Origin of the sequence: Bacteroides sp. An279, from assembly GCF_002159615.1 — a bacterium.
Lineage (GTDB): Bacteria > Bacteroidota > Bacteroidia > Bacteroidales > Bacteroidaceae > Phocaeicola > Phocaeicola intestinalis.
On the sequence record NZ_NFJA01000001.1, the window covers coordinates 1 to 57,671 of the forward strand.

Sequence of the window (57,671 nt, forward strand, 5' to 3'; positions counted from 1 at the left end):
GACGAAGAACAGGAGCGAAAAGGACCAAAAAATCGCCCAAAGCACACACGAAAACGGATACATCAAGCCAAGAAAAACTTTTTGGAGAAATTCAAAACAGCTTCTAAAACTGGAGAATTGGAGGAAAATCCAACTTGTGCATTTTTTGCACAAGTTCGCACAGAAGGCAAAAGAACTGTTACTCGACAAATACCTTATTATAACTTAGACATGATTATTTCGGTCGGTTATCGCGTAAACTCTTTACGCGGTACGCAATTCCGCATTTGGGCAAATAAAGTATTAAAAGAATATCTGGTGAAAGGTTATGCCGTCAATAAAGCTTTGACGGAACAACGCTACACGGAATTGAAACAGTTAGTCGCCGTCTTGGGCAGGACTGTCAAGGCACAAGAGGCATTAACTTCCGATGATGCCCTCAATCTGGTAGAAGTGGTTTCCGATTATGCTTATGCCCTCGATACGCTGGACAAGTACGATTATCAGCAGTTGGCGGTAGAGCAGACTACGAACGAAGCAAAGTTCCGTGCAACGTATGAAGGTGCCATGCAAGCTATCGAAGAACTGAAGGCAAAGTTCGGCGGAAGCCAATGGTTCGCCCATGAGAAAGATGTATGATATTCTGAAATCCATAGCCAAACAGTTTAGTTTTGAATATCCCGAAAATAAGTTACTTAAACTCGCTGCTGAAATCAAGAAAATTGTAGCAGATAAATCCAAGTACACCGACTGGTCCACTCGTGATGACATAAAGGCAGAACTGAAAATGGATTTGATTTTGGTCTTAACCGAATATGGCTACCCTCCAGTAACAAATGACGAGGTGTTTAAAACAATTTTGGAACAAGCGAAGAACTTCAAGAAATACAATAGATATAGTCAATCAGAAATAAAATGCGAAAAATCATTTGTCATGCTGCATAGTGAAGCATCTCGGATGCACCCACTTATCCACACAGGTGTTTTTAGAGCGTATGCGATACGCCCCTACAAGTAATTTATAAAATGTGCACACCGCATAGTGGCTTTAAATCGTGGGCACGATGGCTTTATTGCAGACCTATTGCACATTTAAAATAAAAACCTTACTTTTGCATCGTAATTGGTTCTGCCTGTCTGTTCAGACAAGCGGATTAAAAGGGAATCGGGTGAAAATCCCGGACAGTCCCGCTGCTGTGAAGCTTCAATAATCTTCCGGTAAAGGCTATTACCACTGATGCGTTGTATCTGAAAAACGTATTGGGAAGGTTCCGGAAGAGAAGTCAGTCAGAAGACCTGCCAAGAGTTTATGTTATCCGTGTGCGAGGACAACACGGTTAATTGGTTTATTGAATACACTTTTTATTTATGGTTAAACAAAAAAGCCGGCTTGTCTGGCTGTTATCGTTTTGGGCTGTATGGAACCATGCCTGCATTTTGTATGCCCAGAACTCGACCGACAGCCTGCAACACTTGAATGAAGTGCTGGTCACCGCACGTGCCTTGCAGAAAGACATCATTCCCGTACAGAGCTTGTCGGGAGAACAACTCCAAAGGCTAGGTTCGCACAACGTTGCTGACGCGTTACGCTATTTCTCTGGTGTACAACTGAAAGATTATGGAGGCATCGGAGGATTGAAAACGGTCAATATCCGAAGTATGGGTACCAACCACGTAGGGGTATTCTACGATGGCATCGAACTGGGAAATGCACAAAACGGAACTGTAGACCTGGGGCGTTTTTCGCTCGACAATATGGAAAGCGTCACACTCTACAACGGACAGAAAAGTGCCATTTTCCAGTCGGCTAAGGACTTTGGTTCGGCAGGTACCATCTATCTCCAGACGCGTATTCCCAAGTTTGAAGACAACAAGAAATATAATGTCAAGGCTACATTCAAGACCGGTTCGTTCGGAGTAGTAAACCCTGCCATCCTTTGGGAACAGCAAATCAACGAAAAGTTAAGCAGTTCCTTCAGTGCCGAGTATTTGTACACCACAGGTAAATATAAATTCCGCTATGCCACTGAAGGAGGCTATGACACCACTGCTGTGCGCCAGAATGGTGACGTAAACGCCCTGCGCATCGAGCATGGGTTATACGGTAACATCAAAAACGGCTACTGGCGTACCAAACTGTATGCTTACTTTTCCGACAGAGGTTATCCAGGAGCCATTGTGCGTAACAAGTTTACACACGAAGACCGCCAGAACGATGCCAATTTCTTTGCCCAAGCACTGTTCCGGAAAGATTTCTCGGAACGTTACCATTTTCTTGCCAGTGCCAAGTATGCCTACGATTACCTGCATTACCTTGCCGACCCGAACAAAGATGAATCGTTGATGTACATCAACAACCGTTACCGGCAGCAGGAACTTTATGTTTCGACTGCCAATTGCTTTGACCTGACACCGTACTGGAGCCTGAACCTGTCGGCAGACTGGCAATTCAACCTGCTGAATGCAAACTTGAAAGACTTTGTCTATCCACGGCGGAACACAGGACTTTTTGCTGCAGCCACAGCCTTTCATTTCGACTGTATACAATTGCAGGCAAGTGTACTGGGCACGTTTGTATCCGACCGTCTGAAAGAAAACGGACAACCGGCATCCGACAAGCTGGAATGGACACCATCGGTTATACTGAGCTACCGACCGTTTAAAAAGATAGACCTGAATTTCCGTGCCTTCTACAAACAGATATTTCGCATGCCTACCCTGAATGACCTGTACTACACATTCGTAGGCAATGCTTACCTTGACCCTGAATATACTCACCAATATAATATAGGTGTAACTTACAGAAAAGACTTCAAAAACCTGTGGATGAAACACATCGAGCTACAAGCCGATGTATATTACAACGAAGTAAAGAACAAGATAGTAGCAACCCCTACTTCCAACTTCTTCCGCTGGACCATGGTCAATCTGGGTGAAGTGGAAATCCGGGGCATAGATGTAGCTGTACAAACCGACTGGAAACTGGGTAAAGAAGCCTTGCTAAGCGGACGCTTGAATTACACTTATCAGAAAGCACAAGACTTTACCGATCCCGATAATGAATTTTATGGTGGACAAATACCCTACATACCCTGGCACAGCGGATCGGCAGCGGTTAACTTCAATTGGCGTTCATGGGAAGCCAGTTACAGTTTTATCTATACCGGCGAACGGTATTCTTCACAAGCCAACCTGCCCGTCAACTATCAACCGTCGTGGTACACCAGCGACTGTTCTCTTTCGAAACGGCAACGCATCCGTTCGCAAGAATTGAAACTGACTTTGGAAGTGAACAATCTGCTGAACCAACAATACGAAGTAGTATCGTGCTACCCGATGCCCGGCATCAATTTCAAATTCATCGTGCAATATATGTTTTAAAATATACCTCTTATGAAAATCAGAAGATATCCGCTTGTCCTGCTCCTGCTGGCATTGCTGTCGGGATGCAGGGAAGAACTGCCTGTGCTCGACTCGGAGCAGGAAATCATTACCTACCCTACCGACCCTAAGGACATTGAAGGCTTTTTTCTTCTCAACGAAGGAAACATGGGAAGCAACAAATGTACAATTGACTTTTTCAATGCACGGGGAGGATATTACCTTCGCAACATTTATCCGGAAAGCAACCCCGACATCGTAAAAGAACTGGGAGATGTAGGCAACGACATTCAGATACACGACGGAAAACTATATGTAGTGGTCAACTGTTCACACTTTGTAGAAGTGATGGACGCATGCACAGCCAAACATCTGGGAAGCGTCAACATTACTAATTGCCGCTACATAACCTTCGAAGATGACAAAGCCTATGTCAGTTCGTATGCCGGACCGGTCCAGATAGATCCAGAAGCACGCCCCGGCAAAGTGGTAGAATTTGATACGAATACTTTCCAGATAACCCGCGAAGTGGTAGTAGGTTATCAGCCTGAAGATATGGCTATCGTTAACGGAAGACTGTATGTAGCCAACTCGGGCGGTTACCGTTACCCGAATTATGACCGTACCATTTCGGTCATCGACTTAGAGAGTTTTCAAGTGGTCAACACCATTGATGTAGCCATCAACCTGCACCAGATGGAAAAAGACTCGAAAGGAAACCTGTATGTTATTTCACGGGGAGACTATTATGGAGAAGGCTCGGATATCTACGTCATAGACCCTACTACCGAAACCGTAACCGGAAACCTGGGAATCTCTGCCAACCAAATGTGGATGGATGACGACCTGCTTTACATCATCTCTTCCGAATGGAGCTACACAGCCGGAAACAACGAAGTAGGTTACCGCATCTACGATACGGCACAAGGCAAAATGATTTCCGACAAATTCATTACCGATGGCACAGAAGCCGATATCCGACTTCCATACGGCATTGCAGTCAACCCTGAAACCAAGGAAATCTATGTAAGCGATGCTACCGACTACGTAACACCGGGGTATCTTTACTGCTTCACCTCCGAAGGCAAAAAACAATGGAGCGTACGTACAGGCGATATTCCGGCACATTTCGCCTTTGCCACAGAACCTTTCTATTACAACGATGCTCCGGAAGAAACAACCAGTTCGGCATACATCACCCAAGTAATCGAATACATGCCAGCTCCAGGCCAGTTTGTCAATGCTATGCCTGAATACGAAGAAGGCGACACACAGGAAGACATGAACCGGAAAGCCTTGGAAGCTATCGGGAATAACAATCGTGGCATGATTTCGCTAGGAGGATATGGAGGTTATGTCATCGTAGGCTTCGACCATCGGATTGAAAACAAAGCAGGACTACGGGATTTCCGTATTCTGGGCAATGCTTTTCAAGGAGCTTCTACTGCTGCAAGCGGAGGCAGTTACGAACCGGGTATCATCCAAGTTGCATTAGACGAAAATCAAGACGGACAGCCAGACGATGGACAATGGTATGAAATAGCCGGAAGTGCCCATCACGACCCACAGCAGGAAACATGGTATGAAACAGCCCTGAACGCCGGTTGTGACATGGCTTTTTACAACGATTACGAAATTATTTACCAAGCTCCCGAAGGAGAACCGGCCACCGAAGAAGAACAACAAACGTACATCTGCTGGACAGACAACAAAGGACAAACAGGATACATCCGGAAAAACGTCCATAACACCCAGTCTTATTATCCACAATGGATTAGCGACAAGGAGTTACGCTTCGAAGGTTCACGACTTCCGCAAAATGGAATAGACCAAAGTGGAAACGGTACCTACTTTATCCTTTATCCGTTTACATACGGATATGCCGACAATGCCATGAATACCAATGATGAATCTGCTATTGACATTGACTGGGCAACCGACAGCGACGGTAATAAAGTCGATTTACCTGGTGTGGACCTCATTAAGATATATACCGGAATCAATCAGGAAAACGGATGGATAGGCGAATGCTCTACAGAAGTGAGTGGCGTGGAAGACCTGCACATGCTGGGTGAGGAAATCCCTACACGCTAACTTAGAAGCTGTTTTGAATTTCTCCAAAAAGTTTTTCTTGGCTTGATGTATCTGTTTTCGTGTGTGCTTTGGGCGATAAATTCAAAACAGCTTCTTAAGAACTGCCTGATAATGCTAATCAGAAGTTATACCATCGCGGTATGAAATTGTGCATTTTTGTTGATGCTATATAGAACACAGACTACATAAGAATACACAGAAGAATAGGTCAATAAACAATATGCTAATGTGAAAATATAGGTCATTCGCTGTAAGATTATTAATCTTACAACAGACGAGGTTATCCCGTTTTAACTAATCTGGGTATGATGAAGTACAGTAATGCGAGGCGGACAGAACGTAGACAGCATGCCGGAACTGTGGCATTAACAAAATACACAAATCCATACCGCGCATAGTATAATAGTATAACTCCCCTGATCCGCATAAATAACAAATTGATATACAAAACAAAAAAACAAAAGGAAATGAAGAACTTATGCAATTGGCTGCTGATACTGATTTTAATCGGTACCACAGCATGTAAAGACGACAACACTCCAGTAGAACTCCAAACACCGGTATTCGAATTGACCGACAGCATAGGGCAAGACCGACCTGTCACCGTGGTTCCGGGAGAGACCTGCCAGATAAAATACCTAGCCGAACATATAAACAGCATTACAGCCGACAACGTACCCGAGGGATGGCAAGTCAATATAAACGAAGAAACGACCTGCATTGGTATCACTGCCCCATCGGCTTCGGAAAATGTTTCCAAGACCTTCAGCTTGCAATTGACTGCACAAGGTGAAAACAGACAAACTGTTACACTCAGCATAAACTTCTATCTTGTCACATTCGATGACCCGAAAGGAACATTTGTTCTGAACGAAGGAAATATGACCTCCGAAAACGGCTCACTTCTTTACATTACCGCCGAAGGATACATCGTAGACAATGTATACAAACGAGTAAATGGTACAGAACTGGGCAATGTACCCCAAGACATGTGTCAATACAACGGAAAAACCTACATCATTTCCCAAAACGGGAACGGCAATGCGATGGGAGCAGAATCGGATAATGACGGCATGTTGGTCATAACCGACACACGTACACTAAAGAAACTGAAAAGTTATCCGAAAGAGACGCTCAGCCCGCTGGACTGGCCTACACACATTGCCGTTATCGATGAAGAACACATTTATATCCGTGACAATGCCGGTATATGGCGAATGAACGAAAACGATGCATCGCTGACCTTTATCAAAGGTTCGGAAGAAGCCCCCAAAGCACCGTTTGCCATTGTCAATGGAAAGGTGTACACCTATTACAACCAAAACTTCATGACAGGACTTTACGAAATCACTCCAGGTAATGACCAAATTACAAACATTTCAGTACCGTTCTATTCGTTATATGGTATTACAGGCATAGCTTCAGCTCCCGACAACTGCCTGTGGATAATGAGTACTAAATTTGGAGGTGAAATCTCCATGAACCGGTACAACCCTGCGACTCAAGAAGACCTGGAGCGAAATTACATCAGCGAAGTCCCGTCAGTCGGGTCATCAGGATGTGCCTTTGCCACACATGGCAACACAATTTATTATGCCAGTGGAACAACTATTTATCGCCTTGACTTCCGTCCAGACATAGACCAAGACAACAAAACACCACAAGATGAAATATTGACAGACTTGTCTTTGCTGGATGAAAAAGCCCAAATAATGTACAATGGCCTAGGGGTAAATCCCACCACAGGATATGTATATGCCAATACCCTGAAAGGAGTGGGACCGTTCTATACCACCAATCAACTTTGGGTATTCGACTTTGCAGGAAGCACCGGTACTCCTCTGTTCAAGTTTGAAAACTATACCCGCTTCCCGGCAGGCTTCTTCTTTATACCATGCGCAGTATAGATTTGTGCATTCTGTGTTCTATGATAGCATTCACAAAGAGACAAAAAGGTATTGGCATCTAACTTCCAGTCCGCCTGGCGGACGATAACTTCTTCCAACTCCTTCTTAACTCCTGATTGACATTACTAACTGAAATAAAAAAGAAATTACATTTTATGAGAAAAACAACGTTCTTCCTATTGGCAGGCTACTTATACTTTACAGCCTGCAGCTCGGACAACATCAAAACTCTCCATCCTGAATCTGAGCCTACCGACAGCATATCCCAACCAGCCCTTGAAGGATATGCTTCACCAAACGGCATATTAATACTGAACGGAGGGGCACGCATGCTAGAGAACGGCTCTTTATCCTACATTGCTCCTGATGGTACTGTAGAAACAAATGTATACAAAAAAGTAAATGGAACCGAACTGGGCAACCAGGCAGATGCCCTCTACCGTCATGGTAACAAACTTTATATTTTGTGTGACGACTATCTGAACCTTGACGAAGTCCCACAAGGAGACGGACTCCTGATTATCGCCGATGCAGAAACCATGAGAAAAGAAAAAGCCTATCCCCGTGAAATGATGACATTTGCCAGACCGGAGGGTTGCTTGCAAGAAAACGAACGCCTTGAAGTAGAAGCCAATTTATCGAACATCATTGTATTGGACGAACACAATGTATTTATCACAGACGCACAAGCTGCATATCGTTTCGACAGTACAACCGATGAACTGCATTTGATAGAAGGAAGCTATGCCTTAGGCAATCAAGGTGTTACCATCGAATCCATTATCTCTCCCAACGGTATGATGGCTATTGACGGCCATATCTATGCAGGAGCCGGCGGATTTTGGTCGGAGACAAAACTGGTAGAATTCAGCAAAGACAGCAACCAGATTAACCGCACGTTGGCTTTGGGAAAGGGGAATCTCATCAGTGGACTATGCCTGTTGGACGACGGTACGTTGGTAGCAGCCACATACACACGTGGAAACAACGTAACCTACCTTTATTATATCGACCTCGAATCATGGAACATCGCAAAAGAAACAGAAATCAGGACAAGCATCTCACCTGATTATTTCAACACCGCCTCGTCAAGTATTTTTTCGTATAAAAACAATATCTACTTCCCGGAAAGTGAAACTCGTATTTCACGCCTGTCAGCCGATAACGGAAAAATAGAACCGTACATCGACATCCGGAAAGATGCTCCGAATGCCAATGGTTTCGACTGTATGACCATTGATGCACAAAACGGCAAACTCTACATCTCCACACATTCAGAATGCTTTGAAAATGTCATTCCGCAGTCTAATGTCCTGATATACGACCTGAACTCAGACCGTACGCAGGCTACGCGCTGCATTTCCGATATCACACATTACGCCACAGGAATTTATCCCATGTAAAAAACAAGGCGAGGCTGTGATAAGATTATAAAAACAGCCTCGCCCCTTGGCTTATCATCGTTTCGCCTCTATCAGTCTTTCGCCTGATGTACGGTCAATTGTGGGAATGGGAAACCGATACCTTCCTTATTAAAGGTTTCATATACCGTCTTGTTCATATCGAAATAAACATCCCAATAGTCTGCCGTTTTTGCCCATGCACGTACCTTAATGTCCACACTACTTGCAGACAAAGCCCCTAAAGCAATCATCGGTGCCGGAGTCTTTAAGATACGCGGATCATTATCAATAATGCGTTGAAGCACTTCTTTTACCCGCTCAAAATCTTCACCATATTCTACACCGAACACCCATTCGGCACGACGTGTCTCCTGCTTACTGTAATTGGTGATGGCATTACTGCTCAATAATCCATTCGGTACATAAATAATCCGATTATCCACAGTGGTCAACACTGTATGGAATATCTGAATTTCTTTCACGGTGCCGCTTTCATCGTCAGGGCCATCGATATAGTCTCCCACCTTAAAAGGCTTGAACACCAGAATTATCAGACCACCGGCAAAATTAGACAGATTACCTGATAATGCCATACCAATAGCCACACCTGCCGAAGCCAGCAAAGCAGCCAGACTGGTAGTTTCCACTCCTAACTTGCTGATAACAGCAAAAGCAAGTACAATATTTAGCAACAAACTGACCAGACTTTCCAAAAAAGTCCGTACGCTCACTTCCAACTTCCTCCGTTCCAGTATTTTCCGGAACAGACGATTAATCTGCTTGATGACAAAACGCCCTATAATGAAGATTATCAAGGCAGCCAAAATACTTTTTCCCGCATCAATACTCCAATTCAACAGTTTGTCAAGCAAATCTTCTACATTAACTAATTTCGTTCCCGATTCTGCAGCCAGCAAAACCACATTCAATAAAGTTGATAATACCATAATTACTTCGTTTATTTGCACATTTCTTTTAATGAATGTCCGCATTTCACCTAATTGCCCCTACATAGGATGTTTTGCGGAATTCAATTTTCTTTCTTATACCTCCAGTTCACCTTTTCCCTGGCGGACAATTTCGGGTATATCTTCACAACAATTAATGACGGTAGAAGGTTCGATGCCTCCTATACCTCCGTCAATAATCAAATCGACTTCTTCGCCGAATTTTTCATCAATCAACTCAGGATCGGTTATATATTCTATATCCTCACCTTCCCGCAAAGGCAAGGTAGTGGTCAGAATCGGAGCTTCAAGCAAACGGCAAATTTCACGGATGATAGTATTATCGGGCACACGGATACCCACTTCTTTTCGGTTGCGAAATATCTTGGGCAGACGGCTGTCAGCTTTTAAGATAAAGGTAAAGGGACCGGGAAGATTACGTTTCATCAGCTTAAAAGTGGCATTCCCTACTTGCGCATATTCGCTGATATTGCTCAAATCGTAGCAAATGATAGAAAGGTTGTTCTTCTTCGGATTCAGGTTCTTCAGTCGGCAAATCTTTTCGATAGGACGTTCTTTCAAAGCGTGGCATCCCATCGCATACATCGTGTCGGTAGGATAAATGATAATTCCTCCGTCATTCAAGATATCCACGATATGCTGCAACACATCGGGATCATTGTGCTTGTCGTACAGTTTCTGTATCATAGGCTTCTTAAAAATTCACCACAGATTACACAGATTATTTTATTTATTTTTAATCTGTGTAATCTGTGGTGAAAAAAACATCACTTGCGGTCAGCTTTCAGCCGTTCTGCCATCGCCTTCGCCAGTTCTTTCGCCTGACGGGCGGTGTCCTGCCCCATGCTCTGCTTCATCTCAACCGGATTGCCTACAATTTCGAACTTCAACTTTTCGGCATATTCGGCAAGTTTCTTTACAGCTGCACTTGCCCAGGTATACGAACCGAAATAGCCCATCACACGGTTCTTCATCTCGCGGGCAGCTACCTTACTGAGCAAAGCTTCCATTTCGGGATAAAGATGCATATTATAGGTAGTACATCCCACTATCAGACCTTTGTAGCGGAAAATATCTGCCAAAATATACGAATGCGGTGTCTTCGATACGTTGTGCATCACGATGTTCTTGATACCCTGTGCGCTCAGCTCCTCGGCAATGGTTTCCGCCAGTTCTTCGGTATTGCCATACATCGTTCCGTATGCAATGACCACACCTTCCTCGCCTTCGTACCGGCTCAGGCGGTCATACAAGTCAACTACTTGCGGAATCTTCTCCGTCCATACCGGTCCGTGGGTAGAACAAATCATCTGAATATCAAGCCCCTTGCATTTCTGCAAAGCCTTCTGTACCGGATTGCCGAATTTACCGACAATGTTCGAGTAATACCGACGCATCTCACCTTCGTAGATTTCGGTATTGATATCCTTATCGATACAGCCACCGTTCAATGCACCAAAGCAACCAAACGCATCTCCCGAAAACAAGATACCTTCGGTTTCATCGAACGTAACCATCGTCTCGGGCCAATGTACCATTGGTATCAAGTAGAAACGCAAATTGTGATGCCCCAGTTTCAGGAAATCACCTTCACCCACTACATAACGGTCGCCTCCAATACCATAGAAACCTTCCACCATATCGAATGTTTTCTTGTTGCCTACCAATACGATATCGGGATAATATTGCTTGATCAAGGCAATAGAGCCAGAATGGTCAGGCTCCATATGGTTAATAATCAAGTAATTGATTTTACGGTCACCTATTACCGACTTGATTTTCTTCAGATATACTTCGAAGAAAGCCACATCAACCGTATCTACCAATGCTACCATCTCGTCATCGGCTATCAAATAAGAGTTATAAGACACTCCGTATGGTAATGGCCATAAATTTTCGAACAACGCTTTCGAGCGGTCGTTCACACCTACATAATGTACATTCCCTTTCAGTTTCATGATTGTTTCAAATTAGTGACTTTTAAACTTTAACCTTTTTACCTATTATTATATGTAATATTTTCCTTGCCAGGCATCACGCTCGCACATACGTCTCTGCAAGCGGGCGGTAAACTCGTGATTTTTCAATCCCCAGTCGGGAGCAAGCAACAGCTCTTTGGGAGATTGGGAAATGAAACGCTCCAACACCAGGTCTGGACGCAGATGTTCCACATAATCTATCACCACATCGATGTATTCATCGACCGAATACAAATGAAAATCGCTGGGATTTCTTTCATACTCGTATGCCATCCGTGTTCCTTTTATCAACTGCAACTGGTGCAGTTTCAAGGTAGTCAGCGGCAACAGCGACAAAGCCTTGGTCTGCTCCAGCAGTGCTTGTTTTCCATCTTCTCCCGGAAGACCTACTATGACATGACCTCCTGTCCGTATCCCCCTTTCCGCTGTACGCCGTACAGTTTCTTGGGTACAAGCAAAGGTATGTCCACGATTGATACGCTGCAAAATTACATCGTTTGTACTTTCTATCCCATACTCAACCAACAAAAATGTCCGTTCATTCAATTCAGACAGATAGTCCAACAATTCCTCCGGCATACAATCCGGACGCGTCCCGATTACCAATCCCACCACATCCGGCACAGCCAAAGCTTCCTCGTACATCTGCACCAGCTGCTCCAATCCGGCATAAGTGTTGGTATATGCCTGAAAATAAGCCAAATATTTCATCTGTGGATATTTACGGGAAAAGAACTGTTTCCCTTCTTCCAACTGCACTGCTATTGGTTTTTCCGTCCGGCAATATTCGGGATTGAATGTCTGGTTATTGCAGTACGTACAACCACCGTATCCCTTCGTGCCATCACGATTAGGACACGTAAATCCTGCATTTACCGACAACTTCTGCACTTTGAACGGAAAATGTGCTGCCAGAAAAGCCGAAAAGTCTTTGTAACGTACGCGTTTATCCATACATAACGATATTTCCGGCGCAAAGATACAAGTTTTTGACGAATACACCAAAAACACCAAGACTTATACTTTACAGTCACATACCTGTTATTTGCAACAAAGGAACACAATGTCTTTTACCATGTGTTCCTCTGCAACAAATAACAATAAGAGATAATTATACCACAAAACAACCTTAACGGACAGGCTGGATCATGAATGTAAATTGATAATCCTGATAAGGCATCTGATATTTTTCTAACGGTTTAGCTCCCCAGCTGTTAACACAACCCAGCCCTGCCTGACGCAAGGCTATCCTGACAACACTGAAGTTACGAGGTATCAATTCACCGGAGTGCGACCGATGGTCAAATTTATCAATGCCATCATCTAAATCACTGTCCAAGAAATTCAGTGCACTACACTCCATCGGAGTTGTCGCGCATATACGCAAGCCGTTACCGCTTTCGTCCAGCATATCCCAATACCTTACTTCAGTCTTGTTTCCACTTTCTTGCGGACGGATATAATTCCAGTATTGCCCAGCTACAGACTGAGTGTATACTCCCAGACGATTTCCTGAATTACGGTCTATATAATTCTCACGAGGTCCTTTTCCGTAAAAACGAATTTTCCCAAATGCTTTCGGCATGACCAGCTGCATACCGAATCGTCTCAGTTGAGGTTTCTGTTTTGATTCCGGATCAACAGTCAAAGCCTCTTTTATAACTAACTTTCCGTCCGAAGCCAGCATATAAGTCATTTTCAATTTCGATGCCACATCAGGCAAGTCATACTCTGCCAAAATTTCCGCACCGTTTTCCATTTCCCTGTAATCGAACCGGACAAGTTTCATCATCGGGTCACACCACACACGGGAATCCTTAGCATACCCTGCTCCATAATCTTTGTCGGTCGGTGCTCTCCAGAAATCAGGACGGATGGCATACCCTTTTTCCAGCATCGGTTTTCCGTCAATGTCCAAATAGTCAATCCAGCCGGTACGTTTATTGAAGGTTACAACTGTTTTGCCCGACTGCACAACCAGGCAAGCCAGAGTACTGTCGCAAATAATCCTGTTTTTCCCCATCAGCTTCTTCACATCCGGATATTCATTAAAAACAAACGAAACGGTAACTTATCAAACAGACAAGCCTGTATTTGCTTTTAAGCACTGCTTCTTTTATGCATTCAAATAAATAGATTTTATGGTTTCCATATCAAAACCGTACGGTTTCCATATCAAGAACGTACGGTTTCCATATCGAGAACGTACGGTTTTGAATTGGAAACCATAAAACTTACTGATATAAATTGCTATATTACCGCAAAAGCATTGGCATTACAACATACGCTTTCCGCAAATATGCTTTTTTCTATTTCCTCCACAGACTTTCGCCACTGTTCACCATTATTAACTATAAAAATTAGTTGAATAACTAAAACTTTTAGTTACTTTGCGGAAAACAAACAGAAATAGCATGAAAAGACTGACCGCAAAAGAAGAAGAAGTAATGGGATTTTTCTGGGAGAAAGGTCCTTTGTTCGTCAAGCAGCTGCTGGAGTTCTATCCCGAGCCGCGTCCGCACTTCAATACGCTTTCCACCATTGTGCGCGGACTGGAAGAGAAAGGCTATCTGGCGCATACGGCATTCGGCAATACGTACCAATACCGTGCCGCCGTGTCGAAAGACGAGTTCAAGCGCGGGACGCTGAAAAGCGTCATCAGCAAGTATTTCAACAATTCCTACTTAGGGGTGGTCTCTTCGCTGGTAAAGGAAGAGGAGATTTCGATAGAGGAGCTGAAAGAGCTTATCAAGCAAGTGGAGGAAGGGAAATAAGGTTGTGTTAGTTTTTGAGTTTTTGAGTTTTTTAGTTTTTGAGTTTTTGAGTTTGTCAGTTTGGAGTTATTGAATTACTAAAAGATAAACTCAAGAACTTAAAAACCAACAAACTTAAAAACTCAATATGAATGTCCTCATTTTGCCAAATTGCCTGTAGGGGCGTATCGCATACGCCCGAATGCATCAACTAATCCACGTGGATGTTTTTCAGGGCGTATGCGATACGCCCCTACATTGGCTATCTGCGGACATACTTAAAAACTTAAGAACTCAAAAACTTAAAAACTCAAAAAGATATGGGACTATTTTTTATCTATATACTGAAAGCATCGGTCTGCCTGGCTTTGTTCTACCTTTTTTATAAGGTATTGCTGAGCAAGGAAACGTTTCATCGGTTCAACCGGCTGGCATTGCTTGGCATATTGGTCTTGTCGTGCCTCCTGCCTGCGGTAAAGATTGCCATCAGCGAACCTACGGCATTGAACCAGACCGTATCGGACTTGGAAAGCCTGCTGATGCTGGCTGAACTTCGTGCAGGAACAGAAGCCGCGGAAACGGTTTCCCGGTTCGGATGGCAAGAAGCAATGGTAAGCATTTACCTGATAGGAGCTTTCTGCTGCTGCATCAAGAGCCTTATCGGAATCGGGCGGATATGTACCGTCATCCGCAGGAACCGGAAAGAAAGGCTGGCAGACGGGAGCATCCTGGTACGTTATCCGGGGAAAATCGCCCCGTTCAGCTGGATGCATTACATCGTGATGCCGGACACAGACCTGAAAGAAGACAACAGGGCGATAGTGGCACACGAGCAAGCCCACATCCGCCTCCGGCACTCGTGGGACCTGCTGCTTGCCCAAGCGTGCATCGTTGTGCAGTGGTTCAATCCGGCGGCATGGCTGGTGAAGCAAGAATTGCAGAACATCCACGAATACGAAGCCGACGAAGCCGTACTGGCATCCGGCGTCAACGCCAAGGAATATCAATTGTTATTAATAAAGAAAGCCGTTGGCTCAAGGCTCTACTCTCTCGCCAACAGCTTAAATCACAGTTCACTTAAAAAACGTATCACTATGATGATGAGAAAAAAATCGAACCCGTGGGCACGCGCCAAGTACCTCTACGTACTTCCGCTGGCTGCAGTAGCTGTAGCCGCTTTTGCCCGTCCCGAAATCTCGAAACCGCTGAATGAGATTTCACGTGTCAAAGTTACGGAATTTCCGGCAATATCCGATGCCGTAACAAGTGAAAGTATCGAAAAAACCGATACACTTAAAGGAAAGCCCCAAACGATAGTCATCGTGGGGGACAAAAACAATCCGGACAATGAGGAAGAACCTTATACGGCGGTAGAACAGATGCCCCAGTTCCCGGGCGGTCCAAGCGAATTGATGAAATACATCAGCGCGAACCTGCGCTATCCCGAAGATGCTAAGCAAGCAAAGAAATCGGGCAGGGTGATAGCACGGTTTACCGTACAAGAAGACGGAAGCATAGCCGATGTGGAAATCATACGCAGTGTTTACCCCAGCATGGATGCCGAAGCCATCCGTGTACTTCAAGGTATGCCCCAATGGCAACCGGGCATGCAGGACGGGAAAGCCGTAGCCGTGAAATACACCGTTCCTATCATGTTCAATGCAGATAATGAAGAAAAGACAGATAGTACGAAAATCGTTTTCAACGAAAACGGTGTATTAATTCTTGTGGATGGAAAAGAATTTCCTACAAAAGACTTGTTCACGATTGACCCGAATACAATTGAAAAAGTAGAAATCATAAAAGACCCTGAAAAGATTGCTCCCTACGGGGAAAAAGGTAAGAACGGCGTAATGCTGATTACGATTAAAAAGCATTAAATGAAGAATGAAGAATTAAGAATGAAGAACTCGTCACGCTGGATGAAAATTCTTCATTCTTAATTCTTCATTCTTCATTAAAAAAAGCCTCATTTTTCCGCATCGAGCGACTTCAATGATTTCCCGTGTTCGCGCTCTTCCTTGCTTCCGGCATAAAGTCCATCGATGATACCGTCGGCAAGACCAATGGTTGGCACATAGATATATGAGGAGCCTAAGATATCGGCTATGGTCAGGAAGATGTTGCCTGCAGGCACGATAACATCTGCACGGTCGGGCTTCAGGCTAAACTTATCCATACGCTCTTCCACCGACAAGACACTCAATTCGTCGTACAAGCCACGCAGGGTTTCTACCGTCATCCGCTGGGCTTTCTTGTCTTTCTTCTCCGCCAGCCGGTAAAGCTTGTTGATGTTTCCTCCCGAACCGATGATGTTGGTATCGGGATATTGGCGGGCAAGTTCCGCCATATCCTCTTTCAGGCGCGTCCACTCGCTTTCCTTTACCGCCTTGTTCAGCAAACGCACGGTACCGATGTTGTACGAACGGCTGCACTGCAATTCTCCTTGCGAAAGCAGGTTGATTTCGGTAGAGCCGCCTCCTACATCCACATACAGGTAATTGCCCGTGCGGTCTTTCATATATTCAATGTGGTTGTTATAGACGATTTGCGCCTCTTCCTGTCCGCCGATAATCTCAATGTGAATACCGGTTTTCTTCTCGATTTCCTTGATGATGTCCATACCGTTCTTGGCATCGCGCATCGCCGAAGTGGCACACGCGCGGTACTTCTGCACATCGTAAATCTTCATCAGATAGGCATACGATTTCATCAGGCGCATCATGTTCTTTTCACGCTTTTCCGAAATCTTTCCCTTGCCGAACACATCAAAACCCAGGCGGAGAGGCACACGCAGCAGCAATTCCTTCGTGAACTTCGCCTGTCCCTCATTTTCTTCAATCCGTTTCACCAGCAAACGGGCGGCATTCGAACCGATGTCGATTGCCGCATAATTCATCTCTGTCATTCTTCTTTCTCGTTTTTAGCTACATAGTAATTATACAATGCTTCTTGCGAACGGAAAGGTTGTTCGTCGACAATGGCGTGAAACTCATTATCGCCCGTACCATCGACAATACGTCCCTGAAGCGTATCCTTCAGTCCATACTCCACGATACGCTTCATTTCCTCTTTGATATCGGGGTCGTAAACAGGTGTCACCACTTCTACCCGATTATCCAGGTTACGGGGCATCCAGTCGGCCGAGCCGATGAACACTTTCTCCGTACCGCCCGCAGCGAATACAAAGATACGAGAATGTTCCAAATAACGGTCAATAATTGCGTTAATTCGTATATGATCACTCACTCCGGGCACATCGGTGACCAGCGAGCAATTGCCCCGCACCACCAAATCGATATCTACACCGGCTTGAGAAGCTTCATACAGTTTGTCCACCATCATAGGGTCGGTAATGTGATTGACCTTGATTTTGATATAAGCCGGCTTTCCCGCTTTCTTGTTCTTGATTTCATCACGAATCAAAGCGATGAACTTGTTTTTCATCTCATTGGGCGAAACCAGCAATTCCTTGAACTTAATTGGAACATACGGACGCTCGATAAAGTCGAATACGGCATTCACGTCCTTCACCAGCCTGGGCGAAGCCGTCATCAACATACAATCGGTGTACATACGGGCGTTACCCTCGTGGAAGTTTCCGGTGCTGATGCAAGCGATGTCCGGACCGGTCTTCATCCCGATGTGGGTAATCTTGGAATGCACTTTCAAGCCCTCCACACCAAAAATAACGCGGATACCCGCATCCTGCATCTTCTTCGACCAGTTGACATTGGAAGCCTCGTCAAAACGTGCCAGCAACTCGATGACTACGGTCACCTTCTTTCCGTTGCGTGCGGCAGCTATCAACGCCTTTACCACTTTCGACTCTTTTGCCAGACGGTAAAGGGTAATCTTTACACTGGTCACCTGCTTGCTTACGGCAGCTTCCTGCAACACACGGATAAACGAATCAAAGCTATGATAAGGCACATGGATAAAACGGTCTTTCTTCTGTATTTTCTGAAGCAGGCTATCCGGACCGTCCAGGCTCTTACGCAAGATACAAGGCCATGCGGGATATTTCAGGTCGGCACGGTCGCAATCGGGAAAACGCATAAAATCCTTATGGTTCTGATAACGTCCGCTTGCCATCACCGTATCGTTCTTGTCCACATCCAGTTTTTTCAGCACGCGTTTCAGCAGGTCCTTCGGCATACTGCTATCGTAAAGCACACGCAAAGGCTCGCCGTGCTTACGGCTCTTCACCCCTTTCAATATCTTCTGCAAGGTACCGCTATTGGCATCGTTGTCGATTTCCATTTCCGCATCACGGGTAAACTTGTAAGTATAAGCCTCGAAATGAGTATATCCCAATCCCTCGAACACCAGAGGGAGGCAGCACCGGATCACATCGTCCAAATACATCAGATAACGCTTCTCGCCTTCGTTAGGAAGACGGACAAACCGCCCGCATACGCTTACCGGCAGTTCCAGGAATGCATAATCTGCCACCCGTGTGCTTTCCTCTTTGCTCACCTTTACGGCGAGGTAAATGTTTTCATCGTTTCCGAAATCGAGCGAACGCACCTCCGAAAACCAAATCGGAATAACCTGGCCGCTCAACTTCGACTTATAAAAAGAATATATGAATGCCTTCTGTTCGGGAGATATTTCGGTATCGGAAAGCAGGAAGATATTTTCTTTGCGCAACTCTTCGGTAATGCCTACCACAGCTTCGCCATACTCCTTCACATAACGCGAATTGAGGCGGGATATCTGCTTGATAAGTTTCTTAGCATGTTCGCTTTCCGAAGCCGCCGACTTATCCGCACATTCGGCTATCCGGCTCTGCGAAGCCATGCGCACACGGAAAAACTCATCCAGATTATTCGAATAAATGCCTAAGAAAGACATACGCTCCAACAAAGGCACATGCGGACGGCATGCTTCCTGCAGAATACGCCGATTAAAGAACATCCAACTAATATCCCGATCCAAATAGGGGAACTTCTTTTTCTTCTGTAACATAACTAAACATTTTTCTGCAAAGAAAGACAATTCTTGTTACATTACGATTGCAAAACCAAAAAGAATCCCTAAATAATTCTAATCAGCTCAAAAAAAAGGCGACAAGTCCTCACACATACTCCTCCACCATATACATTCCTTGCATGTAATCGTGCGAGATATGTTTTTCCAATTCGTTCAGGATGATGTAACGCGAAGAGCGCACCCATGTCCCGAACGTCGGGTCAGGCTGGTAAGTCCCGGCAAATGCCAACAGCTTGTCCAGGTTGAATCCTTCGTCTACAATCCCACTTCCGTCCAAAGTGGCATCGTACGCATTGCACTCCTGCTCGATATGTGCCGGTACCATCAGGATAGGCTTACCCAGATACATCGCCTCGCATATCGACTCGAAACCTGCCGTACTGGCGTATGCCTTGCAACCTGCCATCTGGCGCAGGAACTCCCGGTCGTCCAACTGATAAAACGACAAGGTTTCGTCTATCTTTTTCACCGGTTCTTCTTCCCAATGGTCCCAAAAGAAGCGCAAAGGTACCTGAGGATGTTCTTCGTGCCAGCGGCGCACATAATCAGAAAATCCAGAATTGACCATATACCCGTGAATATAATCGCCTTTCACCGGCTCCTGCTCGAACACTTCCTGACGCAACAGGGGAGGAATGATGCTGATACGATGCTTCTCATCGTCTTTCATCGCACGAAACGAAAGTGCCAGCCTGCGCGATGCACCTAACGAAGTGAGACGGGTGAAGAGGTTCATCAGAAACGAACTGCACCGGTTCTTTCTCGGCATCCGGAAATCCTTATGCAGGAACAGATACTGATGTCCGATACATACCATCGGAACAGACGGGCGGAAGAAGAAATAAGTAAGCCCCGTCATCAGTTCGTAAAAATTGATGACCAGGTCGGCTCCCGTTTCACGGATACGCCGGTTGACGTAGCACATACTTTCATAGTATTCGGGCAATTTCAGCAAGCTGTACATAAAACTCCGGCTCAGATTGGCACGCCTGTTGGCGCGCGTAGGCAGAAAATTGGGGCTGATAATATGTTTGATAGGTGCCTGAATGTTCCGAATGAAAAACCCCGGCAAACGGCGTGACTCACTCTTGCCTACCAGCACTTCCACCACATCGTGGCCGTTCTCACGTAACAGTTTTTCCAGCGAAATCGCTTGAGTCAAGTGTCCCCTTCCCTCTCCTTGGACTACGAATAATACTCTCATGATGCTACAGGTATAATTGATAATACGGACTTTTTTTCTTCCATTTCCTTCTGTTTAACCATCTCCGTGTAATAAACCACATTCCAATTGCCTTCCTTGTCTTCGGTCAAGGCAGACATCGTCTCTACCCAGTCGCCCGAATTCAGGTAATGGATGCCATCTATCATCCGGTTCTCCGGATGGTGAATATGCCCGCAAATCACCCCATCGCATTTCCGGTTGCGTGCAAAATCCACCAGCACCGTTTCGAAATCGGATATATAATTCACGGCCTGCTTGACTTTTTGCTTGATAGCCTGCGACAACGAGTAATAAGGCTTACCCCGCCTGATGCGGTACTTATTGTAAAGACTGTTCATCTCCAGCAACAAGGTATAGCCGATGTCACCCAGCTTCGCCAGCCATTTCATCCCCGATGTCACTTTGTCGAACACATCCCCATGGGTTACGAAATAATGCTTGCCGTTGCTTTCCAGCACATAGTCTTTCACAAGGGTCAGGTTGGCAAACTGCAAGGGGATAAGACTCTCCAGAAAATCATCGTGATTGCCCCTCACATATACAATCTCCGTCCCCCAATTCTCCATCATCTTCATCAGAATCTTGAAAAAACGCGTATGTTCGGCTTTCCATTTCCGCACACCCGACTTCTGCAGACTCCAGCCATCGATAATATCGCCGTTCAGGATAAGACGGTCGCAATCTACCGCACTCAAAAAATCACTCACCTGATTCACTTTCGAATGAGAAGTACCCAAATGGATATCCGAAAGCACTACCGTACGGTAATGAGGTCTTATGTTCATCATATAGTCCGATTTAAATCAATACAAAGAAAGTACTTTTTTATTACAATCCAAAAGATAAAACTAAAATAATTTATCAACTTACATCTTCCAGCGTGTATATCAAGGATATTTCCCGGAAATATTCTTCGGCCACTTCCATCAGATTTTCAAGCGCGTCATCTTCTGTCTCGCCGTAAGCACAGCATTGGTCATAGTCTGACAGATAAGCATAATAACCGCCATCGGCTGTGCATTCCAACACATAATTTTCAGAAAAAGGAGTACCTATATTCATAATCGTCATTTTTTTAAACTTCCCAAAAGTCTCCTTTTCATATTACAATATGATGTATATGATGTTACTTTTCTGTTTATCCGATGAAGACATGCCATTTTTTCTGCCAATTATCGTATCTTTGCAGGCAGAAACACAAAAAATGACATGGAAATGAAAAAACTGATTATATTCGACCTTGACGGCACTTTACTCGACACCATAGCCGACCTGGCTGGAGCCACTAACCATGCACTTGCCACTTATGGTTATCCCATTCACGAGACAGACGCTTACCGGTTCTTCGTAGGCAACGGCATCAACAAACTTTTCGAACGGGCTTTACCCGAAACAGAACGAAACGAAACGAATATCATGAAAATCCGTTCCGTTTTTATACCTTATTATAATAAGCACAATGCCGACCTGAGCCTGCCATACGCAGGAATCACACACGTATTGGAAACTCTCCAGGCTAAAGGATGCCAGCTTGCCGTAGCATCGAACAAATACCAGGAAGCCACCACCAAGCTTATCACCCAATACTTCCCTACCCTCTCTTTTGTCCGTATTTTCGGACAACGGGAAGGCGTGCCGGCCAAACCTGACCCTGCCGTAGTATTCGAAATCATGCAGGCTGCAGGAGTATCTCCTCAAGACACAGCTTACATCGGAGATTCAGGCGTAGACATGCAGACGGGCATCAATGCCGGAACAGAAACCATTGGTGTAAGTTGGGGGTTCCGTCCGCGCACCGAACTGGAAGCCTACCATCCGGCATTCATCGCCGATACACCCGAAGAATTGCTGTCTTTTTTAGGTAACTAGGAACCAGTTGACTAGGGACTAGGTTCTGAATACCTTAGTAAAACTATTTAAAACCTAGTACCTAGTCAACTGGTTCCTAGTCCCTAAAAGCTTAAATAGACAACTCGTCAAGCACCTGAATAAGCGACTTGTCGAGCGGCTTGTCTTTCTTGATGGCTTCCGAGAAAGGCACATACACCACCTTATCATTGCGGATACCTATCATCACGTTCCGCTGGTCTTCTTTCAGCGCCTCGATAGCACCTACCCCCAGGCGGCTTGCCAAAATACGGTCGTACGCGCTCGGAGAACCTCCCCGCTGCAAGTGCCCCAAAATGGTGACACGCACGTCGTATTGCGGATATTCTTTCTTCACACGCTCGGCATAGTGCATGGCTCCTCCGTCCTTAGGCGATTCGGACACAATCACGATACTGCTGTTCTTCGACTTGCGGAAGCCGCGCCCGATAAACTGCTCCAGCTGGTCTACGTCGGTCTGGTCTTCCGGGATAATGGCAGCTTCGGCTCCCGAAGCTATCGCACTGTTCTGGGCAAGGAATCCGGCGTCACGCCCCATCACTTCCACAAAGAAGATGCGGTCGTGCGAAGTCGCGGTGTCACGTATCTTGTCCACACATTCCACGATGGTATTCAGTGCCGTGTCATAACCGATGGTCGAGTCGGTTCCGTACAAGTCATTGTCAATCGTTCCGGGCAAACCGATACACGGCACATTAAACTCTTGCGCAAAAGTCAGCGCACCCGTCAACGAACCGTTCCCGCCGATGACAATCAACGCATCGATGCCTGCCGCCACCATGTTATCATACGCCACCTTACGGCCTTCCGGAGTCATGAAGTCCTTCGAACGTGCCGTTTTCAATATCGTACCTCCACGCTGGATAATGCTGCTTACATCCTGCGTGGTAAACTCCTTGATTTCATTCCGAATCAAACCTTCATAACCTCGGTAAATGCCTTTCACCGTATACCCGTTGAAAATAGCGCTGCGTGTCACCGCACGGATAGCCGCATTCATGCCCGAAGCATCACCTCCCGAAGTCAAGATTCCAATACATTTAATTTGTTTCATACCGTCTTATCTGTTAGTTAGTTAAATCTGATGCCTTCCCTTACGGAAATGCACCCCAAATGTAAGACATTCATAACGAAACGCGCAATCTGTAAGTATAAAATATTTAAAATGCCGTAAAATCACATCTCTTTCCCAAAAGCATTTTGAGCTTTCCGGGCTTTTCGTTATCTTCGCTTTTCAAAATTCACACTTTTCCGGATACCAAATCAAAGAAATCATCATCAAAACCATGAGCCGCACCCCCTCACACATCGAACGAGAGAAGCGCGTAGTAACGCAAATGATCAGGCTCTATTGCCGCCATAAAGAAGGAAACGCCACGCTCTGCCCCGCCTGCCAGGCACTTTTGGAATATGCCCATGCCCGCCTCTCGCATTGCCGCTACGGCGAACAGAAACCCACCTGCAAGCAATGCCCCATACATTGTTACAGCCCTCGGATGCGCGGGCAGATGCGAACCGTCATGCGCTACGCCGGACCAAAGATGTTACTTTATCACCCTGTTTCTGCACTTGTGCATTTATGGAAAGAACTTTTTTGAATAAGCAACTGTTTTGAATTTGTCGTACAATGATTTAGGATAAGTTTTTATGAATCCTACAAACATCCCATGTACTATGTAGGGACGGAGTCAGCCCTTACATGGCTATTGGGAAAAATGAGAATATTCATTAAATAAGTGCCCATTATTTGTTTCAATATTTTTAACATCTAAAGATGCATGATTTATGCTTACCTTGCATTTCATAGACAAAAGTAACACATTAGAACCTACGAATATGAATGCAATGAACAAATGGACCAAGACGTTACTGCTAGCCACAGCAATGGGCGGCACACTCGCTTTTTCATCGTGCCTGGACGATGATGACAATTACTACACAGCCTACAACGGTGCAATCGTTACTGCCAAAACAGATACCGACGGCACATTCTACCTGCAATTGGACGACAGCACAACCGTACTTCCGGTCAACATCGCTACATCTCCATTCGGCGACAAGGAAGTAAGAGCACTGATGAACTTTGATTTTTCGGAAGAATCTGCCGGCAAATACGACCAAGCCGTCACAGTCTATTGGATGGACAGTGTCTTGACCAAACCAATGGCAACCGATCTGGGAGAAAAAAATGACTCGGTGTACGGCACCGACCCTATCGAAATCGTACGCGATTGGGTGAACATAGCCGAAGACGGATACCTCACACTACATTTCAGGACGGTATTCGGCAACGGTGGAACCAAACACATGGTCAGCCTCCTGCCGACAAATAATCCAGAAAACCCGTATGAAGTGGAACTACGCCACAATGCATATGGGGACACTTACGGAGAACAAGGAGACGGAATGGTGGCATTCAGACTCGATGCACTGCCCGACACCCAAGGCAATACTGTCAAACTGAAACTGATCTGGCAATCATATAGCGGCGAGAAGTCGACTGAATTCGATTATCGCTCACGGGAAGAATAAAGACAAAGAGGGTAAGGAAGTCCCCCATTCCTTACCCGACATATTTTTTCACCTCTTCAACACATGAATTTCGCAGATTTTTGCCTAAGTTTGCCGAAAGAAACAGAAAAGGGAAAGATATGGCTAAAGAAAAAACGGTGTATGTATGCACCCATTGCGGATACGAATCGCCCAAATGGGCAGGCAAATGCCCTTCGTGCGGACAATGGAACACATTTACGGAAGAGGTGGTACGCAAGGAAACACCGGTGGCAAAACACGCGGCGCACGGCATCGAAAGCGTACGCTCGAAACCACAACAACTGCACGAAATCACTTCGAGCGAAGAGTTGCGCATCGACATGGGAGATGACGAGCTGAACCGGGTACTGGGAGGCGGGCTGGTAGAAGGCTCGCTCACCCTGATAGGAGGCGAGCCGGGCATCGGCAAGTCAACGCTTATCCTTCAGACGGTATTGCGCCTGCCCGGCCTGAAAGTGCTTTACATCTCGGGCGAAGAGAGTGCCCGCCAACTGAAACTGCGTGCCGACCGCATCCCGCATCCCGAAACGACGCAGCTGCTGATAGCCTGCGAAACGTCATTGGAACAAATCTTCACCCACATCAAGAACACAGCTCCCGCCCTGGTCATCATCGACTCCATACAGACCATTTCGACCGAAACCATCGATTCTTCGCCGGGAAGCATCGTGCAAGTACGCGAATGTTCGGCAGCCATCCTCAAGTTCGCCAAAGAGACAGGCACGCCCGTCATCCTCATCGGACATATCAACAAGGAAGGAAGCATCGCCGGACCGAAGGTGCTGGAACACATCGTAGACACGGTACTGCAGTTCGAGGGCGACCAGCACTACATGTACCGCATCCTGCGGAGCATCAAGAACCGCTTCGGGAGCACGGCGGAGCTGGGCATCTACGAGATGAGGCAGGACGGGCTGAGGCAAGTGAGCAACCCGTCGGAACTGTTGCTCACGCAAGACCACGAGGGAATGAGCGGAGTGGCTATCGCCTGCGCCGTAGAAGGCATACGCCCGTTCCTCATCGAAGTGCAGGCACTGGTGAGCACGGCAGCCTATGGCATGCCCCAGCGTTCCGCCACTGGATTCGACCTGCGGCGGATGAACATGCTGCTCGCCGTGCTGGAGAAACGGGTAGGCTTCAAGCTGGCGCAGAAGGACGTGTTCCTCAACATAGCCGGAGGACTGAAAGTGAACGACCCTGCCATCGACCTGGCGGTCATCAGCGCCATCCTTTCGAGCAATATGGACACGGAAATAGAAACCGGCGTGTGCATGGCGGGCGAAGTGGGCCTGAGCGGTGAAATCCGTCCGGTGAACCGCATCGAGCAGCGCATCGGCGAAGCGGAAAAACTGGGCTTCAAGCGCATGCTCATCCCCAAACATAATCTGCAAGGTCTGGACCGGAAGAAAATCAAAATCGAACTGGTACCGGTGAGGAAGGTAGAAGAAGCCTTCCGGGAACTCTTCGGATGATGTGTTTCTCTTCACCACAAAAAGATGCTTTAAAACGCAGATTTTCGCAGATTAACGCAAATTATATTTTTAGCTATGGTATATATTGACAAAGAAACAAACGAATTGGCATATCAAATTATCGGATGCGCCTATAAAGTCCACAAAGAATTAGGTCCTGGATTATTAGAAAGCACATACGAAGCTTGCTTATGTTATGAACTGGGCAAACTCGGCATCAAATTTGAAAACCAAAAAGAACTTCCGGTCATTTACGATAATACACATATCGATTGCGGATACAGGATAGACATTATGGTAGAAAGGAAAATCATTGTTGAACTAAAAACAGTAGAAAAACTTTTACCTATTCATACCGCCCAGATTTTGACTTACCTAAGACTAAGCGGAATACACTTAGATCTACTGATAAATTTCTTCAATACTAACTTGCAAAACGGAATAAGAAGATATGTACAATAAAATCATAATCTGCGTCAATCTGTGAAAATCTGCGTTTCAAAAAACTTACAAGCGAAAAAACAACAAACCTATGATACAAGAACTTCAATTACGAGTACTGCCCGAACAGGCAGCAAGCGATGACAACATCAAGCAATACATCAGCCGGGAGAAGGGGCTGGACGCACGGACCATCAAGGCGATACGCATACTGAAACGGAGCATCGACGCACGCCAACGAACCATTTTCGTCAACCTGAAAGTACGGGTGTTCATCAACGAAATGCCCGAAGAAGAAGCTTTTACACATACTGAATACCGCAACGTGGAGGGGAAACCTGCCGTCATCGTCGTGGGAGCCGGACCGGGAGGACTGTTCGCGGCACTGAAACTGATAGAACTGGGGCTGCGTCCCATCGTGGTAGAACGGGGGAAAAACGTACGCGAACGCAAGGAAGACCTGGCACGCATCAGCCGTGAGCACAAAGTGGACGCCGAATCGAACTACAGCTTCGGCGAAGGCGGAGCAGGTGCCTACTCGGACGGAAAGCTCTATACCCGGAGCAAGAAGCGGGGAAACGTGGAAAAGATACTGAACGTGTTCTGCCAGCACGGAGCGGACACCTCCATCCTCATCGACGCACACCCGCACATCGGGACGGACAAACTGCCGCGCGTCATCGAGAACATGCGCAACACCATCCTTGCCTGCGGAGGGGAGGTGCACTTCCAGACACGCATGGACGCGCTCATCATCGAACACAATGAAGTGGCGGGCATCGAAACGAATACGGGCAAGACGTTCCGCGGCCCCGTCATCCTTGCCACAGGACATTCGGCACGCGACGTGTACCGCTGGCTTTATACCCACGACGTACACATCGAGCCGAAAGGCATAGCTGTAGGAGTAAGGTTGGAACACCCGTCGATGCTCATCGACCAAATCCAATACCACAACAAGGCGGGACGGGGAAAATACCTGCCCGCGGCGGAATACAGCTTCGTGCAACAGGTAGACGGACGGGGCGTATACAGCTTCTGCATGTGCCCCGGAGGATTCGTGGTGCCGGCGGCAAGCGGTCCGCACCAGATAGTGGTGAACGGAATGAGCCCCAGCAACCGGGGTACGAAATGGAGCAACTCGGGGATGGTGGTGGAACTCCGCACGGAAGACCTCGCCCATCCCGACCTGCAACTGCAGGCATGCGAAGCTTTCCCCAACTCGGCGGAAGCACAGACCGAAACCCTGATAGCACAGGCAAAGACGGAAGAAGGAACAGTACACCCGCTGGCGATGATGCGTTTCCAGGAAAAGCTGGAACAAATCTGCTGGCAACAGGGAAACATGCGGCAGACGGCTCCCGCACAACGGATGGCAGACTTTACCCGCAAGAAACTGAGCTTCGACCTGCCCCCCACGTCGTACAGCCCCGGACTGATTTCGTCGCCCCTGCACTTCTGGCTCCCGAGGTTTATCGGAGACCGCCTGAGCAAAGGTTTCCAGCTTTTCGGGAAAAGTTCGCGCGGCTTCCTTACCAACGATGCCGTGATGATAGCCGTAGAGACCCGCACTTCCGCCCCCGTACGCATCGTGCGTGATGCCGAAACGCTCCAGCACGTAACCGTAAAGGGCCTTTTCCCCTGCGGAGAAGGGGCAGGCTATGCAGGCGGCATCGTCTCGGCAGGCATCGACGGAGAGCGGTGTGCCGAAGCTGCCGCTGCCTACCTCCATCTTTCACCACAGATTACACAGATTTAGAAATAATTCACCACAGAATACACAGAAAAAATGAATGAATTTAATCTGTGTAATCTGTGGTGAAAAAAAACGCATACCATGCCACATACACCTGAAATTGCCATCCTCGAACAAAACACGCTGGCTGCACTCGGATTGCGAACCATTCTCGAAGAGCTGATACCCAATGCCGTAATCCGTATGTTCTCGTCTTTCGGACAACTGATAGACGACACGCCCGACATGTATGCCCACTACTTCGTGTCGGCACAAATCTACTTCATGCATACCGCATTCTTCCTTGAACGGCAACCGAAAACCATCGTGCTTTCGAACGGGGAACATCCGCAGCTGAACGGCGTACCCACGCTGAACTGCACCCTTGCACAAGACGAACTGCTGAAAGCCATCGTGCGCCTGCGCCAGTACGGGCATCACTCCTTACCTCCCCTGCACGCCACCGCGCACGACCTTTCGCCCCGCGAAATCGAAGTGCTGGTGCTCCTTACCAAAGGCTGCATCAACAAGGAAATAGCCGAACGGCTCAACATCAGCCTCACCACGGTCATCTCGCACCGCAAGAACATTACCGAAAAGCTGGGCATCAAGTCGGTGTCCGCCCTCGCCATCTACGCCGTGATGCACGGATACGTGGAAGCCGACCGCGTGTAGGTTGTCTTTCACCACAGATTACACAGATTAAAATAATTTTATATGAATGCCCGCATCTTGCCAATCAACCTGTAGGGGCGTATGCGATACGCCCCTACATTGGCTGTTTGCGGATATTCAAATAATTTTAATTGAAAATCTGTGTAATCTGTGGTAAAAAACTACCGGAACAGCTCCGGCAAGAAATGATTCAGGTACTTGCGCCAGTTGCTCCAGATATGCCCGCCGTCCGTTTCCATGTACTCATAACGGTAGCCCTGGGCATCGAACCGTTTGCGGAGCCCCACATTGTCCTGATACAGGAAATCGGCAGTTCCGATGGCGATGAAATACAGTTTCGGAGCCTCGGCAAACTGGCGGGCAAGCTTCGTGTCAAGGTCGGCATAGACAAAAGCATTGTCTCCCTTTGCCTCACGGTTGACGGCTGCCGAAAACAAACCTACATAATCGAACAGGTCGGGATAGTTGGCAGAGATGTAAAGCGAATGGAATCCGCCCATCGACAGGCCCGCAATGGCACGGTGCGCCTTGTCGTTCACCGTGCGGTAATGCGACTCCACATACGACACGATATCGGGAAATGCCACCTCGAACGAACCTTCCATCGTCTTCGGATTCATAAACGAAGGCTTGTACATGCTGTTCGGGTACTCGCCCGGAGCAGCTTCCTGCCCGCCGTTCCCGTTCGGCATCACCACAATCATCGGTTTCGCCTTGCCTTGCGCTATCAGGTTGTCGAGTATCTGCACGGCACGCCCCAGTTCGCTCCACGCATTCTCGTCGCCCCCGGCACCGTGAAGCAGGTAGAGCACAGGATAACGCTCCGTACCGTCCTCGTAACCTGCCGGAGTATAGACCGTCATGCGGCGGCGCTCCATCCCCAGCTTCGGACTGGGATACCACACCTTCGACACCGTGCCGTGAGGCACTTCGCGCACAAAATAGTTGGCAGACAGCTCACCGTCGACCAGAAAATAATTGGTATACGTGGCTATGTCGCGGAGCATATATACGTTGCTGGGATCCACCATCCGCAACCCGTCTACGTAGAAACAATACGTGTGCAATTCGGGCGCAGGCATCGGAGTCTCCAGCGTCCACACGCCTGCTGTGTCGCGCGTCATCGCCTGACGGAGAGGCATCTCTACCGCCCCCAGCGGAGTTTGTTTCTGCACCTTGCCGAAATAGTCGGCTTCTACCGTCACTTCTTTTGCCGCCGGTGCCAACAGGCGGAATGTGACTGTCTGCGCCGCCGTATCCACTTCCGGCGAAACGATTTTCCCTGTGTTTACCGCAACGGTCTCTTGCGATTGGGCAGCGAGTGCGAACAGGCATCCCGCCGCCAGCATCCATAATCTTTGTTTCATACTTATCGTTTTATTAATACGTTGACAAAATTAGCACAATTCCCGCAAAGGTATTCCGCTTTCCTCACAGATTATATCAAAAAATAAAATATTTTTTTAGGAACTGTTTTGAATTTATCGTATGCTGATTTAGGATGAGTTTTGAAGACCCCAAAAACTGCCAAAGCACACACGAAAACGAACACATCAAGACGAGAAAAAACTTTTTGTAGAAATTCAAAACAGTTTTTTAATGAAGACTTTACTTTTATAGCGGAATATCGAAAACAAGCATTATCCATTATCTTTGCATATACTACAAGAAGGTAGAGAAAGTAAAGAATGAAGAATAAAGGGCAATGGCACTGCTTATGCTATCAGCCTAAAAGGTGTTGGCTTCTACTTGACTTCTTACCTCCTGTAAGTTTCACAAATTAAAATATTTTACGCATGAAAAGCAATGTATATCTTGCCTCTAAGCCACGCTACGAAATACTGGACGGACTACGCGGTGTAGCCGCTGTGCTTGTCGTAGCCTACCATTTGTTTGAAACCTATTACCACGGCGGTACCAGCCAGCCCATCAATCACGGCTATCTTGCTGTAGACTTCTTTTTTGTCTTGTCGGGATTTGTCATAGGGTATGCTTACGATGACCGATGGGACCGTATGTCGACATGGGGATTTGTCAAAGGTGGTGCTCGGCAATGATTGTCGTATTACTGTGCATGCCCTGGATGGGATTAGGTCCGGAAGGAAACGCACGCTGGACAAACGGGCTTTACGAAGCTGCCTGTATCCTGGTTTTCTTTCCGCTTATCGTATCCATAGGCGCCGGAAGCAGCGTAAAGGGAAGCACCTCGGAAAGCATCAATAAGTTCCTCGGCGACATATCTTTTCCACTATACATCACCCATTACCCGCTTATTTATATGCAAATGGCATGGGCAAACAGCCACAAATATGCCCCCACAGGCACACACATATTCGTTGCAGTCAGCACTTTCCTGCTTGCTATTCTGATAGCATACGGAGCTTACCGCCTCTATGACCTGCCAGTACGTGAATGGCTGAAAAAGCAATTGTTCAAACCTGCCACCCTTTCTGATGCAAATAAGACAAAATGAATGTCCGCCCACAGCCAATATATAGTCCTGAAAAATGAATATATACTGCATACGCGGTTGAATATATACTGCATACGCATTTGAATATATACTGCATACGCCTATGGATATATACTGCGTTTTCAACTCAGCCGGATTGGCTAACCGTGGACATTCATAATAAACAATACCAACCGGCAGCACACGGATGATGCCAGTCTCTGTGTGCTGCCCCCAATGCTTCAACGTCACCTGAACGAAAGAGAAAGACGCTGCTTCACATCCTTTCCGCCGATATCCCCGACAGATACCTGTATGCTTGCTTTACCGCTCTTCTTATTGGAACGCACCACCAGCAATGCACGTCCTTTCCATAAGCGATGCGTAGAATCGAAATACGGGTCTTCATCTTTGATGTCGGCATTGCCTAAAGCAAGCAACGTAGCCGCCCCCTCGACAGATACCGATAACCGGTTATCAGCCACCGGTACGGTCTGCCCTTCCGCATCGATTGCCTCTATTACTATAAACGAAAGGTCCTGCCCGTCGGCATTGAGCTTACTTCGGTCCGCTGTAAGGCGCAGAGCAACAGGTTTTCCTGCTGTTCGCAAGGTCTGTGTTTCAATTGTTTCTCCATTGCGGATGCCTTCAGCTTTCAGCACACCCGGTGTATATGCCAAGGAAAATACAGCTTTCATTTCCGCTACCGGCTTTTCCTCTATCAGTTGGTCATTCAAGTAGAGCCGTACCATAGGATAATGTGAATATACTTCCACTTCTATCGGTTTACCTTCATGCCCTTCCCAATTCCATGAAGCAAAAGTAGGCCACGTCCCCCACTGCGTAGTCTGTATTTTTCCTTTGTAGCCATCAGGCTCTTTTACGGCGATGTACAAATGCTCGTCTCCCGCATCATTCCACAACATAGAGCGGTAATGGCTGATAGGTTTGCGCAGTCCCGTCAGGTCGATATCGCCACAATAAGCAGCATGCCACGGATAAAGCGGACGGTGGTAATGCTCACCCGGCACATCGCCTTCGTAATACCAGCGTCCAATGCCCGACTCACCGATATAGTCTACCGCCGTCCATACAAAATCACCGATAATGTATGCATGGTCTTTTACTTTACGGAAATTCTTCCAGGCATCGTTGGGATACGATTCGGTCTGCATCATGATGCGTGAAGGGACACGCTGATGATCTCCCTCTGATTTATGTATCATATAATTATACCCCACAATATCGTGTGCTTCAGCCAACGGGTCGTATATCTCCCAGTCTTTGTCCCATGCGGCAAGCGCCGATGTCACCGGACGTGTCGGATCCAGTTTGCGGCAAAGGCCTGCCAGTTTGCGTGCCGTAGTCACGACCTCTATCTTCTTCCGCTCAATGACCTCATTACCGATGCTCCAGCAGAAGATGCTGGGATGATTGCGGTCGCGGAGCACCATCGCTTCAATATCACGTTTCCACCATTCGTCAAACAACGTATGATAATCATACGTATTTTTGGCATCACGCCAACCGTCGAAAGCTTCATCGATAACCAACAGCCCCAACTCGTCGCAAGCATGAAGAAAAATTTCCGAAGGAATGTTGTGTGAAGTACGTACGGCATTGAAACCAGCCTGTTTTATCAGCTCTGCTTTCCTCCATTCGGCACGGTCGTAGGCAGCCGCTCCCAAAATGCCGTTATCGTGGTGCAGGCATCCTCCATTCAACAAGATAGGTTTCCCGTTCAGCCGAAACCCTCTTACAGCAGAATAGGCCAAAGTACGGAAACCGAAGCGTTCTTCTTTACAATCCACTGTTTTCCCCTCTTCGGTCACGGTGATGCGGGCAGTATACAAGTTTGGGGTATCGGGCGACCAAGGCTTTGCATCGGATAATGCCAAGGTATGTGTCACGCCAATCCGCGCACCCGGCTCCAGCACAATTGTTTCAGTCTGATGCTGTCCGGATACTTCTGTTTTTACTTCAACTGTCCTCTTTTCATCCGTTTCGTTCTCAATGTCAGTCTTAATAACGGCTGTATGCAGGTCGGGAGTGGTCACCTGAATGCCCCAATTGGCGATGTGCACCAGTTCACTTTCAACCAGCCACACATTACGGTAAATTCCCGAACCTGTATACCAACGGCAATTCTTCTGCTGCGAATTATCAACTCTGACCGCCACCGTATTCTTTCCCGTTTTCACATACGATGTAATATCTACAAAAAACGAAGAATAGCCATACGGATGCCCGCCTGCACGCTGCCCGTTGACATAGACCTCCGAGTTCATATAGATTCCTTCGAAATAAAGTTGGTATTTCCTGCCCTCAATAGCCTTGGGTAGTTCAAACGTCTTGCGGTACCATCCGATGCCGGCAGGTAAATAGCCTCCATCATTACCGGCTGGTGCATCCTTGTCAAAACGTCCTTCGATGCTCCAGTCGTGCGGAAGCGTCAGTTCCCTCCACACTCCGTCATCAAATACTTCGTTTTTTGCTTCTGCGATATCACCTAAACGGAAACGCCAGCCATTATTGAACAATTGTTTTCCGGAAGATGCCGACACCGAAAGGCACAGCACCAGCAATGCATACATAAGAATCTGTTTTTTCATGGGTATCAATTTTGGTTTCTGAATCTGTTGCAAAAATAAAGAAAATATCCGCCAGATTTCAAGAATTTGTTTACCTTTGTATTCACTCACATCAAAAAACTTCTATTTATGAAAAAACTATCTCACCTTACCCTTGCCATCGGCTTTGCCGGTATATGCCTCACCGCATGCACCAGCTACAGTGCCCAAGATTACGTGAACGACATGAAAAACCTGACCGAAGAAACTCTCAAAAATGCATCTACCTATACGGAAGAAGACTGGAAACGGGTAGGCGAAGAATACCGCAGCATCAATGAAAAAGGCAAAAAAGTACTGGAAAACATGACCGAAGACCAACGGAAAGAACTGGAAAAATTCTCAGAAAAGATGTCGGACAAAGCTGCCGAGTTCAATCATGAGGAACTGAAAAAGCAATTCGATGATATTATGGAACAGGCAAATGATTTTGTAGATGATATAAAACAGCAGCTGCAAGATCTGAAAGAGGAGAATGAATAAGAAAGCTAAAGCGAGGCTGCTTATCAAACAACCTCGCTTCCCTTGGATTAACTACAATCTATGCATGAAAGAGAGAACTAATTCGCATAATAAATCTTGTAGGTGCAAATATTATTACCCTGATAACGTATAATTTGATCTACACGACCATTTACCATTTCATAATCAAACTTATACATATTATTTGAAGTTGTAACCATATCATTTTCCTCTGTTTCTACTAAACATGGAGAACGGCGACCCAAAAAGTCAAACTGAGCAAATGCACCATTCATATCTGTTCCTGTTGCATCTAAGTTAAAACCAGAGAATGTACAAACTCTGTTTAAATCTACTGAATTTGAATTCACATCATCATTTGTATAGGTATAAGTCCAATCCGTTGCCCAATAAGGATAATGGGCATAAACCATATTCCAATTAGCATCATACTCAACACCTATATAATCATTCATGGTCTTTCCTCCCGTAAGATGACCTTCATCATCATAATCATACCACGTAATAGCCTCACCATCAGTCCGCATTTCGGTAATATAACCATCTTTATTAAGATAACCCTCAAAAACCATACGGTCATCAAGCATAGCCGTTACTTTCTCTGCATCATACCGATAAGTCCATATCCAATAAATATTATTTTCATTTTCTCCATAAGCATACGAAGCGATACGTCCGTGAGTATCATATCCATAAAGATAAACTTCATCACTTTGATAATAAGGAGTATTATTATGCTTTTCTATTCGTACGATAAGTTGATTGTCAGAGAACTGTGGCTGATATGGACAATCGGTTCCCGGTTCCGGTGTCGGTTCAGGTTCCGGCTCATTATAATCACCTACACGATAATAATAATAAATGATAATATAATCGCCATAAAATCGGTAAATGATCAAGATACGCTCGGTAAGCTGGAAGATATACCAACGTTCGCCTCCCAAAGTAACAGAAGGACCTTCACCGTCATAACCGCTTCCACCGCCGATAATGGGTCCACTCCCCTCATCTGCATTCCAATCGAAGCTTTCTCCGGCACTTCCACCGGTTCCGCTTCCTCCATTACCCCATGAACCTATTCCGTTTTCTCCAAAATCCAGCCATGGAACATCACTTATATTTATATCTTCTGTCACTTCCCCCGTACTGGGATTTGCCATTTCACCTCCTGTGGGATTCCAACGACCAATCAGCATTTGTGCCACGCTCGGCTGTCCGTCTTCTATCACAATGGTTTCAATGCCGTCTTTATTACACGCAGACATCAATACAGCCAGCAATAAAAACGCAAAGCTATTTATTATTGCATTTATCTTTTTCATAATCTTTCCTCCTTATATGTTATTCGGTAATTTCAAATTCTACACGACGGTTCATCAAACGACCTTCCGGAGTATCATTGGTCGAAATAGGACGCGTCATTCCGTAATATTCATACGACAAATGACTGGGTTCTACACCCGCTTTCAACAAATAATTGTAAACGGCCTCCGCACGTTTTTTCGAAAGTTCCATATTGTAATCGGCATCACCAACATTGTCCGTATGCCCTCTTACAACCACATGAATCGGCGTATTCTTCATCAAGCGCACAATTTTGTCAAGATACGGATACGACTCTTTCTTGATGGTACTCTTATCAAATTCAAAATTAATGATGTCTATCGCACAAATGGTCTTACCTGTAATAGACTCGCCCTTACCCAGCAATTCCATAATTTCCTCCAATGTATAGCAAGGCTTTTCTTCCACCACCGGTTTTTCTTCCACTACTACCGGTTCGGGTACATATACAGGTTCTACGACTTTCTTTTTAGGTGTCCGTTTAAAGATACTCAACGGCACAGAAAGCGAAGCGGTTATCTCAAGTCCCTGCAATTTCCGGTTACCACGGATGTCATACCAGAAACGATTAACAGCAATAGCCTCTCCACTCTTTTCCATATCAGTGTAGGTATCGGTAAACCCATACTGATAATTGGCTTCCAAAGCAAACTGCAAACGTTTGCCTCCGTTCAAATGAATGGGTATTTTCACTCCGGCTCCTACTGCACCGGCAAAATAAGTGTTTGCCATATTGGCTTCAGAAACATCCACTTTATAATCCATACCATGTTCGGTGAGCGATATATCACCGCCACGCACAAAGCCGACAACCGGAGCCACATACACATACGGACGTACGCTTTGATAATCACCAAAATTAAAAATCAAAGGCAGACGCACGTCTACATATTTCGCCTTCAATTTATAATCCAAATCACTGTCGCTGATTTTAGTCCCTCGCGAAAGCCAGTCCACTTCTGGACGGATAGAAAACAAACGGTTCTCACCGAACTCAAATTCAGCAAAAACCCCTCCTACACCACCAAATAGCATTTTCGGGTCACGATTTTTCAACTCGGAATACTTAGCCCACGAAAGCCCCATTCCTCCTTTTACACCGAAATAAATCCGATCGGCCGACATTTGAGAAAACGCCGATAAGCCTAGGATAGAAAACACTGCCAAAAACAAAAATTTTCTGCTCATCATATCTTTCTCTTTTTATAATTTTTATAAATATAGAGAGATTCAAGATATTATACAAACCTTCATTTCCAGCTTTTATCACTATATACACAAAAAAGAAGTCCAAACGGACGAAAAGCAGACTTATGCTGTAAAAAAAAGTAACAACAGTCTACCAATAAAACACCAGGAGCGTATGTTGACGGACAGAGAGACAGATTGATTTTTTTTTGAATCGAATGAAGGATTCACCAGAGAATGAGAAATATTCTCCAATTCTTTCTATTTTTGCAGGCGAATAACAAACTATTAACACCAACTTTATGAAATATGTAATCGTATCCGACATCCACGGCTCTTTGCCCTGCCTGCAACAAGTAATGAAATTCTATGACGCAAACCAATGCGACGTACTTTGCATCTTAGGTGACATACTGAACTATGGTCCACGCAACAGGATTCCCGAAGGGCTGGACCCTAAAGGCATTGCTGAATGCCTCAATCATTTTTCGGGGTCAATCATTGCCGTCCGAGGCAATTGTGATTCGGAAGTAGACCAAATGCTACTTGATTTTCCGATACTTTCCGACTATGCCTTAGTAGCAGACAACGGAAAATTCCTGCTTCTGACACACGGACATCTATACAATGAAAACCGTTTGCCTAAAGGGAAATATGATGCTTTGTTCTACGGGCACACCCATCTGTGGCGACTGGAAAAACAAAATGGCATAACAATATGCAATACTGGTTCTATAACCTTCCCCAAAGGAGGGAATCAACCCACATTCGCCACTTATGAAAATGGAGTCATCACTCTCTATCATCTTGACGGTACAAAACTAAAATCACTGGAAATCTGAAAAAGACAAGAAAGACATCTCTTACCGAGCAGCATTGAAAATAAAGACAGACAAGACAAAATATGCTGCTTCTCTGTAAGAGAGTCTTTCTTTAATATATTTTATAACGCTTATATATCTGTAGTTGTCAACGCATATATATTACAACAGCAAAGCAAGTATATTCATTTCACCCTACACACATTACGAACAAACATTCTTACGTAAGAATCTTCTAGTCTCTGCTCTTTCCCAATGGAATAGACAACCCGATGAAGGCATTTACCGCTTTCGAGCTATTCCCAAAATACATATAGTCAGTACCTAAGAACAATGCTCCCAATTTCAAGGCAAGACCAAAAGACTTTCCTCCCGCCTGAATCGGAGAATAACTGGCAGCAATATTAAACCAGTTTTTCGGCCGGTAGGTGGCCGAGAATGTCAGTTCATTCAAGGTCTTAGGTTCAGCAAAGCGTGCGGTATATATAGCACCAACACTCAACTTATTATCCAGCAAACCATACTCACCTGCCAACAGGATAGTAGACGCCAACGTAGTCTTGGTATCTTCTGCAGCCTCTTTGTCTTGCACAAAATTGAAACGATCCATACTCAAGAAGTCTCCATCCAGAAAATCCTGATAATTGCTGCCTGTCACTTCAAAAGAGCCGTTAGCAGGTGCAGCTACTGTAGTTTCGCCTTCTTTCCATTTAATGAATCCTAAATCAAGTACAGCCGCTGATACGGTCAAGTTATCCCATACCTTGTAACTGGCTCCCAGGTCAATACCGAATCCTGCACCCGCTATGCCAAAATTGCTTCCGTCTATATCGAACCCATCAATCTGCCCCGTAGTTTCATCAAAACTCAAGCCTCCACCTTTCATTGTCGTGGAGACACGTGCATTAACCGTGGCACTACCATACGTCTGATAAGGATTCAGTTCCGTATAATCACCGTTTGTCAGTGCGTCATCCACATAAATATCGAAATTGTCAACAGCCATTTCGGCACGTGCTATCCCCAACAGCACTTTCACACGTCCACCCACAGAAAGTTTCTCGGTTATCTGACGGGAATATCCCAAGCCGATTTCGGCATAAGCATTCAAATTGAAGTTCATATTCGAGAAGCTACCATTGATATCTTCTGTATTATTTACCCTACGCAAGTATTCAAACATAGACTGGGGAATAGATGCTCCTACATCAGCACGTAAACCGACATTTACATTCCAGAAGCCCTTCCCCGCATACCAACCAAAAGAAAGGACATCGGTTTTGAGGTTTACATTCAGACGGTTGTCCGATTTCAACCGGCTGTACAAGTCATCATTTAGAAATATATCTTCTCCCGAATCAAGTACATCGATAATATCGTTGATGCCCAACACATTGGAAGACGTACCGACATTGAATGACCCTAGAACAGGTATATTAAAATATCCTCTCATAGGCTGTAATCCTGGATTCAATTCCAACCTTGAGCTAGTACCTTCCATAAAATAGGATGTCCGCAAATACTGGGCATGCATCGTCATACCCAATAAAAGACTACCTGCCACCAGCCAAATCCTTCTGTTTAAAAATCCCTTCATAAATATGCTCTATCGTTAAATGTTTCTACAAAAATAAAAAAATAGCCATTACCAACAATTTCACAAAAACGGGATTTTACAACTATCCTATCTGTTTCGTGAGCTAAATGCACAAAATTAGCCACTATATGGTCAAAACTTATAGCTGATAAAATCGTTCGATCATTATTTTCTTATATTTTCGGGATATTAATAACTCCTCGGCAGCATTAAAAGGCGGATACATGATACAACGGTTATCCTGCACCATAATCAGGTAATGCATATTGATGATATACGATTGATGAATCTGTATGAAAACCGAATCGTAAGCACATAACTGTTCTGCCGTCGTACTCCGACGCAACGCCAGGAATGTACCATCGGTCAAGGCTGCTTCCCATATCTTACGGTTCGATAAATAACGGAAATACCCGATTTCGGATGCACGCAAAAAACGCAAGTCCCCAGTAGGAGTCATTACCATAAACGGCCTGTCTTTTAATAAAGCGGCAACATTGCCTACATCACTTTTCACATTTTGCTCACATAATCGTGACATAACCATCTGCAATTCACTCGAATCAACCGGTTTTTGCAAAAAATCAAAAGCAGCACTACGCAATGCGTCAATCACATATTTATTATATGCCGTATAAAATACGACACGCATATTCCATGTAATCCGGTCACGCAAGCGGGCAAGTACATCCATCCCGGTCATATCTGGCAATTCCACATCCAGGAACAACAAATCGGGTTTTGTCTTTTCTATTACTTTCAATCCGAGACTTCCCGTTCGTGCAGTCCCTTCTACCGACACGTAAGAATAACGCTGCAATTCGAACGACAAATTATCAATGGCACTTTCCTCATCGTCTACAATGACTGTTCTAAATATCTGTTCCATAAAAGGGTTTCTTTTGTTTCTTCAATTCAAATGAATAATCTACTGGCAACCGAAAATAAACTTCACATCCGGTTTCATGCGATGCCATCTCTACATTATTTATATGCATCACAATCGGACGACGATTGTAAGCGTTCAACAATTGGAGTGTCCTGGTAATAACTTTCATACCGGTCCCTGTTCCAGAGGCACCACTTCCGATACGATATCCTCCTCCATTGTCACGGATAAATATTTCTATTTCATCGGTGTGTTGACAAATATGTATGCTTAACCGCTTTGGCCCCACCTTTGTACGCAAGCCATGTTTGATGGCATTTTCTATTGGAATCTGCAGCAGCATAGCAGGTATCTTCACATTGGTCTGATTGATTTGGGGATCCACTTCGACGGTATAGACAAAATCGGGCTGCAAAGTCTTGCTTTCCAACTCCACATAAGTCTGCACAAAATCCAACTCGTCACGTAATGTAACAGAAAGGCTATCTGCCAATTCCAAATTACGACGTATCAGTTTAATCAACCCGTTCAGGTTAGTATCCGACTCCGCAACCCGATTCGCCTTCACTTCCCGATTCAACACATTGAAAATAAAATGTGGAGAAATACGGTTGCGAATATTCGCCAAACGCAACGAAGTGATGGCCGTACGCAAGTTGCTTTCTACTTTGGCACGTTTCTTTTTACGATGTAAGAAAATAAAAAAGCCGCACATACCTGCTAGCACCACCACCAGCGAACCACCATAAAGCCATTGGTTCAGGCGCAACACTTCATTTTCTTTTTGTTGAATAAACATTTCTTTCTTCATCAGTGTACTATCGCGCTGATAACGCAATGCTATAGATGCAACCCTCATCCGGATGCGTTCATTACGGGTAGAATCGTCTATTCGGTTATTTTCCTTCAAATAATAATATGCTTGCCTGAAATTACCGCTTTCCTCAAAATAATGCTGCAAGTAACGGTTCCGTATATGCAACATATTAGGGTCGATAACATCAGGTTTTACAGCTTCTTGCAAACGTTTCCTTGCCAAAGGCAAATCTCCTCTTTTCAAAGCCAGTTCAATCAGCTGGGTATCTATATAATAAAGAGCGGAAGTGTTTTCCATCTCCTTGAAATAAGCATAGCACTGATTCAGGTAATAAGTTGCCGAATCCGTCTGATTCATCAGCAAAAAAACCTCTCCTAAATTCACCATTGTCATATTCCGTTCAAATTTCATATCCGGATACTGGTTGACAAACACCAACAACCGGCGGAAATAATCCAATGCTTTCGGATAGTCCCGCCGATAATAATAAGAATTTCCCCGGTTATTCAAATAAATATGCTTCTCATAAGGTTTCATTTGAGCGAAATATTTTCCTGCCAAATCGAAATAATAGTCGCAACGGTCGAAATCCCGCAAATTCATATTGACTTGAGCAAGCCCATAATAAATCGGGAAACGTTCCTCATCGGGCATGCGCAACGAATCAGCCAATGCCAAAGCCCTTCTGTACCAATACGAACTCCAGTCATATCTGCCTTCGCCACTATATGCATCTGCCAAATTCAACGAAACATTCAGCAGTTTATAAGGCTCATCCACACGCTCGCAAAAATCATACGCTCTCCGAAACGCCATTCGTGCTGAGTCAAAAACAGTCGTACGTGCATACAAGTTGCCCTTCATATTTGCGACTTCTGCCGATAAAATCCAATGCCGCTTACTGGACACATTCGTTTTTTTGCAGAAATCCGTAGCTAAACGCAACAGGCATTCTACCGAATCTGTTTCCGATATAAACATCTTTGCCTTTGCCTTAAGGGTAAGCATTTGATAATACGTAATGCTGTCCTTCAGCAAAGGCAAGATACTATCGACTTTTTCACATACAAAAACAGGATTATCACTTAACGTATCTTCCCATTGCGCAAACAAAGGCGCATAGCAATCTACATTTTCCACCTTTTTCTTCCTGACACAACTTCCTGCCAATCCTCCCCAAAGGCAACTTATTATCAAAACTATCACTATTTCACGATTCATATCTTTTCTTGTCTTGCCAAGACAAATGTATGTAAAAAAAGTATACATAGCAAAAATAAGTTGCATAAATTACACGAGCAAACAAGGAATTTCGTATTTTTGGAATAAAAATCCAAACATCATAAATAACGGGAAATATGAAAACACTATCTAACGACAAAATCAGTATCCAAGTAGCCGATCATGGGGCCGAACTGGTAAGCATCGTTGCTAATGAAACAGAATATTTGTGGCAGGCAGATCCTCGGTTCTGGGGACGTCATTCGCCTATATTATTCCCTATTGTAGGACGGGTATGGAACAATTCTTACCGCCACAAGGGAAAATCATACGAATTAGGGCAGCATGGATTTGCACGGGACATGGATTTCCAGCTGACATACGAAGAAGAGAACGCCCTCATTTACAGTCTGGAAAGCAATGAAGAAACACTGAAGAAATACCCCTTCACATTTGTACTGGAAATTGGCTACCGGCTAAAAGGGAATCGCATCGAAGTAATGTGGAGTGTTCAAAATACAGGAAACGAAAACATGTATTTCCAAATAGGCGCACACCCTGCTTTTTATTACCGTGACTTCGACACAGTTACCCAAGAAAAAGGGTTTCTCGACTTCGGTAAAGACAAAAAAACATTAGAATATATCTCGCCAACAGAAAAAGGCTGTACATCAAACGAACGACAAAGCCTGACACTAAACAATGGAATGCTGGAACTAACTCCTGCCACTTTCCAATGTGATACCTACATGTTTGATAATAGCCAACTGAAAAAAATCACACTGACAGACAAATCCAAGACTCCTTACCTTAGCGTAGAATTCGACAGCCCACTGGTAGCCATCTGGTCGCCTTCTGTATCCCATCCCGATGTTCCTTTTGTCTGCATTGAGCCATGGTACGGACGTTGTGATTCTGTCGGATACAAAGGAGAGTTTAAAGACCGTGAATGGATGCAGACCCTGGAACCTGACAAGAGTTTCGATGCCAGCTATTCCATCGTACTGGAAGATATAAAGTAATCAAAATTTTTCTTTATTATAATGATTATCTTCGTTTACGACCATACATTCGAAGGCTTGCTTACGGCTTTGTTTGATGCATACGTACGCCGGACATTTCCCGACAAACTTTTGCATGAAACAGAGCCTCTTCCTTTATTTTATAATGAACTTTACCGCGTCACCACCTGTACTGAAAAAGCGGAACGGGTATGGAAAGCCTTGTGTAGAAAACTATCGAAACAAGCTACAGCACTCATCACCTACTGTTGGTTGTCTGAAGCCTCCGAGGCTCCTATGCTCTTGATGAAATATATGAAACAAATATTCGATTCAAAACACTCTATTACTACCGATTTCACCAACCCTGTAACATTAGCTGTTACACAACTTGGAAGAAAAGTAAGCGGTGAACGTCACCGCATCCTACAATTCATGCGCTTTCAAAAACTTGCCGATGGCACATATTTCGGCATAATAGAACCTCTGTATAATGTGCTATCATTAACCATCAGGCATTTTCAAGACCGTTTTGCCGACCAACACTGGATTATCTATGACGCACGCCGGCATTTCGGTTACTATTACGATGGCATACAAGTGAACGAAATCGCTTTTACAAATGTCCATCAGCCTGCTTTAGTGACCGGAAAAGTTGATGAAAATCTACTTGACAGGGAAGAAAGACTATACCAGACACTTTGGAAAAACTACTTTCACTCCATCTGTATCCGCGAACGCCTTAACCCTGTCAAACATAAAAAAGACATGCCTGTCCGCTATTGGAAATTCTTGACTGAAAAGAATTAACCATACCCACCAAAAACTGCAGGACTAAAACGGGAACAATAGCGGCAATACAACTATCATCACTACCCCCATAAGTATCTGCAATGGCAAACCTACCTTGACATAATCCATAAACGTATACTGTCCGGCAGGCATTACCAAGGCATTGGGAGGAGTAGAGAAAGGTGAAGCAAAACACATACTTGCAGCTACTGTTACGGCAAAGAGAAAAGGCACCGGGCTTACCCCAATCTGCATAGCACTCTGCAAGGCTATAGGAGCCATCAACACAGCCGTCACCGTATTGCTGATAAACATGGTCATCAAAGAAGTGGTAAAATAAATGCCTGCCATCAAAACCAATGGTCCGTATGCCCCCAACCCGTTCACCAAAGAACCGGATATATAATCGGACGCTCCTGTCTTCTCCAATGCCAACGACATAGGCAGCATACCTGCAAACAATACGATAGTTTCCCAATTAATGGTCTTATAGGCAGCCTCTACATTACGGAAGCATCCCGTAAGCACCATCAGCATAGCGGCAATCATCACCGCCGTAACCGGAGCCACCGGAATAAAGTCGAAAACCATCATCGCCACCATCAATAGCATAATAACAGCAGCCACCGGCGCCTTGTAGTCGAGCGTCACCTTGGCGGCCTCAGCCAAAGGTTGTCCCAATACCACCCAGTCGGTATCTTCTTTAGTCAACCGGGCTATATCATGCCATTGGCCCTGCACAAGCAACACATCACCATTGTGCATCCGTTCATTGCCAAGGTCTTGCAATATATACTCTTTTTTCCGGCGTATCCCCAGCACATTCACATTGAACTTATCACGGAAACCTGCTTCTTTTACCCGCTGATTGAGGATGTTGGAAGTAGGCATCAACACTATTTCTGCAATGCCGATATCATAAAAGCCCAACGAACGTTCGCCATTGACGGCTTCTTCGGTAATGTGCCCGTCCATCATCTCCAACCTACATTCCCCGACAAAACGGTTTACGGATGAAATATCCCCATTTACATACAAGACATCATTTGCCTGGATAACCGTATCTGCCGATGCCAACTTTTGCGTAACTGTCTTCAGGAAACGATGCTGTGAAGCTTCTCCCCGACGTACTTCCAGAATATTCAGTCCGTAGCGCCGTCTCACATCCAATGTCTGTACCGTTTGACCGACAATACCCGAAGCTGCATCCACCCGTAAACGAAACAGGTTATGTGCCAAACCATATTCTCTGACCAGTTCATTCAAAGACTTTCCGGAAGATTCACCATTGTTTTTTTCACGTTTCTTCGATAGAAACCATTTCGTAAGAGGCAACAACACCACGATGCCTGTTGCCACACAAACCAACCCTACCGGAAGGAACGAAAAGAACGACAAGGATTCAAATCCCGCATGTACCAGTGTGTCTTGTATCACCAGATTAGGCGGGGTACCAATCAGCGTCATCATACCTCCCATACTGCTGGCAAAGGCCAACGGCATCAACAAACGTGCCGGATTCATACCAGCGTTGTTGGCAAGACTTACCACAATAGGCAACATCAAAGCTACAGTACCTGTATTGCTTACAAAAGCCCCGATGGCAGAAGTCACCAGCATGACCAGCAAAAACAAACGCAACTCGCTTTTACCCGCCAACTTCAAAATACGTGAACTGATCATCTTGGCCAATCCGGTCTGGAAGATAGCCCCTCCTACGACAAACAGTCCTACCATCATAATCACTACAGAATTAGAAAAACCCGACAAAGCCTCTTCTGGAGTCAAGACGTGAAAAACCAGCAAGCCTATCAGCGCACACAACGCTACTATATCCGACCGCACCCTTCCCGAAACAAAGAAAACGGCAGACAGGACCAAAATAACAAGTGTTACAAGCATCTTTTAAATGAAGAATTAAAAATTTAAGAATGAAAAATTTACCCTGTATCAGCCACCGTGCTGGAACTGTTCTATCAGCAATGTAAGGTTTGCCGTAAACAACCGGGCAGAAATGGCAAGCAAAATAATGCCGAAAAACTTACGGATAATATAAATTCCCCCTTTCCCCAGCATGCGTTCGATACGGTCGGTCATCTTTAAAACAATAAACACCCATACCATGTTCAGCAACAAAGCCAATAAAATGTTAACCGTTGCATATTCCGCCCGCAAAGACAACAAAGTAGTAAACGACCCAGCCCCGGCAAGCAACGGGAAAACCAACGGCACCAACGTAGCCTCCTTGATAGGACCGATATTCTTGAATATCTCGATGTCCAGTATCATTTCGAGCGACATCAAAAAAATGACAAACGCACCCGCCACCGCGAACGAAGCGATATCCACCTGAAAAAGCTTCAGAATCATGTCACCGGCAAAAAAGAAAGCCAGCAACAGTCCAGCCGATATCAAAGTAGCCTCTATCGCATTGACAGAACGTCCCTTTTGCTTCAAATCCAGAATAATGGGAACAGCACCAATGATATCAATTACCGCAAACAGTACAATAAACGCACTTACCAATTCTTGCAAACTAAATACTCCCATAGCCTCATAAGTTTAATTTTTGTTCACAAATATAACATAAAAAAACGAGATGAAGATGCATATCAAGCAATATCCCTCCAAATTTCACAAAAAAAAGACGGAACCACCCAGCCGGAAAACATATTTCCATCGCTCTCCGAATATATCTTCAAAGACAAAAGGATATACCTGCACAAGCCAGACTAGTTATATGACCAACCGGTATCATCTATGTTGACCGAAACCGTCCTCTGCCCCAGCAAGCATTACCAGACGGTAAGAAACAATAAAAAAGGTAAAAGCCATGTTATGTATCAGAATATTGCTTAATTTTGTATGTTAAATTATAACTTAATAAAGTTAAAGACAGATGGAAGAGAATAGTATGTACAATAAGCTTTTGCTACTTCCCTTGTTCCAAGGGCTATGTAAAGAAGACTTTACAGCCATACTGGAAAAAGTAAAACTACATTTTCAAAAGCTTCCCGCAGGTAGTTGCATCGTGCGCCAAAACAATGCTTGCGAGGGCCTGTTTTTTGTCTTGCAAGGCAAAATACAGTCAGAATCAGCAGACCAAACCCATAATTATACACTCTACGAAACATTGGAAGCACCGTATGTAATAGAACCTTATTCATTGTTCGGAATGTATCCGCAATACAATGCGTCATATCACACCCTGACGCCCGCAAACATCATCAGTATCGACAAATCATACATTCTGACAGAACTGAACAAATATGCCATCTTCCAGCTGAATTTCATGAATCTGCTTAGCAACCGGGCACAAACCATTTACCGCCGCCTGTGGAACGCCCACATCGGCGACACACAAAGCAAAATCATCAATTTCCTGTTGCTGCGATGCACCACCACCAACGGCTTCAAAAGGCTGCATATCCGGATGGAGGACCTTGCCGACCTGATAGATGACACACGCATCAACGTATCGAAAATATTAAATGAACTAAAACAAGAAGGCCTGGTATCACTCAGCCGGAGAGAAATAGAAATCCCCGACATGAATGCACTTATAGCCTACAACCAAACCAATAAACAAACAAAATGACATTTATGGAAAATCCATTTTTCACCCCCTACCATACACCGCACGCTACCGTGCCATTCGACCGAATCACGCTCGCCGACTATGAGCCTGCCATCCGCGAAGGCATGCGCCGTGAAAACGAAGAAATCAAAGCCATCACCGATAATCCACAAGAACCTACCTTCGATAATACGGTAAAAGCATTGGAACAGTCTGGCGAACTGCTTGACCGAGTCACCACGGTGCTATTCAACCTGATGAGTGCCGAAACAAGTGATGACCTGGAAGCCATTGCTGAAAGACTGATGCCCGAATTGTCGGAACACAGCAACGACATCAATCTGAACGCAAGGCTTTTCCAACGTATCAAACATGTGTATGAAAAACGTGACCGGCTCAACCTTACACACGAAGAATACCGGTTACTGGAAAAAACGTATGATGGATTTGTGCGCAACGGTGCCAACCTCTCGGATACGGACAAAGAGACTTTCCGCAAACTCAGTACAGAGCTGAGTACCCTTACTCTTCGTTTTTCACAAAACCACTTGAAAGAAACCAACAATTACGAATTGCAACTGACCCAAGAAGAAGACCTGAAAGGGCTTCCCGAAAGTGCCGTCGAAGCAGCTGCACATACAGCAAAAGAAAGAGGGAAAAACGGATGGATATTTACGCTACAAGCACCCAGCTATGTGCCGTTTATGAAATATTGCGACAACCGCCAATTACGCCGTCAGCTATATCTTGCCTACAATACCCAATGTACACACGATAATGAGCAAAACAACCTTGATATCGTCAAACGGTTGGTAAACCTGCGCATGCAGATAGCCCAGCTGCTAGGATTCGCCGACTTTGCCGACTATGTACTCAGGAAACGCATGGCAGAAGACAGCCAGCACGTTTATCGCCTGTTCGACCAACTGCTGGAAGCCTATACCCCTACAGCCCATAAAGAAATAGAAGAAGTTACAGCCTTGGCACATGCCCTCGAAGGAAAACACTTCGAACTGATGCCCTGGGATTTCTCGTATTACTCAGAAAAACTGCGCAAGGAAAAATTCGACCTTGACGAAGAAGCCCTCCGGCCTTACTTCGAACTGAGCCAGGTGAAAAGCGGTGTATTCGGATTGGCTACACGCCTGTATGGCATAACTTTTAAAGAAAACAAAGACATCCCCGTATATCATCCGGACGTCAAAGCATACGAAGTATACGATAAAGACGGAAGTTTTCTGGCCGTACTTTACACCGATTTCCATCCACGTGCTGGGAAAAAATCAGGAGCATGGATGACCAGCTACAAGGAACAATGGATAGACGACAATGGTACCAACAGCCGTCCACATGTCTCCGTCACGATGAATTTCACAAAGCCGACCCCCGACAAACCGGCACTGCTGACATTCTCGGAAGTAACCACATTCCTGCATGAATTCGGACACGCATTGCACGGCATATTCGCCAATACACGGTTCAAAAGCATGAGCGGAACAAATGTTTATTGGGATTTTGTAGAACTTCCCTCGCAAATCATGGAAAATTTTGCCATTGAAAAAGAATTTCTTAATACCTTTGCACGTCATTACCAGACTCATGAACCACTGCCCGAAGAACTGGTTAAGCGAATTATAGACGCAGCCAATTTCAACGTTGCCTACGCCTGCCTGCGTCAAGTCAGCTTCGGATTGCTGGATATGGCATGGTATACACGTCATACCGCATTCGACGGAGATGTCCGTGCATACGAAAAAGAAGCGTGGAAACGCGCACAAATCTTGCCGCAAATAGCCGGCACGTGCATGAGCGTACAGTTCGGGCACATTATGTCGGGAGGCTATGCCGCCGGATATTATAGTTATAAATGGGCAGAAGTGCTGGACGCTGATGCTTTTTCTGTATTCAAGGAAAAAGGCATTTTCAATACCGAAGTGGCACAATCGTTCCGCGATAATATCTTGTCGAAAGGAGGAACTGAGCATCCGATGGTACTATACAAGCGCTTCCGAGGGCAAGAGCCTGCCATCGATGCTTTACTGAAACGGAATGGAATCATAAAATGAAAAAACAATGAGAAAATACGGATTATACATCTGGCTGTGCATGGCAACGCTGCTTTGCGGATGCAACCAGGAAGATGATGTGTTTGAAATATTTGCCAGCGGACAGACATGGCATTGGAGCGGTTCGTATGACACGACAAACTGGCAAGATGACAATAACTACACCTTGACAACCTCGAAAGATGACTTGGAGCAAATCAACAAAGACCCGGACAAGTTCATCATCCAATTTGCTGAAGACGGGAGCGTAACAGGACAAGGCGAATCGTTTACGTTTACCGGCACATGGAGTGCAGACGGAAATGACCGGAGTTTTTCGGTGAGGCTGACTCCCAACCATACCCCTAGCGGACGAGACAAGACGTTCTATGATGAAATCAGCAACGCACATTTTTATCGGGGAGATTCACAACTCATTAAACTATTTAATGCAGACAAGAACCACTATATACAATTTTACCCCGTCGGATTCAGAAACTAAAATAACACCTTATTATATATATGGAACCAAGCGACACCAAACAAGAAACATTAGACAGGCGATACATGCGCATGGCTACTATCTGGGCAGAAAACTCTTACTGCAACCGAAGAAAAGTAGGGGCACTGATTGTCAAAAACAAGATGATAATCTCGGATGGCTACAACGGGACACCTGCCGGATTTGAAAACGTATGCGAAGACGAACACGGACTGACCAAACCGTACGTATTGCATGCCGAAGCTAATGCCATCACCAAAATAGCCCGTTCGAACAACAGCAGCGAAGGAGCAACACTTTATGTCACCGCATCCCCTTGCATCGAATGTGCCAAGCTGATTATCCAAGCCGGCATCAAACGGGTAGTGTATGCCGAAAAATACCGGTTGGAAGATGGTATCGAACTCTTGAAACGTGCAAATATAGAAGTGATTTATTTAAACGAAGAAGCGTATGACAAATAACAACAAAAACCGGCTGATGCCTTTCCTGCTTGCCTTTTGTGTAGTGATAGGAATCTTAATCGGAACATTTTATGCCAACCATTTTTCAGGCAACAAACTGGGCATCATCAACACTTCATCCAACAAGCTGAACGCTCTGTTGCGTATCATAGATGACCAGTACGTAGACACTGTAAATATGTACGACCTGGTAGAAGAAGCCATGCCTCAAATACTCGGCGAATTGGACCCGCACTCGGCATACATCCCTGCCAAAGATTTAGAAGCTGTCAATTCCGACCTGAAAGGCAGCTTCAGCGGTGTAGGCATACAGTTCACCATCCAAGACGATACCATCCACGTGAACAATGTAATCCCCGGTGGACCTTCGGAAAAAGTAGGTATGCTGGCAGGCGACCGTATCATTGAAGTAGACGACTCGGCTTTCGTGGGTAAAATAGTAACCAATACCGAAGCCATGCGACGCTTGAAAGGCGAAAAAGGAAGCACCGTCAAACTGGGTGTCTACCGCCCTGGTGAAGAAGAAATACTACACTTTACAGTTGTCCGTGGCGACATTCCGGTAAAAAGTATCGATGCCGCCTATATGGTCAATGACCAGTTTGGCTATATCAAAGTAAACAAGTTCGGAGAAACCACTTATCCGGAACTGCTGGTGGCACTTGCCAAACTGAACCGTTCCAACTACAAAGGACTGATTATCGACCTGCGTGGAAACACCGGAGGATATATGGCATCAGCTATCCAAATGATTAATGAGTTCTTGCCAGGAAACAGCCTGATAGTATATACAGAAGGACGTAAATCCCCACGCGAAAACTACACATCCAACGGTACTGGAAGCAGCCAAAGCATTCCGCTTGTCGTGCTGATGGACGAAGGCTCGGCATCGGCAAGCGAAATATTTGCCGGAGCCATTCAAGACAATGACCGGGGTACCATCATCGGACGCCGCTCGTTTGGCAAAGGGCTTGTACAGCAACCTATCGAGTTCAGCGACGGTTCGGCTATCCGCCTGACCATTGCCCGCTATTACACTCCTTCGGGACGCTGTATCCAAAAGCCATACGTAAAAGGAAACGATTCAGAATACGAAATGGACTTGATTACCCGTTACGAACATGGCGAATTTTTCTCGGCAGACAGCATCAAGCAGAATACCCAGGAAATCTATCATACCCGGTTGGGACGGACTGTTTATGGAGGCGGAGGCATTATGCCAGATATCTTCGTTCCGCAAGACACCACAGGCATTACGACTTACTTCCGCATGGCCGCTGCACGGGGACTGATTATCAGATATACACTGGATTATACAGACAAGAACCGAAGCACGCTCCAGAAGTATACGACTCCCGACAGCATGGCCGACTACCTGAAAACCCAGAACCTGCTGGAAAAATTCGCATCGTATGCTGAAAAGAAAGGATTGAAACGCCGGAATATATTGATGTACAAATCCAAAAAACTGTTCGACGAAAACCTGTACGGAAACATCATATACAATGTTCTGGGCATCGAAGCATACATTGAATACAGCAACAAGACCGACAAAACCGTCTTGCAAGCTCTGGAAGTATTGGAAAAAGGAGAATCTTTCCCTAAAGCACCGGAAGAAGCAACCAATTGACCCAACACATCAAGCACATGCAGTCAAAGAAAGATATCAGAACCCGTATAGCACAAGAAAAAAAACAGCATACGACAGAAGAATTACACAATCTTTCTTCCAGGTTGTTTAGCCAGTTGGAAGCACATCCGCGCTTCCAACTGGCTAAAACCGTCTTGCTTTATCACTCTCTTCCCGATGAGGTACAGACACATGCATTCATAGAAAAATGGTATTCCCAAAAGGTAATTGTGCTGCCTGTAGTAAAGGGCAACGAACTTGAATTGCGCACATATAAAGGTGCAGACCAGTTGCAGACAGGTAACTTCCACATCCAAGAACCCCTCGGAACAGCATTTCCTTCACCTGCCTCCATCGACCTTGCCATCATTCCAGGCGTATCTTTCGACCGGAAAGGCAACCGTTTAGGACGAGGCAAAGGATATTATGACCGTCTGCTCAACAAACTGAATGTATATAAAATAGGTATATGCTTCCAGTTCCAACTGACCGAGCCAGGACTTCCGACAGAAGACTCCGACATACCTATGGACGAAGTATGGACCGAAAACGGGAACGTAGCCTCTACCGGAAGACAATGTTGACTATTACCTGCGAACCGACTTGAGCATTCAAGTTACGTATCAGCAACGTCCGGCTCATTGACAACTCCTGCCGCAAGACCGATGACGACAAATGCACATACAAGACCTGGTTCTTGATATACAGATTCATCGTATAACGCGCAATGACGGGACCCACCACGTCTTTCCATGCCTCTATCAACCGGTATTCATTAAGTGGAGTCTCCAGACCTTCCTGCCTGAGCAAACGCCGGATAACATCCCCTACCTGCTCTGTATTGTTCCGTTTCATACTTCATCTTCTCCTTTCCGTTCCGACACACATCCGTCTACGACCTCAAACAGTTTATAATCCTCTCCCACCTCACGCAGAATCTTATCCAGATGCTCACGATTGGTATCGGTTATAAATATCTGACCGAAATTGTCTCCTGCCACCAGTTTGACAATCTGTTCCACACGCGATGCATCCAATTTATCAAATATATCATCCAACAATACAATGGGAACAGTATGGTTTCCTATCCGTTTCAAGAAATCGAACTGCGCCAGTTTCAATGCGATAAGATAGGTTTTATTCTGCCCTTGCGAACCTTCACGCTTGATGGGGAAATCACCCAGTTTCATAACCAAATCATCCTTATGCATACCTTTGGTAGAATACCCCAAAAGACGGTCGCGCTGCCGGCTCTCTTTCAGCAGCTGCAACAAGTCTCCCTCTCCCGCATGCGATTCGTAGGTCAAACTTACCTGTTCCCGTTCCTGCGAAATATAGGCATAATACGACTGGAATACCGGTACAAATTCATCGACAAAGCTTTTCCGCTTCCGGTAAACGATTTCTCCCATCGCAGCCATTCCTTCTTCCCACAAGGTCATCAGTTCATCTTCCGGTTCCATTTCCGATTTCAATAAGGCATTACGCTGCTGCAAAGCCTTGTTATACCTGATCAGGGCATCCAGGTATTCACGGTCGAACTGCGAAATAACCACATCCATAAACCGGCGCCTTTCCTCGCTCCCTCCTGCTATCAACCACGAATCGGCAGGCGACACCATAACCAGAGGAATCAACCCTATATGGTCCGACAGGCGGGAATATTCCTTCTTGTTACGTTTGAACTGCTTCTTCTGCCTACGTTTCAACCCACAATACACCTCTTCCGGTTCGCCCAGGCCATTCTCGTAAAATCCTTGTATCACAAAAAAGTCACGGTCATGAAAAATATTCTGCGAATCAATAGGGTTGGTAGCACTTTTGCAGAACGAAAGATAATACACCGCATCCATCAGGTTCGTTTTACCCATGCCATTCTTACCGATTATGCAATTCAACTTTCGGGAAAATCCCAGTTCTACCTGTTCCAGATTCTTGTAATTTAATATAGAAATGCGTTTTAACCACATAATTCATCCACTTTTAAGTCACAAAAATACGAATAAAAGGACGATTGATAAAAAAACATGCCCGCAAATTTCATTTATAACTATAAATAAATTACTTTTGCTGACCGAAATTGCATTGTGAGGAAAATAATAAAAAACAATAAGAAAGATGTCAAAACAAAATCAAACTCATGACCCATTGAATGTGGATGAAGCATTAAGCACTTCCGAAGCATTCCTGTTTAAGTACAAGAACCTGTTGATAGGTATCGTAGTAGCTATCGTAGTAATCGTATGCGGATTTCAGGCTTATACCCACTTTATCGGCGAGCCCAACGAGGTAAAAGCATCCGAAGCACTGTTTAAAGGCGAACAATATTTCGGAAACAACGATTTCGAGTCCGCCTTGAAAGGGGACAGCCTGGGATATGCAGGCTTTCTGAAAATAGCAGACGAGTACAGCGGAACAGATGCAGGAAATCTGGCTAATGTTTATGCCGGACTTTGCTACGCACAATTAGGCAAATACGAAGAAGCCACTACTTATCTCGACAAATTCAGTGCAGACGACTATATGGTAGCCCCGGCAATCATCGGTACTTTGGGTAACTGCTATGCACAGATGGGACAACTGGACAAGGCTGCAGCCACCCTACTGAAAGCTGCCCACAAAGCAAACAGCACAACCTTAAGCCCCATCTATCTGCTACAGGCAGGTCAGATTCTGGAAAAACAAGGCAAAAACGCCGAAGCTGTAGATGCTTACAAGGAAATCAAGACCCAATATGGCAACTCCTACCAAGCCATGAATATCGACAAGTATATCGAACGCGCTTCTATTAAATAAAGGTGGGAAAAGCATTCCATAGCGGAATCTTCCTACCAGCATGAGGTCAACGCAAATTATATAAACTAAATTGAATATCCGCAAACAATCCATGTTTGCGGATATTCATTAAACCAATTCTCACCATCTACCCAAAAACTCAAAAGCCATGTCAACAGCTTACCACAATCTCTCCGATTACGACACCAATGCCGTACCCGATGCTTCAAACATGCGTTTCGGAATCGTTGTATCCGAATGGAACTCTAACATTACCGGTGCCCTGCTGCAAGGAGCCGTAACTACTTTAAAAAAACATGGCGCAAAAGATGAAAACATCCTGACCGCAACCGTACCGGGCAGCTTCGAATTGACATACGGATGCTCCCAGTTCATCAAAAGCGGCAAAGTAGATGCAGTTATCGCCCTAGGATGCGTAGTGCGCGGCGATACGCCTCATTTCGATTATGTATGCATGGGAGCCACCCAAGGTATTACCTGTTTGAATGCAACCCATGACATCCCGGTACTCTTCGGCCTGCTTACAACCGATACCATGCAACAGGCAGAAGACCGCGCAGGTGGAAAATTAGGCAATAAAGGCGATGAATGTGCCATCGATGCAATAAAAATGATTGATTTTGCTTGCAAATTAAAAAAATAGCATTACCTTTGCAACGCATTTGAAAAAACGAGGGAATAAGCCAAATATTCCCTCTCAAAAAAGGGCAAATACCAGAGTGGCCAAATGGGGCAGACTGTAAATCTGCTGGCTTACGCCTTCGGTGGTTCGAATCCATCTTTGCCCACTGATTTGCGGAAGTAGCTCAGTCGATAGAGCATTAGCCTTCCAAGCTGAGGGTCGCGGGTTTGAGTCCCGTCTTCCGCTCTATGAAAAGAGTGCTTTTATAAACGGGCAAGTACCAGAGTGGCCAAATGGGGCAGACTGTAAATCTGCTGGCTTACGCCTTCGGTGGTTCGAATCCATCCTTGCCCACTGATTTGCGGAAGTAGCTCAGTCGATAGAGCATTAGCCTTCCAAGCTGAGGGTCGCGGGTTTGAGTCCCGTCTTCCGCTCTCCAAAGAGACTATCTCGGATTTTCACGAGGTAGTCTCTGATTTTTTTTATTGAATATCCGTTCATTTTATCCAATCCCGCATCATCCACATTTTCGTTAATCTGACGAAATTCGGCGGATATTCCACAGATTTTTCGTAAGTTTGCCTGCAAAACCATAAAAGACATTTACATTCATGCAACGTTACGATTACTTGATAGTAGGCGCCGGATTATTCGGCTCCGTATTTGCCTACAAAGCTACACAAGAAGGAAAGAAATGCCTGGTCATCGACCGCCGACCGCATTTGGGAGGAAACTTATATTGTGAAAACACTGAAGGAATCAATGTACACAAATATGGAGCACATATCTTTCACACCTCGAACAAGCGGGTCTGGGATTTTGTCAACTCCATCGTAGAGTTCAACCGTTATACCAATTCGCCCGTGGCAAACTATAAAGGTAAACTTTATAACCTGCCTTTCAACATGAACACGTTTTACCAGATGTGGGGAGTGACCACACCTGCCGAAGCTCAGGAAAAACTGGAAGAACAACGGGCAGAGGCAGTAGCACGGATGAAAGAACAAGGCATAAGCGAACCGCGCAACCTGGAAGAACAGGCACAACTGCTGATAGGAAAAGACATTTACGAAACACTTATCAAAGGCTATACCGAAAAACAATGGGGACGGAAATGCACCGACCTGCCAGCATTCATCATCAAACGCCTACCGGTGCGCATGGTTTTCGACAACAACTATTTCAACGACAAATACCAAGGCATCCCCATCGGCGGATACAACGTGCTGATAGAACGGCTGCTGAAAGGAACTGACACCCGCCTGGACTGCGATTTCTTCGCCCACAGGCAAGAACTGGAAGCACTGGCAGACAAGATTGTATTTACCGGTGCCATCGATGAGTATTACGGAT

Annotated in this window: 49 protein-coding genes, 4 tRNA genes, 2 pseudogenes and 1 riboswitch (1 of these 56 running past the window's edge); of the genes and pseudogenes, 33 read left to right on the forward strand and 22 right to left on the reverse strand. The window is 45.4% G+C overall.

Going from position 1 to position 57,671, the window contains the following annotated elements:
• The 6 genes and pseudogenes from rhuM to B5F78_RS00030 all read left to right on the forward strand — a co-directional run.
• The coding region (gene rhuM / locus B5F78_RS00005) for a RhuM family protein (RefSeq protein ID WP_241148246.1) at window positions 1-618 on the forward strand (618 nt) is incomplete at its 5' end.
• Entirely contained in the window at window positions 602-997 is a 396-nt protein-coding gene (locus B5F78_RS00010) for a type I restriction enzyme endonuclease domain-containing protein (RefSeq protein WP_239473347.1), read from the forward strand. The genes rhuM and B5F78_RS00010, both read left to right, overlap by 17 nt.
• A gap of 89 nt (window positions 998-1,086) precedes the next feature.
• Window positions 1,087-1,297: riboswitch (cobalamin riboswitch) on the forward strand.
• Window positions 1,298-1,347: 50 nt separating this feature from the next.
• The gene (locus B5F78_RS00015; RefSeq protein WP_087405624.1) at window positions 1,348-3,360 is read left to right on the forward strand and encodes a TonB-dependent receptor; all 2,013 of its coding nucleotides are present in this window, start codon (window positions 1,348-1,350) and stop codon (window positions 3,358-3,360) included.
• 12 nt (window positions 3,361-3,372) lie between these two features.
• Window positions 3,373-4,512 (forward strand): annotated as a pseudogene (locus B5F78_RS18000) (YncE family protein); the annotation flags it as partial.
• Between the two features lie 1,409 nt (window positions 4,513-5,921).
• Window positions 5,922-7,361: a DUF5074 domain-containing protein gene (locus tag B5F78_RS00025; protein ID WP_087405625.1), complete on the forward strand. Its 1,440-nt coding sequence runs from the start codon at window positions 5,922-5,924 to the stop codon at window positions 7,359-7,361.
• A gap of 155 nt (window positions 7,362-7,516) precedes the next feature.
• Window positions 7,517-8,764: a DUF5074 domain-containing protein gene (locus tag B5F78_RS00030; protein WP_140399961.1), complete on the forward strand. Its 1,248-nt coding sequence runs from the start codon at window positions 7,517-7,519 to the stop codon at window positions 8,762-8,764.
• Window positions 8,765-8,835: 71 nt separating this feature from the next.
• Here the strand turns inward: B5F78_RS00030 and B5F78_RS00035 are convergent, their stop codons facing one another.
• The 5 genes from B5F78_RS00035 to B5F78_RS00055 form a co-directional block, all read right to left on the reverse strand.
• Window positions 8,836-9,711, reverse strand: coding sequence for a mechanosensitive ion channel family protein (locus B5F78_RS00035; RefSeq protein ID WP_022039733.1), 876 nt, complete (start codon window positions 9,709-9,711; stop codon window positions 8,836-8,838).
• Between the two features lie 96 nt (window positions 9,712-9,807).
• A complete protein-coding gene (locus tag B5F78_RS00040; RefSeq protein ID WP_022039732.1) occupies window positions 9,808-10,419 on the reverse strand; it encodes an L-threonylcarbamoyladenylate synthase in 612 nt (203 codons plus the stop codon).
• Between the two features lie 80 nt (window positions 10,420-10,499).
• Window positions 10,500-11,690: an FprA family A-type flavoprotein gene (locus B5F78_RS00045; protein WP_022039731.1), complete on the reverse strand. Its 1,191-nt coding sequence runs from the start codon at window positions 11,688-11,690 to the stop codon at window positions 10,500-10,502.
• Between the two features lie 48 nt (window positions 11,691-11,738).
• Entirely contained in the window at window positions 11,739-12,665 is a 927-nt protein-coding gene (locus B5F78_RS00050) for a TIGR01212 family radical SAM protein (protein WP_087405627.1), read from the reverse strand.
• Window positions 12,666-12,840: 175 nt separating this feature from the next.
• Complete coding sequence (locus tag B5F78_RS00055) at window positions 12,841-13,746, reverse strand: beta-galactosidase small subunit (RefSeq protein ID WP_140399962.1); 906 nt, start codon at window positions 13,744-13,746, stop codon at window positions 12,841-12,843.
• Window positions 13,747-14,125: 379 nt separating this feature from the next.
• On the opposite strand from B5F78_RS00055, the gene B5F78_RS00060 reads away from it, so the two are divergent.
• Together B5F78_RS00060 and B5F78_RS00065 are read left to right on the forward strand one after the other, a co-directional pair.
• Window positions 14,126-14,485 carry a BlaI/MecI/CopY family transcriptional regulator gene (locus tag B5F78_RS00060; protein WP_013619187.1) on the forward strand — a complete coding sequence of 120 codons (360 nt, stop codon included), beginning with the start codon at window positions 14,126-14,128 and terminating at the stop codon, window positions 14,483-14,485.
• Between the two features lie 299 nt (window positions 14,486-14,784).
• Window positions 14,785-16,344 carry a M56 family metallopeptidase gene (locus tag B5F78_RS00065; RefSeq protein ID WP_087405629.1) on the forward strand — a complete coding sequence of 520 codons (1,560 nt, stop codon included), beginning with the start codon at window positions 14,785-14,787 and terminating at the stop codon, window positions 16,342-16,344.
• An 89-nt stretch (window positions 16,345-16,433) separates the two neighbouring features.
• On the opposite strand, the gene B5F78_RS00070 is transcribed toward B5F78_RS00065, so the two are convergent.
• From B5F78_RS00070 to B5F78_RS00090, 5 genes are all read right to left on the reverse strand, one after another.
• Complete coding sequence (locus tag B5F78_RS00070) at window positions 16,434-17,372, reverse strand: Ppx/GppA phosphatase family protein (RefSeq protein WP_013619185.1); 939 nt, start codon at window positions 17,370-17,372, stop codon at window positions 16,434-16,436.
• Window positions 17,369-19,435, reverse strand: a complete 2,067-nt coding sequence (locus B5F78_RS00075) for an RNA degradosome polyphosphate kinase (RefSeq protein ID WP_022039726.1) — start codon at window positions 19,433-19,435, stop codon at window positions 17,369-17,371. The genes B5F78_RS00070 and B5F78_RS00075 overlap by 4 nt, the downstream gene beginning before the upstream one ends.
• 109 nt (window positions 19,436-19,544) lie before the next feature.
• Complete coding sequence (locus tag B5F78_RS00080; protein WP_087211478.1) at window positions 19,545-20,663, reverse strand: glycosyltransferase family protein; 1,119 nt, start codon at window positions 20,661-20,663, stop codon at window positions 19,545-19,547.
• Window positions 20,660-21,469, reverse strand: a complete 810-nt coding sequence (locus tag B5F78_RS00085) for a UDP-2,3-diacylglucosamine diphosphatase (RefSeq protein WP_087211515.1) — start codon at window positions 21,467-21,469, stop codon at window positions 20,660-20,662. The genes B5F78_RS00080 and B5F78_RS00085 overlap by 4 nt, the downstream gene beginning before the upstream one ends.
• 76 nt (window positions 21,470-21,545) lie before the next feature.
• Entirely contained in the window at window positions 21,546-21,746 is a 201-nt protein-coding gene (locus B5F78_RS00090) for a type II toxin-antitoxin system HicB family antitoxin (protein ID WP_022039723.1), read from the reverse strand.
• Between the two features lie 153 nt (window positions 21,747-21,899).
• Here B5F78_RS00090 and B5F78_RS00095 point away from each other — a divergent pair, with 153 nt between their 5' ends.
• Window positions 21,900-22,553, forward strand: a complete 654-nt coding sequence (locus B5F78_RS00095) for an HAD family hydrolase (RefSeq protein WP_022039722.1) — start codon at window positions 21,900-21,902, stop codon at window positions 22,551-22,553.
• Window positions 22,554-22,644: 91 nt separating this feature from the next.
• Here B5F78_RS00095 and pfkA read toward each other — a convergent pair whose 3' ends face one another.
• The gene (gene pfkA / locus B5F78_RS00100) at window positions 22,645-23,625 is read right to left on the reverse strand and encodes a 6-phosphofructokinase (RefSeq protein WP_013619179.1); all 981 of its coding nucleotides are present in this window, start codon (window positions 23,623-23,625) and stop codon (window positions 22,645-22,647) included.
• A gap of 232 nt (window positions 23,626-23,857) precedes the next feature.
• On the opposite strand from pfkA, the gene B5F78_RS00105 reads away from it, so the two are divergent.
• From B5F78_RS00105 to B5F78_RS00130, 6 genes are all read left to right on the forward strand, one after another.
• A complete protein-coding gene (locus B5F78_RS00105; RefSeq protein WP_087405630.1) occupies window positions 23,858-24,169 on the forward strand; it encodes a nitrous oxide-stimulated promoter family protein in 312 nt (103 codons plus the stop codon).
• Between the two features lie 238 nt (window positions 24,170-24,407).
• On the forward strand, window positions 24,408-25,103 hold the full coding sequence (locus tag B5F78_RS00110; protein ID WP_087405668.1) for a NigD1/NigD2 family lipoprotein: 696 nt from the start codon (window positions 24,408-24,410) through the stop codon (window positions 25,101-25,103).
• 119 nt (window positions 25,104-25,222) lie between these two features.
• Window positions 25,223-26,596: a DNA repair protein RadA gene (radA, locus tag B5F78_RS00115; RefSeq protein WP_013617289.1), complete on the forward strand. Its 1,374-nt coding sequence runs from the start codon at window positions 25,223-25,225 to the stop codon at window positions 26,594-26,596.
• Between the two features lie 75 nt (window positions 26,597-26,671).
• Window positions 26,672-27,058, forward strand: a complete 387-nt coding sequence (locus B5F78_RS00120; protein WP_087405631.1) for a GxxExxY protein — start codon at window positions 26,672-26,674, stop codon at window positions 27,056-27,058.
• Between the two features lie 70 nt (window positions 27,059-27,128).
• Window positions 27,129-28,796 (forward strand): NAD(P)/FAD-dependent oxidoreductase, encoded by a 1,668-nt coding sequence (locus B5F78_RS00125; protein ID WP_087405632.1) that lies wholly within the window; start codon window positions 27,129-27,131, stop codon window positions 28,794-28,796.
• 78 nt (window positions 28,797-28,874) lie between these two features.
• Entirely contained in the window at window positions 28,875-29,447 is a 573-nt protein-coding gene (locus tag B5F78_RS00130; protein WP_013617292.1) for a response regulator transcription factor, read from the forward strand.
• A 161-nt stretch (window positions 29,448-29,608) separates the two neighbouring features.
• Here B5F78_RS00130 and B5F78_RS00135 read toward each other — a convergent pair whose 3' ends face one another.
• On the reverse strand, window positions 29,609-30,814 hold the full coding sequence (locus tag B5F78_RS00135) for an alpha/beta hydrolase (protein ID WP_087405633.1): 1,206 nt from the start codon (window positions 30,812-30,814) through the stop codon (window positions 29,609-29,611).
• 429 nt (window positions 30,815-31,243) lie between these two features.
• Here B5F78_RS00135 and B5F78_RS00140 point away from each other — a divergent pair.
• Window positions 31,244-31,920 (forward strand): annotated as a pseudogene (locus B5F78_RS00140) (acyltransferase family protein).
• A 227-nt stretch (window positions 31,921-32,147) separates the two neighbouring features.
• Here the strand turns inward: B5F78_RS00140 and B5F78_RS00145 are convergent.
• The gene (locus tag B5F78_RS00145) at window positions 32,148-34,493 is read right to left on the reverse strand and encodes a sugar-binding domain-containing protein (protein WP_239473354.1); all 2,346 of its coding nucleotides are present in this window, start codon (window positions 34,491-34,493) and stop codon (window positions 32,148-32,150) included.
• A gap of 126 nt (window positions 34,494-34,619) precedes the next feature.
• Between B5F78_RS00145 and B5F78_RS00150 the strand changes: the two genes are divergently transcribed.
• The gene (locus B5F78_RS00150; protein ID WP_087405635.1) at window positions 34,620-35,012 is read left to right on the forward strand and encodes a hypothetical protein; all 393 of its coding nucleotides are present in this window, start codon (window positions 34,620-34,622) and stop codon (window positions 35,010-35,012) included.
• A 77-nt stretch (window positions 35,013-35,089) separates the two neighbouring features.
• On the opposite strand, the gene B5F78_RS00155 is transcribed toward B5F78_RS00150, so the two are convergent.
• Together B5F78_RS00155 and B5F78_RS00160 are read right to left on the reverse strand one after the other, a co-directional pair.
• Window positions 35,090-36,334, reverse strand: a complete 1,245-nt coding sequence (locus tag B5F78_RS00155; protein ID WP_087405636.1) for a hypothetical protein — start codon at window positions 36,332-36,334, stop codon at window positions 35,090-35,092.
• 19 nt (window positions 36,335-36,353) lie between these two features.
• The gene (locus B5F78_RS00160; RefSeq protein ID WP_087405637.1) at window positions 36,354-37,547 is read right to left on the reverse strand and encodes an OmpA family protein; all 1,194 of its coding nucleotides are present in this window, start codon (window positions 37,545-37,547) and stop codon (window positions 36,354-36,356) included.
• 299 nt (window positions 37,548-37,846) lie between these two features.
• On the opposite strand from B5F78_RS00160, the gene yfcE reads away from it, so the two are divergent.
• Entirely contained in the window at window positions 37,847-38,386 is a 540-nt protein-coding gene (yfcE, locus tag B5F78_RS00165) for a phosphodiesterase (RefSeq protein WP_087247186.1), read from the forward strand.
• A gap of 214 nt (window positions 38,387-38,600) precedes the next feature.
• Here yfcE and B5F78_RS00170 read toward each other — a convergent pair whose 3' ends face one another.
• The 3 genes from B5F78_RS00170 to B5F78_RS00180 all read right to left on the reverse strand — a co-directional run bounded on the left by B5F78_RS00170 (window position 38,601) and on the right by B5F78_RS00180 (window position 42,889).
• The gene (locus tag B5F78_RS00170) at window positions 38,601-39,962 is read right to left on the reverse strand and encodes a DUF5723 family protein (protein WP_087405638.1); all 1,362 of its coding nucleotides are present in this window, start codon (window positions 39,960-39,962) and stop codon (window positions 38,601-38,603) included.
• A gap of 139 nt (window positions 39,963-40,101) precedes the next feature.
• Window positions 40,102-40,851, reverse strand: a complete 750-nt coding sequence (locus tag B5F78_RS00175) for a LytR/AlgR family response regulator transcription factor (RefSeq protein WP_022040040.1) — start codon at window positions 40,849-40,851, stop codon at window positions 40,102-40,104.
• A complete protein-coding gene (locus tag B5F78_RS00180) occupies window positions 40,835-42,889 on the reverse strand; it encodes a tetratricopeptide repeat-containing sensor histidine kinase (protein ID WP_087405639.1) in 2,055 nt (684 codons plus the stop codon). Before B5F78_RS00180 ends, B5F78_RS00175 begins: the two co-directional genes overlap by 17 nt.
• A 137-nt stretch (window positions 42,890-43,026) precedes the next feature.
• Between B5F78_RS00180 and B5F78_RS00185 the strand changes: the two genes are divergently transcribed.
• Window positions 43,027-43,911, forward strand: a complete 885-nt coding sequence (locus tag B5F78_RS00185; protein WP_087207389.1) for an aldose 1-epimerase family protein — start codon at window positions 43,027-43,029, stop codon at window positions 43,909-43,911.
• 21 nt (window positions 43,912-43,932) lie between these two features.
• Window positions 43,933-44,700, forward strand: a complete 768-nt coding sequence (locus B5F78_RS00190; protein ID WP_022040043.1) for a TIGR03915 family putative DNA repair protein — start codon at window positions 43,933-43,935, stop codon at window positions 44,698-44,700.
• A 24-nt stretch (window positions 44,701-44,724) separates the two neighbouring features.
• Here the strand turns inward: B5F78_RS00190 and B5F78_RS00195 are convergent, their stop codons facing one another.
• Both B5F78_RS00195 and B5F78_RS00200 read right to left on the reverse strand, forming a co-directional pair.
• The gene (locus tag B5F78_RS00195; protein ID WP_022040044.1) at window positions 44,725-46,584 is read right to left on the reverse strand and encodes an SLC13 family permease; all 1,860 of its coding nucleotides are present in this window, start codon (window positions 46,582-46,584) and stop codon (window positions 44,725-44,727) included.
• Window positions 46,585-46,632: 48 nt separating this feature from the next.
• A complete protein-coding gene (locus B5F78_RS00200; RefSeq protein ID WP_087207392.1) occupies window positions 46,633-47,232 on the reverse strand; it encodes a MarC family protein in 600 nt (199 codons plus the stop codon).
• Between the two features lie 349 nt (window positions 47,233-47,581).
• On the opposite strand from B5F78_RS00200, the gene B5F78_RS00205 reads away from it, so the two are divergent.
• From B5F78_RS00205 to B5F78_RS00230, 6 genes are read left to right on the forward strand one after another with little or no spacing between them, the layout of a single operon-like run.
• Window positions 47,582-48,280 (forward strand): Crp/Fnr family transcriptional regulator, encoded by a 699-nt coding sequence (locus B5F78_RS00205; protein ID WP_022040047.1) that lies wholly within the window; start codon window positions 47,582-47,584, stop codon window positions 48,278-48,280.
• Window positions 48,277-50,325: a M3 family metallopeptidase gene (locus B5F78_RS00210; protein ID WP_162608461.1), complete on the forward strand. Its 2,049-nt coding sequence runs from the start codon at window positions 48,277-48,279 to the stop codon at window positions 50,323-50,325. Before B5F78_RS00205 ends, B5F78_RS00210 begins: the two co-directional genes overlap by 4 nt.
• A 7-nt stretch (window positions 50,326-50,332) precedes the next feature.
• A complete protein-coding gene (locus tag B5F78_RS00215; protein ID WP_022040049.1) occupies window positions 50,333-50,806 on the forward strand; it encodes a DUF4847 family protein in 474 nt (157 codons plus the stop codon).
• Between the two features lie 20 nt (window positions 50,807-50,826).
• Complete coding sequence (locus B5F78_RS00220) at window positions 50,827-51,270, forward strand: dCMP deaminase family protein (RefSeq protein ID WP_022040050.1); 444 nt, start codon at window positions 50,827-50,829, stop codon at window positions 51,268-51,270.
• On the forward strand, window positions 51,260-52,900 hold the full coding sequence (locus B5F78_RS00225; RefSeq protein WP_087405640.1) for a S41 family peptidase: 1,641 nt from the start codon (window positions 51,260-51,262) through the stop codon (window positions 52,898-52,900). Before B5F78_RS00220 ends, B5F78_RS00225 begins: the two co-directional genes overlap by 11 nt.
• Before the next feature lie 17 nt (window positions 52,901-52,917).
• Entirely contained in the window at window positions 52,918-53,484 is a 567-nt protein-coding gene (locus B5F78_RS00230) for a 5-formyltetrahydrofolate cyclo-ligase (protein ID WP_087405670.1), read from the forward strand.
• Here the strand turns inward: B5F78_RS00230 and B5F78_RS00235 are convergent.
• A complete protein-coding gene (locus tag B5F78_RS00235) occupies window positions 53,465-53,755 on the reverse strand; it encodes a DciA family protein (RefSeq protein ID WP_022040052.1) in 291 nt (96 codons plus the stop codon). The two genes, B5F78_RS00230 and B5F78_RS00235, sit on opposite strands and share 20 nt — an antisense overlap.
• Window positions 53,752-54,870, reverse strand: a complete 1,119-nt coding sequence (gene recF, locus B5F78_RS00240; protein WP_087405641.1) for a DNA replication/repair protein RecF — start codon at window positions 54,868-54,870, stop codon at window positions 53,752-53,754. Before recF ends, B5F78_RS00235 begins: the two co-directional genes overlap by 4 nt.
• A gap of 148 nt (window positions 54,871-55,018) precedes the next feature.
• On the opposite strand from recF, the gene B5F78_RS00245 reads away from it, so the two are divergent.
• From B5F78_RS00245 to glf, 7 genes are all read left to right on the forward strand, one after another.
• Window positions 55,019-55,696: a tetratricopeptide repeat protein gene (locus B5F78_RS00245; protein ID WP_022040054.1), complete on the forward strand. Its 678-nt coding sequence runs from the start codon at window positions 55,019-55,021 to the stop codon at window positions 55,694-55,696.
• 148 nt (window positions 55,697-55,844) lie between these two features.
• Window positions 55,845-56,339 (forward strand): 6,7-dimethyl-8-ribityllumazine synthase, encoded by a 495-nt coding sequence (gene ribH / locus B5F78_RS00250; protein WP_022040055.1) that lies wholly within the window; start codon window positions 55,845-55,847, stop codon window positions 56,337-56,339.
• 62 nt (window positions 56,340-56,401) lie between these two features.
• Window positions 56,402-56,484: transfer RNA gene (locus B5F78_RS00255), tRNA-Tyr, on the forward strand.
• A 7-nt stretch (window positions 56,485-56,491) separates the two neighbouring features.
• Window positions 56,492-56,564 (forward strand) — tRNA-Gly (locus B5F78_RS00260).
• Between the two features lie 25 nt (window positions 56,565-56,589).
• Window positions 56,590-56,672, forward strand: a tRNA-Tyr gene (locus B5F78_RS00265).
• A 7-nt stretch (window positions 56,673-56,679) separates the two neighbouring features.
• Window positions 56,680-56,752: transfer RNA gene (locus tag B5F78_RS00270), tRNA-Gly, on the forward strand.
• Window positions 56,753-56,929: 177 nt separating this feature from the next.
• A protein-coding gene (gene glf / locus B5F78_RS00275) for a UDP-galactopyranose mutase (protein WP_087405642.1) crosses the window boundary here: on the forward strand, window positions 56,930-57,671 show its 5' portion. Its footprint extends 380 nt past the window's final position; 742 of the gene's 1,122 nt are visible here — the first part of the coding sequence; it begins with the start codon at window positions 56,930-56,932; its stop codon lies off the right edge, out of view.

What these genes read in the sequence shown, in the direction of transcription:
- B5F78_RS00080 (WP_087211478.1), bottom strand. Translation starts at nt 20,663, where the DNA reads ATGAGAGTATTATTCGTAGTCCAAGGAGAGGGAAGGGGACACTTGACT.
- B5F78_RS00220 (WP_022040050.1), top strand. Translation starts at nt 50,827, where the DNA reads ATGGAACCAAGCGACACCAAACAAGAAACATTAGACAGGCGATACATG.
- B5F78_RS00235 (WP_022040052.1), bottom strand. Translation starts at nt 53,755, where the DNA reads ATGAAACGGAACAATACAGAGCAGGTAGGGGATGTTATCCGGCGTTTG.
- B5F78_RS00175 (WP_022040040.1), bottom strand. Translation starts at nt 40,851, where the DNA reads ATGGAACAGATATTTAGAACAGTCATTGTAGACGATGAGGAAAGTGCC.
- B5F78_RS00075 (WP_022039726.1), bottom strand. Translation starts at nt 19,435, where the DNA reads ATGTTACAGAAGAAAAAGAAGTTCCCCTATTTGGATCGGGATATTAGT.
- B5F78_RS00060 (WP_013619187.1), top strand. Translation starts at nt 14,126, where the DNA reads ATGAAAAGACTGACCGCAAAAGAAGAAGAAGTAATGGGATTTTTCTGG.
- recF (WP_087405641.1), bottom strand. Translation starts at nt 54,870, where the DNA reads ATGTGGTTAAAACGCATTTCTATATTAAATTACAAGAATCTGGAACAG.
- B5F78_RS00195 (WP_022040044.1), bottom strand. Translation starts at nt 46,584, where the DNA reads ATGCTTGTAACACTTGTTATTTTGGTCCTGTCTGCCGTTTTCTTTGTT.
- B5F78_RS00070 (WP_013619185.1), bottom strand. Translation starts at nt 17,372, where the DNA reads ATGACAGAGATGAATTATGCGGCAATCGACATCGGTTCGAATGCCGCC.
- B5F78_RS00065 (WP_087405629.1), top strand. Translation starts at nt 14,785, where the DNA reads ATGGGACTATTTTTTATCTATATACTGAAAGCATCGGTCTGCCTGGCT.
- B5F78_RS00030 (WP_140399961.1), top strand. Translation starts at nt 7,517, where the DNA reads ATGAGAAAAACAACGTTCTTCCTATTGGCAGGCTACTTATACTTTACA.
- yfcE (WP_087247186.1), top strand. Translation starts at nt 37,847, where the DNA reads ATGAAATATGTAATCGTATCCGACATCCACGGCTCTTTGCCCTGCCTG.
- ribH (WP_022040055.1), top strand. Translation starts at nt 55,845, where the DNA reads ATGTCAACAGCTTACCACAATCTCTCCGATTACGACACCAATGCCGTA.
- B5F78_RS00205 (WP_022040047.1), top strand. Translation starts at nt 47,582, where the DNA reads ATGGAAGAGAATAGTATGTACAATAAGCTTTTGCTACTTCCCTTGTTC.
- B5F78_RS00090 (WP_022039723.1), bottom strand. Translation starts at nt 21,746, where the DNA reads ATGAATATAGGTACTCCTTTTTCTGAAAATTATGTGTTGGAATGCACA.
- B5F78_RS00215 (WP_022040049.1), top strand. Translation starts at nt 50,333, where the DNA reads ATGAGAAAATACGGATTATACATCTGGCTGTGCATGGCAACGCTGCTT.
- B5F78_RS00180 (WP_087405639.1), bottom strand. Translation starts at nt 42,889, where the DNA reads ATGAATCGTGAAATAGTGATAGTTTTGATAATAAGTTGCCTTTGGGGA.
- B5F78_RS00155 (WP_087405636.1), bottom strand. Translation starts at nt 36,334, where the DNA reads ATGAAAAAGATAAATGCAATAATAAATAGCTTTGCGTTTTTATTGCTG.
- B5F78_RS00225 (WP_087405640.1), top strand. Translation starts at nt 51,260, where the DNA reads ATGACAAATAACAACAAAAACCGGCTGATGCCTTTCCTGCTTGCCTTT.
- B5F78_RS00190 (WP_022040043.1), top strand. Translation starts at nt 43,933, where the DNA reads ATGATTATCTTCGTTTACGACCATACATTCGAAGGCTTGCTTACGGCT.
- B5F78_RS00025 (WP_087405625.1), top strand. Translation starts at nt 5,922, where the DNA reads ATGAAGAACTTATGCAATTGGCTGCTGATACTGATTTTAATCGGTACC.
- B5F78_RS00105 (WP_087405630.1), top strand. Translation starts at nt 23,858, where the DNA reads ATGAGCCGCACCCCCTCACACATCGAACGAGAGAAGCGCGTAGTAACG.
- B5F78_RS00150 (WP_087405635.1), top strand. Translation starts at nt 34,620, where the DNA reads ATGAAAAAACTATCTCACCTTACCCTTGCCATCGGCTTTGCCGGTATA.
- B5F78_RS00085 (WP_087211515.1), bottom strand. Translation starts at nt 21,469, where the DNA reads ATGAACATAAGACCTCATTACCGTACGGTAGTGCTTTCGGATATCCAT.
- B5F78_RS00035 (WP_022039733.1), bottom strand. Translation starts at nt 9,711, where the DNA reads ATGGTATTATCAACTTTATTGAATGTGGTTTTGCTGGCTGCAGAATCG.
- B5F78_RS00145 (WP_239473354.1), bottom strand. Translation starts at nt 34,493, where the DNA reads ATGTATGCATTGCTGGTGCTGTGCCTTTCGGTGTCGGCATCTTCCGGA.
- B5F78_RS00010 (WP_239473347.1), top strand. Translation starts at nt 602, where the DNA reads ATGAGAAAGATGTATGATATTCTGAAATCCATAGCCAAACAGTTTAGT.
- radA (WP_013617289.1), top strand. Translation starts at nt 25,223, where the DNA reads ATGGCTAAAGAAAAAACGGTGTATGTATGCACCCATTGCGGATACGAA.
- B5F78_RS00230 (WP_087405670.1), top strand. Translation starts at nt 52,918, where the DNA reads ATGCAGTCAAAGAAAGATATCAGAACCCGTATAGCACAAGAAAAAAAA.
- B5F78_RS00015 (WP_087405624.1), top strand. Translation starts at nt 1,348, where the DNA reads ATGGTTAAACAAAAAAGCCGGCTTGTCTGGCTGTTATCGTTTTGGGCT.
- B5F78_RS00125 (WP_087405632.1), top strand. Translation starts at nt 27,129, where the DNA reads ATGATACAAGAACTTCAATTACGAGTACTGCCCGAACAGGCAGCAAGC.
- B5F78_RS00045 (WP_022039731.1), bottom strand. Translation starts at nt 11,690, where the DNA reads ATGAAACTGAAAGGGAATGTACATTATGTAGGTGTGAACGACCGCTCG.
- B5F78_RS00160 (WP_087405637.1), bottom strand. Translation starts at nt 37,547, where the DNA reads ATGATGAGCAGAAAATTTTTGTTTTTGGCAGTGTTTTCTATCCTAGGC.
- B5F78_RS00170 (WP_087405638.1), bottom strand. Translation starts at nt 39,962, where the DNA reads ATGAAGGGATTTTTAAACAGAAGGATTTGGCTGGTGGCAGGTAGTCTT.
- B5F78_RS00110 (WP_087405668.1), top strand. Translation starts at nt 24,408, where the DNA reads ATGAATGCAATGAACAAATGGACCAAGACGTTACTGCTAGCCACAGCA.
- B5F78_RS00130 (WP_013617292.1), top strand. Translation starts at nt 28,875, where the DNA reads ATGCCACATACACCTGAAATTGCCATCCTCGAACAAAACACGCTGGCT.
- B5F78_RS00095 (WP_022039722.1), top strand. Translation starts at nt 21,900, where the DNA reads ATGAAAAAACTGATTATATTCGACCTTGACGGCACTTTACTCGACACC.
- B5F78_RS00135 (WP_087405633.1), bottom strand. Translation starts at nt 30,814, where the DNA reads ATGAAACAAAGATTATGGATGCTGGCGGCGGGATGCCTGTTCGCACTC.
- B5F78_RS00120 (WP_087405631.1), top strand. Translation starts at nt 26,672, where the DNA reads ATGGTATATATTGACAAAGAAACAAACGAATTGGCATATCAAATTATC.
- B5F78_RS00200 (WP_087207392.1), bottom strand. Translation starts at nt 47,232, where the DNA reads ATGGGAGTATTTAGTTTGCAAGAATTGGTAAGTGCGTTTATTGTACTG.
- B5F78_RS00050 (WP_087405627.1), bottom strand. Translation starts at nt 12,665, where the DNA reads ATGGATAAACGCGTACGTTACAAAGACTTTTCGGCTTTTCTGGCAGCA.
- pfkA (WP_013619179.1), bottom strand. Translation starts at nt 23,625, where the DNA reads ATGAAACAAATTAAATGTATTGGAATCTTGACTTCGGGAGGTGATGCT.
- B5F78_RS00210 (WP_162608461.1), top strand. Translation starts at nt 48,277, where the DNA reads ATGACATTTATGGAAAATCCATTTTTCACCCCCTACCATACACCGCAC.
- B5F78_RS00040 (WP_022039732.1), bottom strand. Translation starts at nt 10,419, where the DNA reads ATGATACAGAAACTGTACGACAAGCACAATGATCCCGATGTGTTGCAG.
- B5F78_RS00185 (WP_087207389.1), top strand. Translation starts at nt 43,027, where the DNA reads ATGAAAACACTATCTAACGACAAAATCAGTATCCAAGTAGCCGATCAT.
- B5F78_RS00245 (WP_022040054.1), top strand. Translation starts at nt 55,019, where the DNA reads ATGTCAAAACAAAATCAAACTCATGACCCATTGAATGTGGATGAAGCA.